At 46.6% G+C, this 56989-nt stretch carries 59 protein-coding genes and 1 pseudogene (2 of these 60 cut by a window edge); 29 read left to right on the top strand and 31 right to left on the bottom strand.

Annotation, left to right across the window (positions count from 1 at the left end; all coding sequences use genetic code 11):
- The 4 genes in view from ACQY4U_RS21890 to ACQY4U_RS21905 are tightly spaced (at most 48 nt apart) and all read right to left on the bottom strand, a layout consistent with a single transcriptional unit that may run on beyond the window.
- Positions 1–12: the 5' portion of a RagB/SusD family nutrient uptake outer membrane protein gene (locus ACQY4U_RS21890; RefSeq protein WP_428331596.1), read on the bottom strand. It extends 1386 nt beyond the left edge of the window; only the first 12 of its 1398 coding nucleotides appear in the window; the start codon lies at positions 10–12; its stop codon lies beyond the left edge, outside the window.
- A 12-nt stretch (positions 13–24) separates the two neighbouring features.
- Positions 25–3246 carry a SusC/RagA family TonB-linked outer membrane protein gene (locus ACQY4U_RS21895; RefSeq protein WP_428331597.1) on the bottom strand — a complete coding sequence of 1074 codons (3222 nt, stop codon included), beginning with the start codon at positions 3244–3246 and terminating at the stop codon, positions 25–27.
- A 33-nt stretch (positions 3247–3279) separates the two neighbouring features.
- Complete coding sequence (locus tag ACQY4U_RS21900; protein WP_428331598.1) at positions 3280–4623, bottom strand: TlpA family protein disulfide reductase; 1344 nt, start codon at positions 4621–4623, stop codon at positions 3280–3282.
- A 48-nt stretch (positions 4624–4671) separates the two neighbouring features.
- Complete coding sequence (locus ACQY4U_RS21905; RefSeq protein WP_428331599.1) at positions 4672–4959, bottom strand: hypothetical protein; 288 nt, start codon at positions 4957–4959, stop codon at positions 4672–4674.
- A 651-nt stretch (positions 4960–5610) separates the two neighbouring features.
- On the opposite strand from ACQY4U_RS21905, the gene ACQY4U_RS21910 reads away from it, so the two are divergent.
- Positions 5611–6168, top strand: a complete 558-nt coding sequence (locus ACQY4U_RS21910; protein WP_428331600.1) for a helix-turn-helix domain-containing protein — start codon at positions 5611–5613, stop codon at positions 6166–6168.
- Positions 6169–6494: 326 nt separating this feature from the next.
- Here the strand turns inward: ACQY4U_RS21910 and ACQY4U_RS21915 are convergent, their stop codons facing one another.
- The 6 genes from ACQY4U_RS21915 to ACQY4U_RS21940 all read right to left on the bottom strand — a co-directional run bounded on the left by ACQY4U_RS21915 (position 6495) and on the right by ACQY4U_RS21940 (position 11161).
- Positions 6495–7748 carry a recombinase family protein gene (locus tag ACQY4U_RS21915; RefSeq protein ID WP_428331601.1) on the bottom strand — a complete coding sequence of 418 codons (1254 nt, stop codon included), beginning with the start codon at positions 7746–7748 and terminating at the stop codon, positions 6495–6497.
- Positions 7749–7757: 9 nt separating this feature from the next.
- A complete protein-coding gene (locus tag ACQY4U_RS21920; protein WP_428331602.1) occupies positions 7758–8063 on the bottom strand; it encodes a recombinase family protein in 306 nt (101 codons plus the stop codon).
- A 33-nt stretch (positions 8064–8096) separates the two neighbouring features.
- Entirely contained in the window at positions 8097–8273 is a 177-nt protein-coding gene (locus tag ACQY4U_RS21925; protein WP_428331603.1) for a hypothetical protein, read from the bottom strand.
- A gap of 230 nt (positions 8274–8503) precedes the next feature.
- On the bottom strand, positions 8504–9544 hold the full coding sequence (locus ACQY4U_RS21930) for a hypothetical protein (protein ID WP_428331604.1): 1041 nt from the start codon (positions 9542–9544) through the stop codon (positions 8504–8506).
- A 4-nt stretch (positions 9545–9548) separates the two neighbouring features.
- Positions 9549–10841 carry a hypothetical protein gene (locus ACQY4U_RS21935; RefSeq protein WP_428331605.1) on the bottom strand — a complete coding sequence of 431 codons (1293 nt, stop codon included), beginning with the start codon at positions 10839–10841 and terminating at the stop codon, positions 9549–9551.
- Positions 10842–10852: 11 nt separating this feature from the next.
- Positions 10853–11161: a hypothetical protein gene (locus ACQY4U_RS21940; protein WP_428331606.1), complete on the bottom strand. Its 309-nt coding sequence runs from the start codon at positions 11159–11161 to the stop codon at positions 10853–10855.
- A 147-nt stretch (positions 11162–11308) separates the two neighbouring features.
- Between ACQY4U_RS21940 and ACQY4U_RS21945 the strand changes: the two genes are divergently transcribed.
- Positions 11309–11551 carry a hypothetical protein gene (locus tag ACQY4U_RS21945; protein ID WP_428331607.1) on the top strand — a complete coding sequence of 81 codons (243 nt, stop codon included), beginning with the start codon at positions 11309–11311 and terminating at the stop codon, positions 11549–11551.
- A 9-nt stretch (positions 11552–11560) separates the two neighbouring features.
- Here the strand turns inward: ACQY4U_RS21945 and ACQY4U_RS21950 are convergent, their stop codons facing one another.
- The 4 genes from ACQY4U_RS21950 to ACQY4U_RS21965 form a co-directional block, all read right to left on the bottom strand.
- Entirely contained in the window at positions 11561–14338 is a 2778-nt protein-coding gene (locus tag ACQY4U_RS21950; protein WP_428331608.1) for an HD domain-containing protein, read from the bottom strand.
- 111 nt (positions 14339–14449) lie between these two features.
- Positions 14450–15490: a hypothetical protein gene (locus tag ACQY4U_RS21955; protein WP_428331609.1), complete on the bottom strand. Its 1041-nt coding sequence runs from the start codon at positions 15488–15490 to the stop codon at positions 14450–14452.
- The gene (locus ACQY4U_RS21960; RefSeq protein ID WP_428331610.1) at positions 15487–16377 is read right to left on the bottom strand and encodes a hypothetical protein; all 891 of its coding nucleotides are present in this window, start codon (positions 16375–16377) and stop codon (positions 15487–15489) included. The genes ACQY4U_RS21955 and ACQY4U_RS21960 overlap by 4 nt, the downstream gene beginning before the upstream one ends.
- Positions 16374–17360 (bottom strand): hypothetical protein, encoded by a 987-nt coding sequence (locus ACQY4U_RS21965; protein WP_428331611.1) that lies wholly within the window; start codon positions 17358–17360, stop codon positions 16374–16376. Before ACQY4U_RS21965 ends, ACQY4U_RS21960 begins: the two co-directional genes overlap by 4 nt.
- Positions 17361–17724: 364 nt before the next feature.
- On the opposite strand from ACQY4U_RS21965, the gene ACQY4U_RS21970 reads away from it, so the two are divergent.
- The 6 genes from ACQY4U_RS21970 (at position 17725) to ACQY4U_RS21995 (ending at position 24637) form a co-directional block, all read left to right on the top strand.
- The gene (locus ACQY4U_RS21970) at positions 17725–19068 is read left to right on the top strand and encodes a KAP family P-loop NTPase fold protein (RefSeq protein WP_428331612.1); all 1344 of its coding nucleotides are present in this window, start codon (positions 17725–17727) and stop codon (positions 19066–19068) included.
- Complete coding sequence (locus ACQY4U_RS21975) at positions 19053–20249, top strand: hypothetical protein (RefSeq protein WP_428331613.1); 1197 nt, start codon at positions 19053–19055, stop codon at positions 20247–20249. Before ACQY4U_RS21970 ends, ACQY4U_RS21975 begins: the two co-directional genes overlap by 16 nt.
- A gap of 11 nt (positions 20250–20260) precedes the next feature.
- Complete coding sequence (locus ACQY4U_RS21980) at positions 20261–21049, top strand: hypothetical protein (RefSeq protein WP_428331614.1); 789 nt, start codon at positions 20261–20263, stop codon at positions 21047–21049.
- Between the two features lies 1 nt (position 21050).
- Positions 21051–22964 (top strand): P-loop NTPase fold protein, encoded by a 1914-nt coding sequence (locus tag ACQY4U_RS21985; RefSeq protein ID WP_428331615.1) that lies wholly within the window; start codon positions 21051–21053, stop codon positions 22962–22964.
- Positions 22957–23961, top strand: coding sequence for a hypothetical protein (locus ACQY4U_RS21990; RefSeq protein ID WP_428331616.1), 1005 nt, complete (start codon positions 22957–22959; stop codon positions 23959–23961). The genes ACQY4U_RS21985 and ACQY4U_RS21990 overlap by 8 nt, the downstream gene beginning before the upstream one ends.
- A gap of 139 nt (positions 23962–24100) precedes the next feature.
- The gene (locus ACQY4U_RS21995; RefSeq protein ID WP_428331617.1) at positions 24101–24637 is read left to right on the top strand and encodes an RNA polymerase sigma-70 factor; all 537 of its coding nucleotides are present in this window, start codon (positions 24101–24103) and stop codon (positions 24635–24637) included.
- 7 nt (positions 24638–24644) lie between these two features.
- Here the strand turns inward: ACQY4U_RS21995 and ACQY4U_RS22000 are convergent, their stop codons facing one another.
- From ACQY4U_RS22000 to ACQY4U_RS22020, 5 genes are read right to left on the bottom strand one after another with little or no spacing between them, the layout of a single operon-like run.
- Positions 24645–25730 carry a hypothetical protein gene (locus tag ACQY4U_RS22000; RefSeq protein WP_428331618.1) on the bottom strand — a complete coding sequence of 362 codons (1086 nt, stop codon included), beginning with the start codon at positions 25728–25730 and terminating at the stop codon, positions 24645–24647.
- Positions 25731–25736: 6 nt separating this feature from the next.
- Positions 25737–26975, bottom strand: coding sequence for a S1 family peptidase (locus ACQY4U_RS22005; RefSeq protein ID WP_428331619.1), 1239 nt, complete (start codon positions 26973–26975; stop codon positions 25737–25739).
- On the bottom strand, positions 26966–27592 hold the full coding sequence (locus ACQY4U_RS22010; protein WP_428331620.1) for a hypothetical protein: 627 nt from the start codon (positions 27590–27592) through the stop codon (positions 26966–26968). The genes ACQY4U_RS22005 and ACQY4U_RS22010 overlap by 10 nt, the downstream gene beginning before the upstream one ends.
- Complete coding sequence (locus ACQY4U_RS22015; RefSeq protein WP_428331621.1) at positions 27576–28292, bottom strand: hypothetical protein; 717 nt, start codon at positions 28290–28292, stop codon at positions 27576–27578. Before ACQY4U_RS22015 ends, ACQY4U_RS22010 begins: the two co-directional genes overlap by 17 nt.
- A complete protein-coding gene (locus tag ACQY4U_RS22020; RefSeq protein ID WP_428331622.1) occupies positions 28289–29707 on the bottom strand; it encodes a DUF2235 domain-containing protein in 1419 nt (472 codons plus the stop codon). The genes ACQY4U_RS22015 and ACQY4U_RS22020 overlap by 4 nt, the downstream gene beginning before the upstream one ends.
- Before the next feature lie 198 nt (positions 29708–29905).
- On the opposite strand from ACQY4U_RS22020, the gene ACQY4U_RS22025 reads away from it, so the two are divergent.
- The 8 genes from ACQY4U_RS22025 to ACQY4U_RS22060 all read left to right on the top strand — a co-directional run bounded on the left by ACQY4U_RS22025 (position 29906) and on the right by ACQY4U_RS22060 (position 37914).
- Entirely contained in the window at positions 29906–31030 is a 1125-nt protein-coding gene (locus tag ACQY4U_RS22025; protein ID WP_428331623.1) for a FecR family protein, read from the top strand.
- Between the two features lie 143 nt (positions 31031–31173).
- The gene (locus ACQY4U_RS22030; RefSeq protein ID WP_428331624.1) at positions 31174–32013 is read left to right on the top strand and encodes a carboxypeptidase-like regulatory domain-containing protein; all 840 of its coding nucleotides are present in this window, start codon (positions 31174–31176) and stop codon (positions 32011–32013) included.
- Between the two features lie 36 nt (positions 32014–32049).
- Complete coding sequence (locus tag ACQY4U_RS22035) at positions 32050–34506, top strand: SusC/RagA family TonB-linked outer membrane protein (protein WP_428331625.1); 2457 nt, start codon at positions 32050–32052, stop codon at positions 34504–34506.
- Entirely contained in the window at positions 34503–34931 is a 429-nt protein-coding gene (locus tag ACQY4U_RS22040) for a hypothetical protein (protein ID WP_428331626.1), read from the top strand. Before ACQY4U_RS22035 ends, ACQY4U_RS22040 begins: the two co-directional genes overlap by 4 nt.
- Entirely contained in the window at positions 34846–35529 is a 684-nt protein-coding gene (locus ACQY4U_RS22045; protein ID WP_428331627.1) for a M16 family metallopeptidase, read from the top strand. Before ACQY4U_RS22040 ends, ACQY4U_RS22045 begins: the two co-directional genes overlap by 86 nt.
- Before the next feature lie 99 nt (positions 35530–35628).
- Positions 35629–36096 carry an Lrp/AsnC family transcriptional regulator gene (locus ACQY4U_RS22050; RefSeq protein ID WP_428331628.1) on the top strand — a complete coding sequence of 156 codons (468 nt, stop codon included), beginning with the start codon at positions 35629–35631 and terminating at the stop codon, positions 36094–36096.
- Between the two features lie 70 nt (positions 36097–36166).
- Positions 36167–36733 carry an NAD-dependent epimerase/dehydratase family protein gene (locus ACQY4U_RS22055; protein ID WP_428331629.1) on the top strand — a complete coding sequence of 189 codons (567 nt, stop codon included), beginning with the start codon at positions 36167–36169 and terminating at the stop codon, positions 36731–36733.
- A 122-nt stretch (positions 36734–36855) separates the two neighbouring features.
- The gene (locus tag ACQY4U_RS22060) at positions 36856–37914 is read left to right on the top strand and encodes a hypothetical protein (protein ID WP_428331630.1); all 1059 of its coding nucleotides are present in this window, start codon (positions 36856–36858) and stop codon (positions 37912–37914) included.
- 95 nt (positions 37915–38009) lie between these two features.
- Here ACQY4U_RS22060 and ACQY4U_RS22065 read toward each other — a convergent pair whose 3' ends face one another.
- Both ACQY4U_RS22065 and ACQY4U_RS22070 read right to left on the bottom strand, forming a co-directional pair.
- Entirely contained in the window at positions 38010–38396 is a 387-nt protein-coding gene (locus ACQY4U_RS22065; RefSeq protein WP_428331631.1) for a hypothetical protein, read from the bottom strand.
- Between the two features lie 113 nt (positions 38397–38509).
- Positions 38510–38692: a type II toxin-antitoxin system HicA family toxin gene (locus ACQY4U_RS22070; protein ID WP_428331632.1), complete on the bottom strand. Its 183-nt coding sequence runs from the start codon at positions 38690–38692 to the stop codon at positions 38510–38512.
- A gap of 235 nt (positions 38693–38927) precedes the next feature.
- Here ACQY4U_RS22070 and ACQY4U_RS22075 point away from each other — a divergent pair, with 235 nt between their 5' ends.
- From ACQY4U_RS22075 to ACQY4U_RS22090, 4 genes are all read left to right on the top strand, one after another.
- Entirely contained in the window at positions 38928–40094 is a 1167-nt protein-coding gene (locus ACQY4U_RS22075; protein WP_428331633.1) for an aminotransferase class I/II-fold pyridoxal phosphate-dependent enzyme, read from the top strand.
- Between the two features lie 30 nt (positions 40095–40124).
- Positions 40125–41156, top strand: coding sequence for a glycosyltransferase family 2 protein (locus ACQY4U_RS22080; protein ID WP_428331634.1), 1032 nt, complete (start codon positions 40125–40127; stop codon positions 41154–41156).
- Between the two features lie 449 nt (positions 41157–41605).
- Positions 41606–41989 (top strand): DUF6438 domain-containing protein, encoded by a 384-nt coding sequence (locus ACQY4U_RS22085; protein WP_428331635.1) that lies wholly within the window; start codon positions 41606–41608, stop codon positions 41987–41989.
- Between the two features lie 145 nt (positions 41990–42134).
- Positions 42135–43484 carry a TlpA family protein disulfide reductase gene (locus ACQY4U_RS22090; RefSeq protein ID WP_428331636.1) on the top strand — a complete coding sequence of 450 codons (1350 nt, stop codon included), beginning with the start codon at positions 42135–42137 and terminating at the stop codon, positions 43482–43484.
- Positions 43485–44062: 578 nt separating this feature from the next.
- Here ACQY4U_RS22090 and ACQY4U_RS22095 read toward each other — a convergent pair.
- Positions 44063–44392, bottom strand: a complete 330-nt coding sequence (locus ACQY4U_RS22095) for a helix-turn-helix domain-containing protein (protein WP_428331637.1) — start codon at positions 44390–44392, stop codon at positions 44063–44065.
- Positions 44393–44812: 420 nt separating this feature from the next.
- On the opposite strand from ACQY4U_RS22095, the gene ACQY4U_RS22100 reads away from it, so the two are divergent.
- Positions 44813–45082, top strand: coding sequence for a hypothetical protein (locus ACQY4U_RS22100; protein ID WP_428331638.1), 270 nt, complete (start codon positions 44813–44815; stop codon positions 45080–45082).
- 55 nt (positions 45083–45137) lie between these two features.
- Here the strand turns inward: ACQY4U_RS22100 and ACQY4U_RS22105 are convergent, their stop codons facing one another.
- From ACQY4U_RS22105 to ACQY4U_RS22120, 4 genes are all read right to left on the bottom strand, one after another.
- Entirely contained in the window at positions 45138–46019 is an 882-nt protein-coding gene (locus ACQY4U_RS22105) for a tyrosine-type recombinase/integrase (RefSeq protein ID WP_428331767.1), read from the bottom strand.
- Positions 46020–46114: 95 nt separating this feature from the next.
- Positions 46115–47548 (bottom strand): cardiolipin synthase, encoded by a 1434-nt coding sequence (gene cls, locus ACQY4U_RS22110; protein ID WP_428331639.1) that lies wholly within the window; start codon positions 47546–47548, stop codon positions 46115–46117.
- The gene (locus tag ACQY4U_RS22115; protein WP_428331640.1) at positions 47545–48483 is read right to left on the bottom strand and encodes a metal-dependent hydrolase; all 939 of its coding nucleotides are present in this window, start codon (positions 48481–48483) and stop codon (positions 47545–47547) included. Before ACQY4U_RS22115 ends, cls begins: the two co-directional genes overlap by 4 nt.
- A 6-nt stretch (positions 48484–48489) precedes the next feature.
- Entirely contained in the window at positions 48490–48879 is a 390-nt protein-coding gene (locus tag ACQY4U_RS22120) for a DoxX family protein (RefSeq protein ID WP_428331641.1), read from the bottom strand.
- Positions 48880–49304: 425 nt separating this feature from the next.
- Here ACQY4U_RS22120 and ACQY4U_RS22125 point away from each other — a divergent pair, with 425 nt between their 5' ends.
- The 8 genes and pseudogenes from ACQY4U_RS22125 (at position 49305) to ACQY4U_RS22160 (ending at position 53018) form a co-directional block, all read left to right on the top strand.
- On the top strand, positions 49305–49577 hold the full coding sequence (locus tag ACQY4U_RS22125) for a hypothetical protein (RefSeq protein WP_428331642.1): 273 nt from the start codon (positions 49305–49307) through the stop codon (positions 49575–49577).
- The gene (locus ACQY4U_RS22130) at positions 49574–50344 is read left to right on the top strand and encodes a Ku protein (protein WP_428331643.1); all 771 of its coding nucleotides are present in this window, start codon (positions 49574–49576) and stop codon (positions 50342–50344) included. Before ACQY4U_RS22125 ends, ACQY4U_RS22130 begins: the two co-directional genes overlap by 4 nt.
- On the top strand, positions 50344–50799 hold the full coding sequence (locus tag ACQY4U_RS22135; protein WP_428331644.1) for a hypothetical protein: 456 nt from the start codon (positions 50344–50346) through the stop codon (positions 50797–50799). Before ACQY4U_RS22130 ends, ACQY4U_RS22135 begins: the two co-directional genes overlap by 1 nt.
- Before the next feature lie 17 nt (positions 50800–50816).
- On the top strand, positions 50817–51284 hold the full coding sequence (locus ACQY4U_RS22140) for a DNA-formamidopyrimidine glycosylase family protein (protein WP_428331645.1): 468 nt from the start codon (positions 50817–50819) through the stop codon (positions 51282–51284).
- Positions 51285–51313: 29 nt separating this feature from the next.
- Positions 51314–51364: pseudogene (locus ACQY4U_RS22145) on the top strand (hypothetical protein); the annotation flags it as partial.
- Positions 51365–51406: 42 nt separating this feature from the next.
- Positions 51407–51589 (top strand): hypothetical protein, encoded by a 183-nt coding sequence (locus ACQY4U_RS22150; RefSeq protein WP_428331646.1) that lies wholly within the window; start codon positions 51407–51409, stop codon positions 51587–51589.
- 18 nt (positions 51590–51607) lie between these two features.
- Positions 51608–52384, top strand: a complete 777-nt coding sequence (gene xth, locus ACQY4U_RS22155) for an exodeoxyribonuclease III (protein ID WP_428331647.1) — start codon at positions 51608–51610, stop codon at positions 52382–52384.
- Positions 52385–52589: 205 nt separating this feature from the next.
- On the top strand, positions 52590–53018 hold the full coding sequence (locus ACQY4U_RS22160) for a DUF1810 domain-containing protein (protein WP_428331648.1): 429 nt from the start codon (positions 52590–52592) through the stop codon (positions 53016–53018).
- Positions 53019–53489: 471 nt separating this feature from the next.
- Here the strand turns inward: ACQY4U_RS22160 and ACQY4U_RS22165 are convergent, their stop codons facing one another.
- The 5 genes in view from ACQY4U_RS22165 to ACQY4U_RS22185 are tightly spaced (at most 19 nt apart) and all read right to left on the bottom strand, a layout consistent with a single transcriptional unit that may run on beyond the window.
- Positions 53490–53990 (bottom strand): DUF4142 domain-containing protein, encoded by a 501-nt coding sequence (locus tag ACQY4U_RS22165; protein WP_428331649.1) that lies wholly within the window; start codon positions 53988–53990, stop codon positions 53490–53492.
- Positions 53991–54004: 14 nt separating this feature from the next.
- Positions 54005–55009: an SDR family oxidoreductase gene (locus ACQY4U_RS22170; RefSeq protein ID WP_428331650.1), complete on the bottom strand. Its 1005-nt coding sequence runs from the start codon at positions 55007–55009 to the stop codon at positions 54005–54007.
- Between the two features lies 1 nt (position 55010).
- On the bottom strand, positions 55011–55811 hold the full coding sequence (locus ACQY4U_RS22175) for an alpha/beta hydrolase (protein ID WP_428331651.1): 801 nt from the start codon (positions 55809–55811) through the stop codon (positions 55011–55013).
- A gap of 19 nt (positions 55812–55830) precedes the next feature.
- Complete coding sequence (locus tag ACQY4U_RS22180) at positions 55831–56928, bottom strand: NAD(P)-dependent alcohol dehydrogenase (RefSeq protein ID WP_428331652.1); 1098 nt, start codon at positions 56926–56928, stop codon at positions 55831–55833.
- Between the two features lie 11 nt (positions 56929–56939).
- Positions 56940–56989: the 3' portion of a zinc-dependent alcohol dehydrogenase gene (locus ACQY4U_RS22185; RefSeq protein WP_428331653.1), read on the bottom strand. It continues 1159 nt past the right edge of the window; the window shows 50 of its 1209 coding nt (coding positions 1160–1209); the start codon falls outside the window, past its right edge; the stop codon is at positions 56940–56942.

Below are 56989 nucleotides of genomic sequence, written 5' to 3' on the forward strand. Positions count from 1 at the left end.
GTTCATCGTCATCAGGATTAAAGGTTAAAAATCAGCTTTGATACCCAGGGAAAGGGTGCGCGGTGCAGGGATCCCGGAGCCGTAGTCCGGGTCGAGGTTCCATTTGTTAGCCCGCCAGATAATCCCGAGGTTCGCGGCATAGGCATACAGCTGCAGGTCCTTGAAAGGCAGCCAGCGCTGGTGGTTCCTGTCCAGGAGGTAGCCGATGCGAAGATCCTGCAGGCGGATATTACCGGCATTGCCGACGGTAGCCTGCGAATACGTATAGAACTGGTCACGGTTCGGGTCTGCCGGGTAGTCCAGGGAGGGTACACTGGTCTTTTTCTCATCCCCGGGCTGCTGCCAGCGCAGGCTGTAATCGCTGTTGCCGAGCCAGCCGGAGAACAGGCTGGTATAATTGATACTGGCCTTGCGAAAATAATAACCGAGCTTATAGGTCAGGTTGGCGGAAAGGGAAAGCTGGTGCCAGGTAAAGGTGTTCCTGAGGGCACCGAAGTAAACGGGTATGGCAGAGCCGTCATAGTGCAGGCTGCCCAGCGTACTGTTCAGGATGCTGTTATAGTCGCTACTGATGACACCGTTGAGATAACCGCGCGGGTCGCCGGTTTGCGGATCGAGGCCCGCCCATTTGAAGCTGTACAGGGCATATACATCTCTGCCGGGTACGGGGTTGAGCGAAAGCCCGGTGCTGACATACAGGCTGGCAACGGACAGGTCATTGTCGTAACGGGTAACGGTATTGCGGTTATAGGAAAAAAGCAGGGTGGTGTTCCAGCCCAGTGGTCCAACGAGGTTGCGGCTGTTGAGCTGGAGGTCAATTCCTTTGCCCTTGATACTGGCGCTGTTAATGGTCAGGGTGCTGAAGCCGGTGGTAAAGTCTACGGGTGCTGGGCTGATCAGGTCTTTGGCGTCCTTGCGGTAATAGTCGAGCGTCCCGGTGATGCGGTCGCCGCGAGTGCTGAAGTCCAGGCCGATATTGGTCATGCCCACCTTTTCCCAGCGCAGGTCCGGGTTCGGGGGATTAAGGACATAAGCATAAGGGGTATGGGTATAATTATTGGTCGGTACATATCCGATGGTGGTATAGGCTGACAGGCTGTTATCAACGTTACCGCTATAGCCATAAGTGATCCTGAGCTTCAGGTAAGGAACGGCGGACCAATGGTAAAAACTTTCACTGGAGAGGTTCCAGCCCAGCCCGGCTGACCATAAGGGCACCCCTTTCTGGTTGCTGTTCACACCAAAGAGGTTGGAGCGGTCCTTGCGGGCGCTGAGGGAGACCAGGTATCGCTTATCATAGGTATAAGCCGCATTGGCGTAATAAGAAACATAGCGGTTCAGGATATTGCCAAACTGTACCTGCGAGGGGATGGTACCGTCATTGCCGATCCCCTGGTAATAAGGAAAAGTGGTCACTTCGTCCACATTGGTATAGGTGAGCAAAGAAGGGTTATAGCCATACGAGCGGGAGCTGTTCAGGTAGGTATTGTTCTGCCTGATCTCCGCCCCTGCTATAGCGGTCAGCTGGTGTTTGCCGGACCAGAGGTTATCGTAATTCAGCTGCCCGCGGGCATCATGGGCAACCAAGTGCGTTTGGGTAAGGTCCATGATCCCGCCATAGGGCACGGGCGTGGTGACCGAGCCGGTACCGGGATCGATCTGCGTATAACCATTAACCAGGTTACGGGTATAGTAAGTATCAGGGCTGTAATACTGGTTATTGTTCCCTGCGGAGTTCTCATACTGGTATTTGGCTTCGGCGCTCAGGTGCGGGCTGAAGGTATACTTAAAGCCAAGGTTGAGCAGAACGTCCAGCGTGCGGGTGTGGTTGTCGGCCAGTTGTGCTTCCTGCAGGGGGCGGTATTTCCAGTCCTGCAGTTTGCCGCTGCCGGTGGTATCTATATAGCCGAGGCGATAGTCCTTGACGACGGGCAAAGGGTTACCGGCCGCATCAGCCAGCTGGGCATAGGGATAAATGGCGGATTTACCTGCGGGGACCAGTTGGCCATAGGCGTATGGGGAAAGCGAATTCTGGTCGGTAGCAGCGGTTGACGTATACTGGATACCGGCAAGGATCTCGGCATTTTTAAAGGGACGGATGGTATTGCTACTGCGAAGGGTCACACGGTCATAGCCGCTGTTGACCAGGCTGTTCGCATTCTGATCATATCCTGCTGAAAAGAAGTAAGTAGCGAGCGGGCTGCCCCCGGAAAGGGAAAGGGCGTGCTGCTGGTTCAGACCGTTACGGTAGATATATTTCTCGTAGTCGTTGCGGACGTCATGGCTGCGGAAGGCATTGATCTGCGCATCAGCGGCAGCGGCGCTGATCAGGCCATTCCGCTCCTGGTCCAGCAGCTCTACCACGGGGGATACCGGCGGCCGGGAATAGGTATTGGACAGGTCATCATCATAAAAGCCTTTGCTGAAAAGCATCTTCTCGACGTCGATAAAATCGGAGCTGCTCATCTGCGGAAGGTAGAACAGGTTGGGCTTTCCGGTAAAGGTGACGTTGCTGTTGAGGCTGACCTGCAGGGGCTGGTTATAGCCGCCTTTTTTGGTAGTGATCACAATAACGCCGTTGCCTGCGCGTACGCCCCAAATGGATGCCGCTGCGGCATCCTTGAGCAGGGTCACGCTGGCCACATCGTTGGGATTGAGGTTAGTGATATCCCCGTCATAGGGAAAGTTATCGACGACGATCAGCGGGGAGGTATTGGCATAGATGGAGCCGATCCCGCGGATCGTCAGGGAACTCAGGGGATCAGCCCCGGTACGTTTATCAAATAAAGTGGCTGTCGTCACCCCATCGAGCCGGCTGAGCACATCGGTACCGGTACTGCGGTTAAAGAGCTCATTGCTGACGCGCTCAAAGGAGCCTGTCGCCCGCTCCCGGGGCAGGGTCTGGTAACCGGTGGAGACCATCACCTCTTTGAGCTGGGTCTGCTCCTGCTGCAGGCGGATCAGGATTTTCCCGGTAAAAGAACGGACGCTGAGCTGTACGGGCTTGTACCCGATATAAGAAATCAGCAGCTCGGCCCCGGCCTTCACATTCGTAAAACGGAAGCTACCGGAAGCGTCAGTTAGGGTATGCTGTTTGGCGGGGAGCAGCAGGACTGATGCACCGGCCAAGGGCAGGCTGTCTGCGGCACTGACCACCCTGCCGGTCAGCGACTGGGCAAATGATTGCAGCGGCGCCAAGAAGGCGCAGCTGCTGAGAACAAAACAAATGATTACATATTTTTTCATGTAAGGACAGGTTAGGCAAGCTTGGTAAATAGATTAATTGGCTTTGGCGGCATCACTGAGGATAAAGAACTCCGGCTCGAGCTGCTTTTCCCGCAGGATGAGCCCGAAGGGCTTAAGGGCAGTGTTGAGCGCAGAAGTATCCGAGAAGGAGCTGATGGGGAGCCGCAGGTCAACATTCCCATTGATGCCGGTATTGTCGATGGCAGGCAAGCCGCCGGGCAAATCGTTGAGCTCCCAGATCACGTTGGACAGGGAGGCATTGATAAGCTCTTTCACCCCTTGATGACTGTGCAGGGTATTGGTGGGTACCCCGCCTTTGGTGCTGACCATAGAAGTATCACTACCGATCCGTTCCAGGGAAAGCCCCAGGGTCTTTTTTTTCTCCATGCGACCGTTCAGGTGAAAGAATTTATTGAGGTCGGCGATCATGGCAGCGCGGATCTGCGCATCGCTGAGATCCGCGGACAGAACGGTTTCGTAGCACCACATGTGGCGCTGGCGCCAGGCGTCGCGGTAAGTGCCGGGCGGTACACGTACAATGGACTGGTCAGTTAGCTCAAAGTCCTGAAGGGTCTTTGGAAAATAAAGCAGGTGATCGGTCGCCAGCATATAAAACTGCAGCACCGGGAAGTTGTACATAAACAGGCGGATGGTATGTTTGATCGAGTCTACGGAGATCCCGAATTTGGGGGCTACGCCGGGTTTATAGACACTGATGGCGCTGTAAAAGACAGGCGGCGTACCGGCAAATAAAGGCTTGTTATAATCAAATGCGGCCAGGTCCGTTTTAACGGGCAGGCTGATATCCCTGTGGTGCAGTATAGCTTCGATGTTCTTTTCGGTCACATATTCCGGTTCGGTGATGGCTCTGACCAGGCCGCCGGGTTCTATCCATACTTCATGGGAAAGGATGCGGTGCGGGAACAGAGCTTTCAGGGCAAGGTCCTCTGTGGCCACGGGTAATTTCAGCGCACGGCCAATCGGGTTACGCATCAGAAAGGAACGGACAATGGCCGCCTTTTCATAAGAAACGCAGATGATAGCAATACTGTCGCCGAACCTGGCTTGCAGGCTGTCAAGGCGCGGCAAGGCCCGCACGCAGGAGCCGCAGTTGGTGGCCCAGAAATCGAGGATCACCAGCTTGCCGCGCAAAGCGGCCAAACTAATGGTAGCAGCATCATTATTGATAATATGCGGGATCGCCACTGATGGCACCCTATCCCCTACCTGTAAACCGGTGACCAAGTTAGCAGCAATATTATTATTAGCAGAAGTAACCGGACTACCAGAAACGCCGGCAGTTTTTGTATTTTGAGCCTGTACATACACCCAAAAAAAAGGGCATAGGAATAGCAGGAGGCTTATTTTTAGCTTCATTTGAATTAGATTAACCGTGAAATAAAAGGAGAATTATTACGATAACAGCTACCCGGGATCCGCGCCTGCGGGCTTGCCGCAATAAGGGCAGTTGACCATGCTTTCCACCTGGTTAAGTGCATCTATGACGGTAACGAGGTCTATCAAACCATCAAAAAGAATGGCCATACCTTCCAAACTCTGATCGGTAACGCAAGCATTGCCGAGGGTATATTCCCTAAAGAATTTCCATAGCGATTCCTGCACCGCAAGCGGCGTATAAGCACTAAAGAAAGCGCTAATCACCTGCTGTGGTGTTTGACCATACTCCCGCATATTGATAATAACTGCACCCATAAAGCAAAAAACAAAAAAAAGATGGATTAAAGCCTGAACAAAGACCAAGGCGGTCCGAACTGTTATCATAAAACAGAATAAGGCAACCGGAAAAAGCATTAACTATTAACTGACCCGGTTGCCTTATTCAGAGGCTCACTCAGGAGATTTGATAATGTTTTTAATGGGATTTTGAAGAGATTGAGAAATGATGCTCAAAAAAGAGAAATGAAGAAAAGGGAAATAATATTTAAAATTATTTTCAAACAAAAAACATTTTTTCTTTTTGATACACTCCATATTCTTCCGTTATCTTCTATGATACCGAAAGACATAAGGTAGGGTCGCCCTTTACACTTATTCTGCCGAGATGGCGTAGGACGGCCACCGTCCTAAAACGGCCGAACACAGAATAAGCAGGCGACCCAAATCCTTATGCTACGCAAAGATAGCATAGGAAGTGAGTTCTTACCTACTCTTGTGTTCTGAACGTCCTACTTTTCTCCACAAGGTCTTTCGATAAATTTTACTCAATCCTAAGATTGCATTTATAATCTAATATCTATAAGCGATTTATTTAGTTTAAACGAAGATAAAACTTTGATTTAATATATACAAATAAACAGTTATATAACTTCAGATTAATATATACAATATTTATTCATTTGACTTATGATTAAAGATAAGTCTGATAAAGAAAAGAAAAAATACAAGGTATCTAATATTACAGAATTGCTTGGTAAAAAGCTAAAAGGAAAGAGACTACAATTAGATTATTCATTGAGTGATGCTGGTGATTTAACAGGGTTTTCTACTTCAACTATAGTGGATATAGAAAATGGTGTTACATCAGACATAAATTATTACATAGCCTACGCTCAGGCTCTTTATTTTATACTATCAGAACTTTTTAATGTTGACATCACTTACGGTCCTAGATACACCCTTTCGTCAAAGAAAGAAGCTCGTATTTTCCTTACATACAATATCAAAAAATTATATTCAAGCAATAACTTTTTCGCAGAGAAGAAATCAGTTGCTTCTGTTGCAGAAAAATTGTTTGAATTAAAAATTATTGATATAATCAATCCATTTATAAGAACTCGGATTTCTGGCGTTCTCCTAACTCTCGTTGATGAAAAGATGCTATTTATTGTAGAAAAAAAAGGTCGCAATAATTTATATCTAAGTACAATAGTTAATAATAAAGACTCAGTTAACGAATCATAGCAATACAACAGAAATTATTCCTTCCGGAAATAGAATTAAGTTAACAAGGTTAAGGGGTTTTGATTAGAAAAAATTCAGCCGTCATTTTAAGTCATGAGTTACTTCTCATTGAGTTAGGATCAAAAGTTGAGCCTAGAACATATTTCCTTAAGGTATTTGGTCAACTTAAATTAAACAACCCTGAAATACAAGAAAAACTATTTGAATAAGAAAAGCAAAAAAGTAGAAATCAAAAAGATATTAAATGGTAACTAAATAACTTCTTAAATTCATATTAATTTAATTTTTGAAGGGTTTAAGTTTATCCATTACTAAAATTGTTATATCTATATCTTTTCGGAGTACAGGTGTTCGATTCCCCTACGGGCCACCCCACGGGAAGATTTGAAAACCTTCAAGTCTTCCCGTATTTTTTTGCCCTTTAACGCCTTGTTAACCAATAAGAAAAGAGACAGCGGTTCGCTTACCGCGGGTGTTCGAAGTAACGTTCCGTCAAAATCCATTTTTTCAGAGAACATCGAACTTATTAAGTGTCGCTTCATTGAAACATCCTGATCCCTGTAGTACTGAAGCAAGTTACTATGCCTGCCGACAAAGGCCTCCATCAAGCCGTCAATCGACCTGTTTTCTGCCCGCTTTGGCAAGTCGGTCAGCCTGCTTTCCAACCTTGCTATTTTATCCGCACATTCCTTTTTAATCGCCTTGTAATCAGCCTCATCAATTACGTCCTTTAACAGTTTTCGCCTGGCTGAAGAAAGAATTTGTTCCTGCTCTTCCAGTTCCTGCATCAACTGTTTACGATCCGTTTGACCACCTTTATTGGTATGATTAAATTCATCCATAACGATCATTTTAAACAATTCCGCAGCTACCGGATTTAATGAAAAGAGTTCTAATTCGGTCTCGAAGGCTTGATTTAGCTTATTTACCGGGTAACGAACATTGCATCCCGCGTAACAATGGTAATACCAGTACCTCGCCGTTTTGCCTTTAGATACACTGCCAGTTAAAACCTTTCCGCATTTGCAACATCTTACAAATCCCCGCAAAGGAAAGTCGTCAGGTGTTTTTATGGTAGTTGGGATGGTTTTCCTATTGTTGCCATTAATAATGTCCTGAACCTCGTAAAATAAGCTCTCGTAGATCAATGGCTCGTGCATGGCCTTGACAAACTTGATCTCTTCGCCGTCATAGGGCGCTACCACAATGATCCCGCAGTAGACAGGATTTCTGATCAGCCGCCAGAAGTTTTGTTTGGAACAATCAAAGACCCGTTCGTTAATCAATTTCCGAACCTGATCGGCATGATAAACCCCTTTTGCGATCTCCTCAAACGCCTGCCGCATAAATGTAGCTTCCGGCTCTTTTGGTGCAATAGATTTACGGCCGTCCGGGTGAGACAGATTAATGTAACCTTTTGGTGCGGTGGCCATCCAGCGCCCTGCCAGCTTCGCCCTTCGCATACCGGTCATTACATTTAATGCGCGGCGTGTATTTTCTGCCTCCGGGATCGACAAGTACACAGCCAGCATTACCGTACTTTCAGGAATAGAAAAATCAATTGGCTGATCGATTGCCATTGCCTGTACCTAGAACGAGCGCAGCAACCCCAGCATTTGATAAGCATATTCAATATTCCGGCTAAAACGGTCCCACTTAATAAACAAAACATTTTCAGCCTGCTTGTTTTTGCGTGCCTTCAACACGGCTAAAAGCTTTTGCCACGCAGGTCTCTTAAAGTTTTTGGCGGAGTAATCTTCGCGGTAGATCCCACGGACTACAATATTGTTCATTTCACAATGGCGGAGCAGGCGTTCTTCCTGTTCAGGTAAGGAATAGCCTTTTTTGCGCTGCTCATCTGTACTGACACGTACATATAAATAAGCTGAATTCATCAGATAATAACTTGAAAAACAGACGGATAATAATCAATCTTTCTTCTCGTTAAGGTATTGATGCATAGCTAATTTAGCTAATAAATACAGGAAATCCAAAATTTCTTTTGCATCCTGCTCGTTACATTCGATACCATTTTCCTGCAGTACCTGAATAACCTGGTACGGTTTGACATTTCTTTCTTTTGTTGGGCGGGTACGGAAATCCATACGCAATAATAGAAATCAAGGCCGTCGTTTACGGGGGGTAAACCGGGGGCACCCCGAAAATTAGAAAAGCTTTTAAATTATTTTTCTTATGTGATATAACCGTGCCATTATTGTTTCCGCCCTGATCAATTCGATTTCAGGTTTTTTCTGTACCAACTCACTAACCAGGGACTTTTTTCGCTGCTTCAAAAACTGACGGGTAGGCGTCCGGGCGAGTTCCGGCAGCGCTATCAGGCCCTTGGGGCCGAGAACAAGAATATTCCTCTGTCCCGTTCCAGGTAATCCTTAATAAAATAAGAGATCCAGAACCAAAGCTTGATATCAGCCGGGGTGTCACCGGGCACCTCGTACTCCGTGAACTCCTCCATGTAGTGCGGAAGCAGGCTTTCAAAATGGACCAGCGCCGCTTGTTTGATCTTTAGCGCGAAAGGGTTCTGAAAAATAAAGATCGCATTATTTTCCAGCGTCCAACTACTGGAAACCGTTTTATCAAAAAAGCGGTGGTGCTTATCGTACTGGTTGGTGAATACGACGGCATCGACCAGCTTGTAAGTCGAACGGTCAGCAAAGGAATCATCCATAAAAAGTCCTTCGGGACCATAGAGGTAATAGAACCACTTTTGCATATCGTCGGCATTGTCGCAGCCCACCAGCAGGATATTCAATTCCTTTTCACCGGCATCGGGGTTGAATTTATCATGGGCGCCCTGCAGGTAGGTCATCAGGTTATAGTCCATATTTTTCACGGGGACCTGTGGCTTGGGGTCCTCACCCTGCAAAGCCAATCCTTCGTTAATGGCAGCAGTGATAGCCGCGATCGCCTCCTCGCCGCGATCTGGCAGTCGGCCGATGGTGCCGTATTTGAAAGCGTCTACCCCCTCGATCTCGTCTTTATTGCCAAAAGCTGCGCATTTTACCTCCACGTTGAAAATATAACCGGCATCTTCGAAGCGGCAGTCGACATCCTTTTTGCTGCCCGGCCGGATCTTGGCTTCGGTCCGGAAACCGGTTGGGAAACGCTCACCAAAGAACCGGGCGACGGCCGTCTCTACGGCGCATTGTATAAAATTCTTTTCATCGAAAGGCAGGTCGCGCAGGCCCATTTTCTGGGTCGCCCAGACCTGGTATTCTTTTTTGCTGAGCAGGCCCTTCGTGACGGCGGCAGCGGTCAGGAATTCCTGGTAATATGTTCCGTTCTCGGTCTGGGCTTTAACGAGATAATCGTCCGTATGGGCGGAGATCGCATTGATCTGATCTTTGAGTTCCTGCATTTCGTTATTTTGCGCCTAAGTTATACTGAACGGACAGGAATCCAAACAAATTTGATTTCTGATCATCGTATTTCAAGGTCAGCGGGATGGCCACCTTATCCGAAATATTGAGCGTCAGGCTAAGCGCTGGCGACCAGGCCGAGCGCTTTTCGTCCTTGTACAGTTCACCTTTAGTGATCCTGTCATATTCGAGGGCGAATTTGAGTTCTACGGGCGAGGTTTTGGCATAGTTCTGGTTCCAGAACGGGCTGAGCCAGTCCAGGCTAAGCGTGGTCTTCCACTGCTGGCGCTGAAAGTTGACATTACGCAGGGTGGTATCATTCTCCACGGAATAATTGGTCTTGGCGGTATAGGAAAAATGACTGCCCTTACCAAAATAGCGGGCATAGTTCAGCTCGGCGTAATAACCCTGCATCCGCTTCTCGGCAAAGTTCTGGATCAGGTTGGCTACGGCATTCAGCTGCGGTGCTTTTTTGATGAAGTTGGCGGTGAGCTGCTGCATAATATCGTAGACCTGGTTAGCCTCGAAGATGAGCATTTCGTCCATCAGTTTGACCTCCGCCGGACTGAAAGTTCCCGGTACGGTAGTAGGTAGATTGTAATGGCTTTTGGTGGCATCGAGATAGCCGTCATAAGTTCCCTCGCCGGTGATCGCTGCAGGCAGGCTACCTTGGGCATCGCGGAGCTTGAGCAGCAAGACATATTTGTATTCCGGCGCCAGGTATTTCAGGTCTGCCGCGGCGATCTTGCCGGAGTCGACGGCGGCAGCGAACTTACCGGCCATGTCGAATTCGAAATCGCTGATCTGCCGGCCGCGGTCCGCCATCGGGTACTGCGTAAGCACGTAATCGCGCGCGCCTGCCAGCCCGGCCAGTGCGGTTCGCAGGGCCAGAAAACGCTGGACATTGGGATCGTCGTCGATCCTTTTCTTCCATTTGGCCAGGCTAAAATTATTCAGGATCGCCACAGTAAATCCAACGTTCAGGCTGTCGTACTTGGTGATATCAGTGCCCTTGGTCACCGGCGTAAAATTAAACTGGACGTATTTGAAGCTGTTTCCCTTAAATCCAAGCTTATCCAGCGTCGGATTGATGGAAAAACCATTGGCGGTATTGTTCATAATACTTCCGGCGTAAGCCACGAAATCCCAAAAATTCTTTTTGGTGTCGCTGGATACACTGCTGGCCAATTGTTGCTGGCTGATCTGGTAATATTTGGGTTGGGTTTGCTGTGCCTGCGCGCCCAGCGCGCAGCACAGTAACAGTGCGGTCAGGCACCGAAATGATTTTTTCTGCATGGCGGTAACGTTTAAACGGTCAGTAAAAAGTTCTGCTGGAAGCTGCTGGCCGGATGTGCCGGGTCGGTGGCCAGTTTCCCGGGGCTGACTTTAAAGGCCAGGCTGCCGCTGCTGATCACGATGAGCTTGATGGTATAATCACCGGTGGGCAAGTCCAATGGCCAGCTTTGATCGCCTGATAAACTGGGGATCTGGTAATAATCGACCAGTCGGCCGAGTACGGGCAGCGGGAAAACACCGGTGCCGTCGGTGCGTACGATGGTAAAACTGAAGGTGCCGACACCATGGTCGAATTTTGCGGAAAATTGCTGTTTGGCCATAAGGGTAAAGGTTGAAGGATGTAAGCCTGAAAAATTGTGATATTTTCTTTAACTGTCTAAAAATAAGTAATCTATATTATTATTTAGCACGTTTAAAAAAATAATGTGACGGGCGCACCTTATCTTTGGCGCTTACAAAAAAAGGAAATGGATCAAAAATTACGGCTGAATCTGGAATATATCGGAAAGGTCTTCGGACTGGCCGGCGATGACGAATTTATCGCACAGCTCCTGAGGGATATACCGGAGCACAGCATGCGCTTTGTGCTGGAGTCGGTCAAAGACGATGACCTGGCAGCCTACCTGGAATTCTTCGAAGGGATGCAGGAATATGAATGGTGCCGGGTGATCGCGCTGGTCATGACCGAACGCAGGGCGGCACCCCGGTAAACCGGCAGTTTACCCGGCCTCAGCCTGCGTACCTCCAAAACTATCGATATCAAAAGGCTGGTCGTCATCCAGCCCGATCCAGCGCTTGATACCGGCCTCGTATTTTTTATATATGGTCTTCCGGTTGCTGCGGGCAGGATTAATGATCACCATCACCGGTTCTTTGATCAGCTCACCGTGCTTGTTCCGGTAGACATCGATGATGGGCATCCATTTCGTCAGGGTAACTAAACTTTCCGCCGCGACCTCGCTTTCCGGAATACCCCAGGATGCTGCGATCGCCCGGATCGTCAGGCCGAGCATGGAATAATGGTTAACCTCGTTATCGTATTGGGGTCTTCCCTGCTGGAGCAGCAATGTTTCGTCCCGCCATAATTCTTCGCCGGCGCCCCGGCGCTGGTCGACTTGGTGCGAAGGCGCTGATAATTGTGCGCACAGGATACCCGGCAGGATCTGGTGGGCCATTTCGTCATCACGGACAACGAACCGCAGCAGGACATGATCGCCGTGGTCCATCGCCGCCAGTTCGTCATAGGTCCTCCAGCCTTCGGTACTGTTGGCCACGGGCAGCTGCCTTGGCTGAAAGCCCAGGCTATAGAGTAAAGCGCAGATCTCGATCTTTTCGCCTTCAGCGAGCTTGCCGTCTGCTACGACCAGTTCATATTGCCGGGCCAGCCAGGGCTGCAGTTCTGCATAAGAACAGACCGGGAGGGCGTAATCCCGGGATACCACATCGTTTTTGCCCAGCCAGATCCCGGGGAAGCGGCTGAGCTCGCTTTGTCTGAGGCCGCCAACGGTTACTGCACCATAGCCGCTGTAGGAGTTGTTGGAAGGTTTTCGTTTCACGAGGGTTGCCCTGGCGATCAGTTCCTGCCCGTCAGTACGGTAGATCGGGCTAACGAAGCGGGAGATATAGGTTAATCGCTCGAAGTTCCAGCCGGTTTTGGTTCCAGGTCCGAAACCCGATAACCGGTTCAACAATGTCAGCGGTTCGATATCCCGCCAGTCGTTGGCATTTAGAATACGTACCGGTTGCTCGCTTTCAAATTTGGAGACCAGGTCCACCGGGAGTGCCGGGGCGATCCGGCGGCAGGCATAGGCTAAAGGGTCCGCGACCTCAATGTCCCCGAGTTCAGCGACCCGCTGGTAGATCCTTTTCATCAGGTTATTTTCTCTGGAAGCCAGCCGGATCAGGGTTCCGCTTTCCAGCCGCTCTTCGCCCTCGGCCGGGGTCTTTAAGATAGGGTTCGTTGCCAGGCCGTCCTTGATCTCCAGCACCAGGGTAGTCGCGCCACGGGTGACCGGTTTGGTAATGATCTGGATAAAGTCCGCGATCATAAAGACCGAGAAGAAACCAATACCAAAGTTACCGACCGGCTGGAATCCGCTCCATAGCAGGCCCGGGTGTTCACCGCGCAGCAGGTTGCTTTTCCAATAGGAATTACCGAAATCCAGCAGACCGTATAACAGGGCCGAGCGGGACATGCCGATGCCATTGTCCTCGATCTCCAGCCATTCCTGACCGGACTTAGTATACAAGCGCACCCGGACCTGGCCCTGGTGATCGTTGGCGTAGAATTTTTTGGCCTGCAGGGCGTCCGTGGCATTCTGGATCAGCTCGCGCAGGGGCACATCGGCCCGGTTCCCGTACAGCTGCCTGCCCCCGAACTTATCGATGATATTGCGGATGTCCGAGATCTTGAACTGCGTATCGGCCGGCTCCCAGTCCTCTGTTTTGACGTAGGTAGCAAAGCGCGCCGGTGTTTCGACGCCCCTGACGCCGCGGGCGGTGAAGCGATCTGTTCCCAGATCCGCTAAAAGATTATCGACCGCTTGCAGTTCTTGGTCGATCGAGCGGATGGTCTGGTAAGCCAGCCACCAAGCTTCGTGATCGGCGTATTTAAAGGTGCTGTGCGACTCGAAGGTGATGCGATCCCCGCTGCAGGCCGCGCGGCTGAGCTTGTGCTGGAAGGTCCAGTGCTGTTTGGACAGCCCGGCAGGTTGGAGTATGGCGAAGGCCAGTGTCGGCGCGCGGCGGTCGTCGATATGGATATAATCCGCCAGGCGCAGCAGGCAGGAGAGTTTGATATTGTTGACCGACCATTCAGCAGGAAAAGAGGTCGGCGCGGGACTGATCACCTGGCGATCAAAAAAGGTTCGGATCTCGTCGACGCTCCACCAGTGGCTTTCGGAGATCAGGCCGATCTTATCGCCCAGCTTAATGCGCAGGTCGCTTTGCTCAATCAGATAAATGACCTGCTGGCCGAAGTTCCAGGACCGATGCGGCAGCTGTCTGGCCTTAAAGGCATGGAGGTCGCGCAGGCGGGTGCTGAGCGCTGCCAGTTCCAATTCAGGCGGTACCTGCTGGTAGTCGGCCGATTCCGGATCGCGCTGTAAATGGGCGCGCAATCTGTCAAACAGGATATCCTGATATTCTTTGGAGCGCTTCAGCTCCGGCAGTTCTTCGTCCCAGAGCGCGAGCGCCATGCCGAGGTCATGAAAAAGCACGGCGCAACCGAATACGTAAGCCTCCACCGGGTTGAGCGACAAGGTTTCGCCGCCGATGGTTTCGGCGGTTTCCCATAAAGCGTCCAGGTGGCTGGTATCGTGAAGGGTCAGGCCTGGCTGGGATTCCCGGACGAAGCCGGCGATAAAATCGGCTTTCTTACGGATGTCCTTGAAACTGGCGCGCAGGATCTCTACCGCTTCCGGTTGTTGCAGGGCATAAGGCGACTGCTCGCCGAGGGTTTTTTCCCAGATCGTAGAATTAAAAATTGTGCTGCTCATGGCTGATCGGTTTACGCTGGCCGTAAATTTATTAAAAAGTTGGCTCGCTTGTCTGGATCACTGTTTTAAATTATCATGGGACAGAACCTAGTACCTCATTGACGAGCTGATTTAAGGCTGGGTATAAATGCTATAGACCTGATGGCTGATCGCTTCGAGGAGGACGATAAAACTGTAATTCGAAGTTGCAATCTTAGGGAACACCACGGTTTTGAGATCGAATCCGGAATAGCTGCTGACGCCATCCACGACGAGCAGCAGGCCGCAGCGGTCGATCGGCGAGGCTTCGATATAGGTGGCGTAACGCGCTTCCTTGGCATCGATCCGTTTTTGGAGCAGGGTCTCAAATTCCCCTTTAGAAATATAGGTCTCGCCCAGGTTGACGTCCAAGCGCGGCTCTGGGTTGGGCAAATAAGAGACTTCGGCGATATAGGCGGGTTTTTCAGCCGGCTGCCCGTTAATGACGGAAACAACATAGGCCGCAATCTCGCGGGTGATGGTCTCCCTTTCGACCGGGCTGAATTTCCCGTTCCGGAAAAAACGTTCAGCGATGACCGGCTGGCTGTCATCGATAAAAACATTGACGCTGCCGTACAGCTGGGGCTGTTCGCGCAGCAGCAATTCATGGGCGGCGCTGACGAATTCCCGGAGATAATTTAGCGCCTGTTTGGCAGCCGGGTCGATCAGGCGGGTATGCTCGATGCCCAGCAGGCCCTTCGCGTCACGGAGTAAAAAGTCCGGGTACAGCAATGGTGCATCCGGTACGACCAGTTCCAGCCCGGAATCCGAATCAATGAGGTAGCGGCCGATATCCGTCAGCTCTTCGTATTTATCTTTAGTAGCACGACCCTGCGCATCCAGGAAGTCCCGGTAAGGCTGGATCAGCGCCGAAACGGCCAGCCAGTTGTCGCGCTCAAAGATCATCTGCCCGGCAATAGCTTCGACTGAAAGGTGATCATAACCGGTCGCTGCCGCGATCCGGGCCTTCAATTCTTCCGGCGAGCCCGGGTTGGAGATCTTGACCGTGGTCCTTTGGACCAGGGTACCATCCGCCGCGCGGGGGATCCAGCCGAACAACATACCGATGGCCCGGTCCCGGTCTGCTGGCCTGAGGCTGTCCAGGAATTCCAAAAGGGTTTGCTGCTGTTTCATTTGACTAATACCGGGTCGATCTCCGCCAGTGACTTCCTGAATTCTTCGATCAGCCGGCGCAGCGATACCGCATAGGCATAAAATTCAATGTCCCGATGGGTCTGGACACCGAAGAGCAACTGGAGCCTGGCGCTCAGGAAACGGATAACGTCGATATCCCGCTGGTAATCGTCCAGCAATTTACGCTCGGCCAACCCTGTGACCGCAGCGGCGAGGTCCTGCTCGATGCTGTCATAGGTATCGATCACGACGCGGCCGTTTTCCTTTGTCAATAATTTACTGAACGTGTAGGAGGCGCCACTGAACAGGCCGCCGAGCTGGATCTGGTAAGCTTTCATTTGTTGATTGATCTTGGTAATAAAATCCGTTTGTGCATCTTTTAGGTACAGTATCGTAATTGCCGAATTGTCGGCTACGATCTTTTGCAGGGAGATATGAGCACTGTTGATGTCGCCCGAGCATTCCCAATTGATGATCTTGATCAATTGGCGCGGCCTGTCCGTAATGTCAAAGAAATGCTGGGAGAATACCCCTTTCCTGCCGAGTTCGGAAGGATGGCCGAAAGCCTGGTTGCGCAGTTCACGGATCGCGCTATACTTACTCTCGTGCGGTTTGATCTTGGTGCCAAAAAGCGCTGCATATAAATTAAAGGTACAGTCCTGCTCGATATAAATGGCCTGCATGATCCCGATGGCCTCCAGGTGGTTGACGCTTCCAAGTGCTGCGTATTCGGTCTTGGCCCTTTGCAGGTCGTTCAGGTTCGTCAGTGAGGCGCACAAGGTATCCCAGACCATGGCGTCACCGATATATAGCCCTTCGATGACCGGGGTATTGATCCGGTCAAAGAACCAGCCAGTCAGTTTTTGTATCTCTTCTTCAGCGGTCATAGGGAACTGAGGGTTTCGGCATAGGACAGGATGTTCAGGGAAATTGTTTCGTCGGTAAAGAGTTTACCCCGGTCGCTGAACCCGGCAAAGAGTATAGCCTCCTGGAGCTCGGTCGCTGTTTTAAAGTCGGTATGGAGCAACTGCACGATCGTGCGCGAGATCAGCGAGCGCAGATAGGGATGATATTCCCTGACCAGCTGGTATTTATAGGCATCCCCGTGGACGATAGTCGAGCGGAGTTTATAGATCTTATTGATGTTCTGGAAAATAATGCCGGCCACATGCGCGTTATCGGCGCAGATCAGCGCCACGGTCCGCCGGATCCGGTAGGAAAGCTCGCTCGTACCGTCGACCACAGTCTCTAAGGCCATGCCTAAACTGATAAAGGACATGTGCAGCGGCACCGGGCTGAAGCTATTGCTATAGGCATCGATCGCGACCCGCAGGTATTTCAGCTCACCGATCTTCTGAAAATACAGGCGGATAAAATCATTGATCAGAGAGATCTGCTTGGGGTCCTTTTGAAAATAAAGATAATGGTCGTACCGGTCCTTGCCAGATGTATAAAAGTGATAGTGTGCCGAGCCCGCCCACTCGATCGTGCCGGCCGAAACATCCAAATCAAAATCCGCTACTGTATGAATATCCAGGTCCGAGGGGAACAGCAGCCGCAGCACTTCCACGCAGCGGTAAAAGGCGCCGTCCTCCAGGGGCCGGGAAAAATCCTTAGGCAGCAGGACATGGATATATTCCGGTTTATCGATCATCTTTTCGGCGTCTTTGAGGATCATGTTATACAAAGCATAGTAATCCTCATGCACCGGCGGGTATTTGGCCGATCGCTTTTTCAGCGCCGCCGGGCGCTTGAGGTTATAGCAAACCAGGTTCACGGCGGAAAAGTCCAGTTTCGACAGGTCCGCGAAAGAACCGGCCAGCAGACAGGCCTGGAGGAGGACGGGGTCAGTTTGGGTTGAGACGGTCATGATGTAAGTTAAATGAAATTACATAAAGATACGCAGGCTGCCATGCAGGTCTAAAGCCATTCCTTGACAATTTCCAATAAATATGTTTAATATTAATTTTTTTATCCCTAACATTCAGTTTAAACGCTTGAATGTCAAAATACAGGCAGCGTACGGACCAGGAATTGCTTGCCTTTGCTAAAGCAAGAGAACAGGGCCGCCTTTGCGGAAATATATGACCGGTTGGCGCCGAAACGCTATTACCAGATCAATTAAATGCTGCGCGACACCGGAGCGGCTCGCATGGTGCTAAAGGCATAGTCTTTTTTTGTGCACAACAGGCTTGCAGGGTATATATTTGTGGTATCTTGGTTACCTGAATCTTATGAAACCACCCATAGCCTTCAAAAAGAATTATCCCTTTGCCCTGTGGCTTTTTTGCTGCCTCGCTTTATTCCTTTTCTTTCGCCGGCCGGTGGACGGTGTGCTGGATACCCTGCTGGTCAAGCCGCTCTTGTCGCGATTTGAGAATACGTTATTTGATAATGCCGTGTTGATGCTGCTATGCGTGGGTATAGCAGTCTGGCTTTACCATTATGGCAGCGGTAAATTGGTTAAGGTTATTGGGTTGTTGACGCTCTTTTTATATGCCTTGATGCGCACTGACATTTACTGGCAATTCCAGTCCTCCAGGCTTTTTCCAGCGCTTAAAAACTGGGATTTTGTCGCAGCGGCTTTGATCGTTCCGGGAATTATTGCTGTTTTTTTGCGTAAAGGTGTGGCTAACCATGGCTACCAGCCGGGAAGCTTCATTGAAGAACGTGCCATTGAATCCGGTAGCGAGGATACTTTTCAGCGCTCGTCCGTGGCAGCTGAAGTTGCGCGCCGGATCAGTATTACGCCGAATGTCAGGTCATTTGCGATTGGTATCCTGGGTGAGTATGGCAGTGGCAAGACTTCTTTTATTAACCTGATCAAGAGCCACCTGGATCCCGAAAAGACGGAAATTCTGGACTTTAATCCCTGGAGCGCGGAAGGCGCTGCGAATATACAACGGGATTTCTTTGACCAGTTGTCGGCCAGATTGTATGTGCTCAATCCCCGCATTGCCAATTTGATCGTTGGTTACTCGCGAAAATTGAGCCGTACGGATTCTTCATTTACGAAGCTGGTGAGGGAGGTTGGCCTGGCCGGCAGCCTCTTCACCAGAAAGACCTATACTGACGATTTTGAACGGATCAACCAGTTATTGGAGAACTCCGGCAAAAAGATCGTCATTACCATTGATGACCTCGACCGTTTGTACAAAGACGAAGTGATGGAGGTATTGCGCCTTATCCGCAATACGGCCAACTTTAGCAATATTTTCTATCTCGTGGCTTATGAGCGGAGCTATATCGATGAGGCCATCAAATCGGTCAATGCGAATGTGGCCGGCAGCTTTTTGGACAAGATCATCCAGCTGGAAATACCGCTGCCGAAGCGGGAAAAGGATGACCTGCTCGATCTGCTGGAAACTTACCTGGCGCCCTTTGTTACCGCCGAACACCTTGATGCCTACAAAACCCATATTGTGGACACGGGCTTTTGCAACAAATACAATTTTGCGTTTGAGCGGGTGTTCCGGCAATCCAGGGACGTCATTAAGTTCATCAATAATTTTAAGATCACCTATCAGCTCTTGGGCAGCGAGGTGATGTTTGAGAACTGTTCGTGCTGGAGCTCCTGAAATTTCGGTTCCCGCTGATCTACGACCGCTTGTTCGAGCACCGTGACGACTTTATCCGTGACTTTCCTACAATGAGCTCCCATGAGGCCTTTTACGAACTGCGCACCTATAGCGAAGATAAAGAAGAATTGCCGTTCATCCTGCGCACGTTGCGCAGTGAGCATTATTACAGCCAAGCGGACATTACGCTGATCGGCGGACTGCTCAATAACCTGTTCTTTAAGTTTGACCGCTCAAAAAAAGCCAGGAATGCCATTATCTACCCGATGTTTTTCGAGCGCTATTTCCGTTACCGGCTTTCCGGCAAAGAACTATCGGAAAAGACCTACCGCGCAGCGTATGACGGTGGCCTGGCGGCTATCAAAAGCTTTATCGATGAATGCGAACAAAAGAACCTGCTCACTGAGCTGGGCAGGCGCATCCTGCAGGAAAAACCCGACGATAAAGAGGCTTATGAATTAAAAGTTCGAAGCCTGTTTTATCTCGGCCCCAAATATATCGCGCAAAAGGGCAGGTACGCCATTGACCACCAGGCGATCACCAACCTGATCTGGAACTATGACCATAACCTGGATAAACAGTTTTATAAAAAGGACGAAGCCGCTTTTCGCTCCTTTGTCGACAGCTTGTTTACCGGGGCGGTGTTTCCTTACCAGTTTGAGCATGAACTGCTTTATCATGTCAAAGATGGCGTCAAGGACATTACGCTGGGCCGGGAAAGGATCGTGGAACTCCAGACCCATTATTTTAGGGAGCATGTGAAGCAGGCCGGGTTGACCAAAGATGCCGTCTTTATGTTCTGGTGGACGAAGTATAAGGAGTTTGTGCCTTTGCCGGACAATCCGAACCTCGGAAATTACCACGAGCACATTGAAAAACCCATTGTTGTGGCGATGAAGTCCTTCCTGCCGGAATATGATCCGTTCCAATTCCTGAAGTACACCATCAAGCACGATATCCGCGATAAGGATATTTACTTCCTGCAGCCCATCATGCTCGAAATATTCGATGATCCGGAAGAGCTGCGGGCGCTGGTTGCGGGGCATGCTTTGCTGCCTGCAGACATCAAAGCCGAGTACCTCGCCTTATTCGATGCCTGCAAAAAGCAGAACTTTAAGGGCTGGGTGGAATTTGAGCTGAACACCGCGCTGAAGGCAGTCCGGAACAGGGAAGAAGACTAAGAATAAGATTGATGAAAAAAGATCAGGTAACAGAGGCTGCTATTTCCATGGCCAAATCAGCATTCAGCGCCATTCCTTTTGCCGGGGGTGCGCTGAACGAGATCGTATTTGATTACCGGAGCAGGCTCAAACACAACCGGTTGAATAGTTTCGTGGAATTGCTTTCAGCTTTCTTTACCGGCCATCCGGATATAGACCCGGAGCGACTGAAAACGGAAGAGTTCAGCGACCTTTTCGAATCCGTGATCCGCAGGGTTTTGCAAACCAAATCCAAAGAAAAACATCTGCGTTACCGGGATATTTTGACCCGGCAGATCCTTTACCCCGCCAGCGAAATAGAGAGTGCCGAGATCTGTCTGGAACTGATCAGCACGCTGGACGAAATGGCCATCAAAATCCTGCAGGAACACCATGTGTACGGCAGCCATTATGCTGCAATCAACCCAAAAAGACAAGTCCTGCTCGATAAAATAAAGATCGACGGGGAACAGTTCAACGACCTGAAACGGGATTTTAATACCCACCAGGTGCAGATCGGCAAACTGGACACCCGGATCAAAAAGAACCAGGCCAAAGTAGAAGTCTATAATACAACGGTACTCAATCTTCAAAAATTCAGGGAGGCTGAATTTTTCGGGCTGACCGATGCGGAATACCTGTATTACAAACAGACATTGTATGCCAAAGGCTTGCTCATTGATAAAGGCATTGGCACACATGGCGGCAGCAAAACATTTCACTACATGTGGCTCACCGAGTTTGGCGAGCGGTTTTTAGATTTTATAAGATTAACTTCGTAAAATGGAAGCACCAATCATTCGTCCGAAAGCGAATAACCTTGAAAAAGTGATCCGGAGCTACCTGGAGCTGGAGACCAATTATGCGCTGCTCATCAACGGGAAACGCGGGATCGGTAAAACCTTCTTTGTAAAAAACAACATCGTTCCGCAGATCGGTAAGGTGAAGGTTCATCACGATCAGCGCAAATGGTATAAGCCGATCTATATCTCCCTCTACGGGCTGAAACAAATCGATGAGGTCTATACGCTCTTCGCCTTCGAGCTGCTGCCCTTCCTGAAGAACAATACGGCCAAGGTCAGCATGGGCGTGGCCAAGATGGTCGCAAGAGGATTGATGCAGTTCACCAGGACGGGCAATATTGACGATTACCTGAAGGATATCACCAACACCTCCAAGAGCGCGCTGGACACCCGGGAGTTCGTGATCATTTTTGACGACCTGGACCGCCTGTCAGCAAGCATCAGCATTAATGAATTCGTCGGCTTCGTGAATTCACTTGTGGAACACGATAACAATAAGGTCATCGTTATCGCCGACCAAGACGAGATCCCGCAGCAGGAACACTACCGGGCAGTTAAAGAAAAGACAATAGGTACGGTGATCGAATATACCTCCACCTTCGAAGAAACGTTTGGGCAGATCATCCTGGGCAAATACAAAAATGCCGGCTTCCCCGAATATTACCGCTACCTCAATCAGCTGAAATCCCGTATCCTTGCTGTATTCAGCCAGGCGGGGTCGGTTAACCTGCGCACTTTGATCTATTTCCTGCAGCATTTTGACCAAGTCTTCCATAGTCTTTGTTATGATCTGAAATTAAACGCCGGGGAGATCGATGAATGGGACCTGCATAAACTCCACCTCGTCTTGCAGTTTAGTTTGGCGGTTACTATAGAATTCAAAAACGGGGTGCTCAGCTATACCGATCCCAAAGGGATCGATGATGTCGCGGGCATTAACGAGATCAAGCATAACGAACGGCTGCACGAAGCTTTTGGTAATAAAAACGATAAGGCAAAAGGCAAAGAAACCGACGCAGCACCTAAGAGTTACCGTGAACAGTTCATTGACCGTTATTATGATAAACAAGGTTATGACTTCTATGCTTCCTTATTTGACTTTATCACCGGCGGGAATGCGTTTGACTATCCCGCGCTGCAGGCCGAACTGAAAAGATTTGTAGACGACCGTCGGCAAAAGGTTTACCGCCAGGATGAAGTGATGCACCAACTGTCTTACCCCCAATGTTATGACCTGGACAATGCCAAGCTGCGCGGACTTACCGAAGAGCTCTATGGCTATGCCGTGGCCGGCCAGTATTCGCTGGACAGGTACCTGACCGTTTTCCATTACCTCGAACGTTTTCCCGAAATCCTGAAGTATGATCCGGTCGAGGTTGAAGCCAGGCTCGCGGCAGCGGTGGAAGCGCATGCCGCCAGGTTTCCCTATGTCCCCATGCTGGACCACCATTTCGATGTCCGTGAAGATCAGCCGAACAAAGAACTTTTTGCCACGCTTTTCAGAAAGCTGGTGGCTGTAAACCAGCAGATCGCCCGGCAGCAGGAACAGCAGACAGACATTGATCTTTTCAAAACCTTTAAAACCAACCCGGAGACCTTTTACAAAGCGGTTAACGAACGTTATTACGAACGGCCTGTTTTTGCCAGCTGGGATTTTGAAAAGTTCCGGGCACAATTTGACACCTTGACCGGTAACCAGCTGCGGCTGTTTTCCCGGTTTTTGCAGGACCGTTACCTGGGGTGTGAAAAACCAAAGTGGACCGAAAAGGAATTCTTTGAAAAACTTCGCGGATTGCTCAGCGCGCAGCCTGAAGGTGAAGCAACGCTGCGGGACGGCATATCAGCCGGTATGCTGGAAATCGTTAACAAGATCATTGCTGAGCCCCTTGAGTAACTGCATCTATTACCGCGACCGCCCCGGCCTGACCTTCGTCCAATCCGAACACATTATCCCGGCCGGCATAGGCGGGCGGCACACCCTCCCCAAAGGTTACGTGAGTGACCAGTTCAACCATGATATCTCCAAACTGGAACTGGGCTTTATGCGCGAATCGGTCATTGCCATCGGGAGACAAATGGTCGGCCCCGGTAAGCGCGGCAGTGTCAAACCAGCAGACGTCACCCGTTCCAAAGTCATGCTGGTCAGCCAGCCCGGCCCGCCGGAAAGTTTCTTTTTGGGTTACCTGGCGTTGGGAACGGCCGTTGCTTTGCCACAGGTCCGTATAGACCAGTCTACAGGGAATAAAGAGTGGACGCTGCCGGCCACCGTGCCTGCCGCTGAGGCGGATGGCTGGTTGCTGAATTTGCTTGCAGGCGCTTCCGGTCTAAAACCCTCTTATATTTCCAGTGACCGTCTGGGCATCCAGGAGGCCATTATCGGCTTTGACGACCGCTTGTATATCGCCCGTCATCCCGGCAGCAGTTTCGGGCTGAGTGCGCAGCTTATTGAAGATCTCCGCGCGGCGGTCGGTCAATCCAGTGCACCCTATGCAGCTAAAAATCAGCCCATCAGTTTTAGCCAGGCTGCCGTCGTGGCGGACGACTTTTACCGCGTCACCGCCAAGATCGCCTTGAATACGCTGGCGTTGCTGAAAGGAAAGGCCTTTGTACTGGATGCTGCCTTTGATACCCTGCGCCGTTATATTACCACTGGCGGCCAGAATCCTGGCGTCGTGCTGATCCCCAAAGCACAGCGCTATCCGCAGTTCCCGCTGCATGCCCATCATCTGATCTTTGGGGTGTCCGCCGGAAAACTGGCCTGTAATGTTTGTTTTTATAACCAGTTCACCGTGAACGTGATCTTATCGAACCAGTTCACTGCGGTATTTGATCCGGCGGTTTATCTCTGCGACTGGCGCCAAAAGACGGAAGGCTGGCCGGTCAGACATTGATCCCGCTTTGCTTTCGTCATGCTGCATTGTAACATATTTGTTAAAATATGTTTAATATTGAGGCGTTATTTCCCTAAATTAGCTTTTAAACGACTGAATATCATCTTATAGCCAGCACCCGGACCAGGAACTGGTCGCCTTGCTTAAGGCGGATGACCATGATGCGTTCGGCGAGATCTACAGGCGCTATGCTTCCCTGGTGATCAGCTTTACCGCCAAAAGGTTACACGACCTTCCTGCTGCCGAGGATATAGTGCACGAAGTTTTTGTCAAGCTTTGGGATAACCTCAGCACTTTTGAACTGAAGGTCAATCTGAGCAGTTATCTTCACCGCGACGCACTGAACCGGATGCTGAATTACCTAAAACTTGAGGATACCAAGGAAGTGCATTTAACCAGCCTGCGGTCATTTATCAGTGCCGGGGTGGAAGGCACCGACCACCGGGCCCGCGCCGCCAATCTGGAAGAGATCATCCAGCGGGAGATCGACCTGCTGCCGCCCAAAACGAAAGAAGTGTTTGAACTTCGCCGCAGGCAGCAGCTCAGCAACCGCGAGATCGCTGAAACGCTGGCCATCTCTGAACAAACCGTGGAGACCCATATGAAAAAGGCGCTCAAACACCTCCGTACCAAGCTGGGACTGATTGTCTATATCTTTTACCTTTTATATAAATAGTTTAAGGTCAATATGGATAGACCAGGTTAAGCTCCGGATATTTCAGGTAGCTAATAGGTAAACCTTTAACGCCGTTGTGTACAACGATCGTGTTCGGCCCGGTAGCTTCTGCCCGCAAAGTAAGATAGACCAGCTTAGTCGTTTCGCCATCATTTGTTGGAAAGCTGTAGATCAGACTTTGATTCAATTTCCAGTAAAGCTGTTTGTTTTCCACTGCTACCGGTATCTCTGTTTCATTTTCCACATTCTTCACTTTTCCAGTGGTATACACATAGAATAATTTTAGGTCACCATTGACAACCTTGGCCCTTAGTTTAAAATTAATATCTTTTCTTTTTTTACCCCCGTATTCCGGGTAAAGGGCAAAAGTTTCATTGGCCGTTTCCATGGCGTCATAGGTAAGTGTAATGTCTTCGCCAGTAGGCCCGTCAGCAGCATCCGCCTTGGTATAAAAACATTTGTAATAGCGGTCCCAATCCGTTTTGGGCTTGCCGATCTTAACGATCTTGACCTTGTAAAATACATTCGGATTGGCCACTTTCATTTTATAGGTCACGCTATCTTTACTCTTTGAAGATACACTATCCACTAATGCGAGTACTTTGGGTAAAACCACACTACTTGCAGACCCTGTAACCAGTTTGGCTGCATCCTTTATAAATTTCGAATAATTAACGTTGATATCCCTTTTCATTGACACCGTTATTTCTACGGTATCCGCTGATATACCCGAATAGACGTACTGACTTCCCACGTCCATGGACAGAAAAGCATCGGGGGAAAGACTCTGGATCAGCAATTTTTTTGCTTTGACTTCCTGGATCGTCGATTTGCTACGCTGGAAATATTTTGTCAGAAAGCTGCGATACTGTGAATTGTATTCCTGAAGATCATCCGCAGTTGCAAACGTATCGATCTTGAATTCTGTAAGATACTGACCGTTCATTTGCAGATCGATTTGTCCGCTATGGTAGTCGGATACTTCCTTGCCCAATAAATTTGACATCGGTAAATTTAATATCAGCCAATCAGATTGAGCGAATGCATGGTTCGTAAATAAGATAAAAAAAAGGAGAAGGAATTTTATTTTCATTTTATTTTAATTTAGGTCACGTTGATAAATGCGGATCCCTTTGATCCATAAAGTAAAGTTATGCGAGGGGCCGAAAACAGGTACGGATATACTTTGACCCGGTTTGTCCAGTACGAAATTCATCCGCAGGGTCTTGAAGCCATCCATGCTAAAGTCAGCTTCATCATACGCTACTTCCTTTTTCGCCAAAGTATTGGCAGGATCGGTATTAGGCGCATCTTTCTGTAGATTCCTGGTGACGTAGGCGATCCAATTGTTAAAGCCGATGGCGGCCTGATGCCCTACTTTAGCAGGGCGGTAAATTATTTCACAGGTGTAATTACCTGCAGGCAGCCGCCCCAAAGGCTGGTTGGTACATTGAAAAGGCAGACCCCGGCAGTCATCACCTGCGCTGAAATCGATTACGAACAATTGGCTCGCATCATCGAATTGCCCTAACGCATAAGGAATCAGCTGAGGGGTAACATTATATACCAGCTTAAGTCCGTCGGGGATATCCTGCAGGACATCTAAACTGAACAGGTCGTCAGAATGGCTGGCAGCGACCAGGCCAAGTGCCGCTCCGGCAGTCTTAATGTCATGCAAGTCGATCTTGCTGATTGGGATAGCCCAGGAAATACCGGCAGCACCGCCGCGCACACCGCCGTTAGCCACGCCAAGCACTTTATTGCCCTTAAACACCGGCGCACCCGAATGCCCCTGTACCAATGGCCCATCGATATATAAAATGGTCCTGTCGATCTCCGGACTTTTCCGGTTGATAAATGCGGTGGTGGATTTAGTGGGGATCAAATGGTCCAGCGTCTCCATTACCGGGTCACCGGCTGTCACGGTCTTGATATTTAATTTCATACCCACAGGATGCCCATAGACCTTGAGTTCCTGGCCTGGCACCAAGCCGGCTTCATCGCCGACGTCCAATCCCTGGACCTTATCTAGGCTGGACGGGCCGCCGAGCAGGGCGATATCATTGGCAACATCTACCTGGACAATATACAGGTCGTTTACCGGTGTGCCCGCTTCGTTGATCGCATAGATGACCGTTTTGCCGATCACGCCATGCAGCGCGGTCAGGATGCCCTTATATTTTTTACAGATGAACCCGGTCTCCGTGGTGATCTCCCTGGCATTCTGCCCGCCGGCATATACCTGGTAGATATAGCCCGTTGCGATACGCTGCGCGGAAGCCATAAGCGGCAGGCCAGTCACCAGCAGCAGGCCGGTTAGCGTTTTCTTTATGGGCATATTTGAGTTTTAAGTTTTTCCAGCGCCAGGCTGTCTGTGCATTTCAGTGCTTTTGCTTTGGTATCCGCATCGCCGAAGTTGACCATAATGGTCCGCAGGGCTTCACCATGATTTTGTTTCAGCAAATTACAGAGGTCGGTTCTGGTCGCGTAGATACCCGCATCGTTAGGCGTGCGTGCGGCCGGTTCATCCTTTTTGCCCGCTTCGGCTTTTTTGGGTGGTGCTGGGACAGCCTTCAGCTGATCGATCTCGTATTGCTTGAGATACTTCAGCGCGGTATCGCGTGGTATGCCCAGGTCGGTAAAGGCGCTGATACGGTTCTCGACGGTCCTGCCGAACCACATATTTGTACGGGCGATCACGCCAACGGGTGCGCCGATACCGATGCCCAGGATCAGCAAAAATACCGGCAGGGCGGATTTGATCCCTTTGCCTTCGGGCAATTCATTTTCCCCGAACTTTTGCATCCCTACCAATAAGGCAGCTGAACTGGCCAGCAGGGAGATCAGGCTCGTCAGTACAACTTCGATAACCGGGGAAAGGGAGAGACCGGCGAGCCAGCCGATGACCAGGCCGGACAGGCCAATGCAGATACTGGCTTTAGTTAGTTTTGTCATGATGATGGGGTATAACAGGGTGATCTTTTAAAACGATTTCGCCTTTCACGAGCCAGGAGATACCGAAGGCCCATAAAGCGATCAGCTCCAGCCAGTAAGTCGGGCGCAGCCAGGCCAGCTTTTCACCCAGGTGAAACACCTTCAGCGACAGGATGCCGGCCATAGCGGCGACCATGATCAGGCCGCAGACCAGGTAAACGGTATTCCGCGAACGCTTGGGCTTTGCCGGATCTTTTTTGTTGGTCCGGCGGAATAACCAGAGCGACATAAGCGCCAGTACAATAAAAAAACCGGTGGCCGAACAATAATGAATCGTATTGCGCAACTCGCTGGGCTGCCGGCATATGATATTACAGGCATACTGCCCGTCGGAAACATTACAGGGAAAGAAAGCGACACCCAGCGCAAACGTCGCCGCCAGCCCGCTCAGGATGCCATCTATTTTTGCCGGGCCTTTGTAGGTAAACAGGAACAGGGCGACCGCGCACATGACGCCCACCAGCACGCTCCCCATAATGGTATAAAAATAATCACTGATCGACGGCTTCAGCACGGAACACGCACCAAAGATCCATGTCCCGAAATAGCAAACCACCGGCAAGGCAATGCCGAGCCAGCCCACCGCCCGGCGGATGGTACGGAAGGAAATGACCATATCCCGGTTCGGGTCGTCGGCCAACAGATCTTTGGTATTGATCATATGCGTTTAATGCTTAGGTTCACTTGCCCCTTATTATTAAAATAAAACCCTTGTGTATCATTCGCAAAAAAAGAAAGTATTCCGGCGCTGCTCGTCACCTGCTGTGCGCCCGTCCCGATGCCGAATGCAAGCTCATCACGGCACTCATAAGTACCGCAAAGACAAAAGCAGGCCTGCCCTTTGACCCGCATCCCGAAAAGGGAGGCCAGCGGGTTAAAATAACCTTTAGGCGATGTGCTGATCCAGGAATCGTTCCACCGTTGGCTGCCATCACAGGTAAAGACATAGGTTTCGCCCGCCAGTACCGACAACCCTTCAAAAGAATAGGCCGTTGTCGCCGGCACGGCCATGACCAGTTCCTCCCCCGGCAACAACCGGTGGACGAGGGGAGCAAGCGGCGGCAAATTCACCGGCAGGTCCGTCCGCTGGTAAACCGGGGTCTGCACAGCCTGGCCGATAAAAGTATCATCCTGGATAAAGATGGTACGGTAAAAAGTAACGAAACGTTGGGTTAAGCGCCACCAGATGCTGAGCGAATTACGGATCAGTCCCGTTGGAATATCCGGCTTTATATCTGCCGGCAGCGGCTTGTTAAAGGCGAGGCCTGCACCTTCCGCTTTTCCGATCATCCATTCCAGCGTGGCATCGCTCAAAGCGGTATCCCGGTATCCGCCCCCGACATTAGAATGCGCGCCCGGAAACCAGACCTGTTCCAGGGTTTGGGGGCGCAATTTTGCTTTGCCATTTGCGCTCAGCTGCCACAGCGTCGCATTGAATAATTTACGGTGTTCATGAATAGCCATGGCATGATAGGCATACCTGACGATACTTGCCAACTGCGTATCATGGAAACGGTATTTTTTACCATCCAGCCATTGAAAAATTTGCAAGGGGATACCCAGGTCACCCACCGTATCCCAGACACCAATAAAATGGATCGCAGGCTCATGGCTGTATTTAGCTTTAAAGACCAGTGCCGCCTGGCTGTTCGGATGACTTTCGGGATCGCGGTCCCGGTAAAGCGCAAAGGCTTCTCCCAAACGATGAATATGTTCCTTCTTTAAAATCCCGCAATTGACAATAAAGCCACCAAGGCTGCGGGCCGTGTAAGCGCCCCTGCTGAAGCCAAACAAATAGTTCAGGTCGCCTTCCTCGTAATTCAGCGCGATAAAACGGTAAGCGTCTATGATATTCTGATCGAGCCCTGCACCACCGACACCACCAGCCAGCCTTTGGAGCCAATTGCCGGATGTCCCTACACCGGGCTGATAATGGCTTAATTGGGTAGTACCTGCAGGATCGCTGCTGCAGACAAGATGAGCCAGTTTCTGCACATTGGTCATCGTTACCACGCCCTGGTCTTTCTGGCCAGGCCTGTTCCAGGTACCGTCGCAACAAGTAATGATCCGTTTCATGTGAATAAGGTGGTCATAAGCGGGGTATCTGCTTATTTAACAGCAAGATAGAAAATAATATTTGATAATAACAAGTGCGTGTATGCATAAAATAACTACATATTAAATTTTTATTAAAAAATTATCAATTCCGACTACCCACTCGGTATATCCTCAGCTGTCTCACGTATTAGGAAAGGGAATTTCCCGAATTAAGACATGAAAGAAGACCAAGCACAGCAACTGTTCAGGAAGCTAAAAGCCGGTAACGCTACACCGGAGGAAACCAAACTGCTGGAGGACTGGCTGCTGCAATACCGTTCGACCGAAGCCGGTGAATTCACTGACGCCGATCTTCAAAGCGCTGAAGCCCGCATCTGGAACAAGATCCAGGAACAACCAGTCAATATCAAACCAATCAGGTTGTGGCCGCGGATCGCCGCCGCTGCTTCCATTATCCTGGCCTTGTCCGCCGGCACTTACTTTATCCTGCATAAAAACCCGGCCGGTCAGCAAATGACCAGCAACCAAATCAAGAACGATATACTGCCCGGCAGCAATAAAGCTATCCTTACCCTGAGCAACGGGCAGCGCATCTCGCTGACCGATGCCAAGAACGGAACCATCGCCAAACAAGCCGGAAAAAACATTCAAAAAACCGCCAATGGCCTGATTGTTTATGACAATACGCATAGCAATCATACCGCTGAAGAAACCAGTTATAATACCATCGAAACGCCAAGGGGCGGCGAGTACCAGGTCGTGTTGCCGGACGGCACTAAAGTTTGGCTGAACGCTGCATCATCTTTAAAATACCCGGTAAGCTTTGAGGGTACCACAGAACGAAAAGTGACCCTCACCGGTGAAGGCTATTTTGAGGTTGCTAAAGACAAAGCGCATCCTTTTATCGTATCTTCCGCTAAACAGGATGTAAAAGTATTGGGTACGCATTTCGACATCAATTCCTACAGCGATGAGCCGGGCACCAAAACGACTTTGCTGGAAGGTTCCATCCAACTCAATAACAGTACCATACTGATGCCCGGCGAACAGGCGGACCTTAAACCTGATGGCAACATAGCCGTTAACGAGGTCAACACCAGTAAATTTATCGCCTGGAAGAACGGCAAGTTTGTCTTTGATGATGAAAACATACAAAGCGTAATGCGCAAATTGTCCCGCTGGTACAACGTCGACGTCGTTTACGATGGCAACGTCAGCGACAGCACCTTTACCGGTTCCATCAGCCGCTTTGACAACATCAGTAAGATTTTAGATAAGATCACCTATACACAGGCCATTCACTTTAAAATCGAAGGAAGGAGGATAACCGTTATACGATAGCACAACTACCAAAAAGAACGGCGCCGGTAAAAACAAAAAAGCAGGAGTGCTTCGACCTACTCCCGCTTAACTGTCCGGTCAACCGTCAACCATAAAATCCTAGAGAGAATTTAAACTAACGAAAATCAGACAATTCAAAATTAATGAAAATTAATGTTATCCCGGAACAAGGGCGACCAGCCCGTGTCCCGCTACAACTCATCCGGATCATGAAACTCACCGCGATCATCCTTACCTTTTGCCTCATACAGGTCAGCGCTGCAACCAAAGCGCAGATCACCTTGAATGAGAATAAAGCACCACTGCAAAAAGTGCTCGAATCCATCAGTACCCAAAGCGGCTATGACTTCATCTACTCCACCCAGGACCTCAAGGACCTGAAAACCGGCACCATCAAACTTATTAACGTACCCATCGAAACCGCCCTGCAAGCAGCATTCGACGGCCAGCCACTCCAATACGAGATCGCTGATAAGACCGTGATGGTCAAAAGAAAAACAGCAACTACCTATATTGATCACGTTAACGGCGTTATCGCCAATGTCGATATTAAAGGCATCGTTATCGGGGAAGGTAATCAACCGTTAGCATGCGTTACTGTTACGGAAAAGGGCACTAAAAACGGTGTCATGACCGACCCGAACGGCCGGTTTATTTTGACGGTCCCCGATGATAAAGCAATTTTAGTTTTTTCTTTTGTAGGTTATGAAAGCCAGGAAATCAGTGTTCAAAATCTTTCTTTTCCGGCAACCATAGCCTTAAAAGTGGCAATCACCAACTTAAAGGAAGTTGTCGTGAATAAAGGTTATTATGATGACCGTAAAGAACTTTCTACCGGATCGGTTGGTACGTTAACTGCAGCTGATATCGCGAAACAGCCCGTTAACGATCCGCTTATGGCCTTAGAGGGCAGAATACCCGGATTATTCGTAACACAAACGTCCGGCGTTGCAGGCGGTGCTGTAAATGTTAACATTCGGTGACTAAATAGCCTTTCAAATGGAACAGATCCGCTATATGTGATAGATGGCATTCCCTTTAATTCGAAATCTTTATCAGAAACAATTAATGCAGCCGGTCAGTTTGCTCTTAGTCCGTTTACCAGCCTAAGACCAAATGATATTGAAAGCATCGATGTATTGAAAGATGCGGATGCGACTGCTATCTATGGATCGAGAGGCGCCAATGGCGTGATTTTGATTACCACTAAAAAAGGTAAAGCGGGAAAAACCAAAGTGGACTTCAATTTCTACAGCGGGACCGGAAAAACAACCAGGAGCTTGAAACTGATGAACACTGAGCAGTATTTGACAATGCGAAAAGAAGGTTACAAAAATGATAATGCAACTATACCCGCCTTCGCCTATGACGTGAACGGCAATTGGGACCATAGCCGATACACGGATTGGCAAAAAGTGCTCATCGGCGGCGTGGCAAAAACCACGGATGCCAAGGCTTCCGTGTCCGGAGGTAATGAACTTACGCAATTTTTAGTCGGTTTGGGTTATCACCGGGAAACCAATGTATTTCCGGGAGGCTTCGCCGATCAAATTGCATCTGCTAATGTCAATGTCAATCATATTTCCGAGAACAGAAAATTCAGAGCGAATTTCTCTTCAAATTTTAGCAATAACACGAACAAGCTTCCTCAAACAGATTTTACAACCTTCATATTTACTGCGCCTGACGCGCCGGCTGTTTATGATTCAAAAGGTCAGATTAACTGGCAAAATAATACGTTTCCAAACCCTTTGGCACTGTTGAAACAAACCTCAAATTCCATAACGGAAAGCTTGGTAGATAACCTAAATCTAAGTTATACTTTAGCAGCTGGGCTACAAATCAAGGCGAATCTGGGTTATAGTTCCATCCAAATGAATGAGACAGCGATTGTTCCTTACAGTTCTATCAACCCAGCAAATTCTCCGACAGATATCAGCAGAAAGTCCTTTATTGGCTATAATGCTGTTAAAACTTGGATTGTTGAACCTCAACTTAATTATACTAAGACTTTTGGAAACCACCACCTGGATGCACTCGTAGCAACAACGATGCAAGAAACTGTTCAAAAAGCGCTAATTACAAATGCAAAAGGATTTTCAAGCGATGCTTTACTGGAAAGTGTAGGAGCCGCAACTCAGATCAGTACTGGTACAGGCTATACTCAATATAAATATAATGCTGTATTTGCACGGGTTGGATACAATTATAAAGAGAAATATGTTTTGAATTTAACCGGCAGGCGCGACGGTAGCAGCAGATTTGGCCCTGGGCAACAATTTGGGAATTTTGGTGCAGTCGGTGCAGCGTGGATTTTTTCCAGGGAGAACTTTTTTGAAAAAGAATTCCCGTTCATTAGTTTGGGGAAAATCCGGGCAAGTATAGGGAAAACCGGTAATGATCAGATCGGTGATTACCAATTTTTAAGTCTCTACGGGCCCGTTACTGGTTATTTTGGAACTTCAGGTTTATCGACTTTTAAAATAGCAAACCCTTACTTTGGATGGGAAACAATTAACAAAAAAGAAATCGCTCTTGAAATGGGCTTTCTGAACAATCACATCTTAGTCAATACCAGTTATTATCAAAATCGGACCAGCAATCAATTGGTCGGGTACTCTCTTCCTGCTACAACAGGTTTTAACAGCGTCATTGCAAATTTACCTGCAGTTACTCAAAACACCGGTCTTGAAATGGACTTTACAACCATCAATATCAAATCAAACAATTTCACCTGGAACAGCTCCGCCAATATTAGTTTCCCCAGAAACAAATTAGTTTCCTACCCCAATATAGAAGGGTCCAGTTATGCTACACAACAAGCGGTGGGATATCCGCTAACAATGCGGTACTTATATAAATATACAAGCATTGACCAAACGACCGGGCTTTATACTGTAGCCGATCTTGACAAAGACGGATCGATTACTGATAAAGACAAATATCCGGTTGATTTCGGGCAAAAATATTCCGGCGGCTTCTCGAATAGTTTAACCTATAAAGGGATTACGCTAGATTTCTTTTTTCAATTTGCCAAGCAAACGGGGTATCGTTTCGCAGGGTTAACAGCTCCGGGGAGATTTTTACAAACGGGTGCAAATATGCCAGTTGAATTTTTAGACAGTTGGAAAAATACGGGAGACCCAGCAAAATATCAAAGATTCTCTGCTACCTCAGGGGCTGCTAATACGGCGTTTAGCCGCTACAAATCAAGTGACGCTCTAATATCGGATGCTTCTTACATCAGGTTAAAAAACATATCACTTTCCTGGGCACTTCCATCACAAATCTGCAATAAATTAAAAGTTCAAAATGCCAGAATTTATTTACAGGCGCAGAATTTATTCACCATAACCAAATTTGACGGATTAGATCCTGAAACACAAAGCTATGGATCCAGCATCGGCCTTCCGACATTACGGATAATTACAACGGCATACAAGTTTCACTATAAACCTTTAAATGTAAAATCATGAAATATCCATATATCTATATCACCATATTCCTGGTTCTTTTTACCGCAACAGGTTGCAGGAAGTTTATCGAAATCGATCCGCCAAAAGACCAGTTAGCGACAAGTAATGTTTTTAATGAAAATAGGACAGCGAATTCAGCCATGCTTGGCATTTATTCGTCAATGCTGACAGCAGATGCCTCTCCCTACTCTTTAGCTTTTACGACTGGGATTTCAGGCGATGAGTTGACTAATAACAATAGTAATGCCTTAGATTTATATATTAACGCCATTGATCCGGCGAATAGTTATTATGCTAATTCGATATGGACATTAGCTTATAATTACATCTATCAGGCCAATGCTGTTTACGAGGGAAAGGATCAAGCCGTTACTGGAAAAATATTTAGGGGCGCTACCGGCGAACGGGCAGGAAGTTGCCGCTAAAGACTTAGGCATTCATCCGCCCGAAGGTCAGGTTGCAAAAGCCGTTTACAAGGGTTCGGAGCCAAGAGCTACTGTTCAATTGATTTGGAGCGGCGGTTTTAATTTTAGTCAGCAGGAGAATGTAGTCCTTGACGCATTGAAAGAGTGCCTGGAGATCAGGTTGCTGGAACGCCTCCGTGAAGACGAAAGCGGTGTTTATGCGCCCTCCGCGTTTGCCAGCAGTGTTAAATTTCCCCAGCAACGCTATACATTGGGTGTCTTTTTTGGCTGCGGGCCTCAAAACGTAGAAAAGCTGATCACCTCAACGCTGGACGAAATCGCGAAACTAAAGGTGTCCGGACCGCCGCAGGTCAATGTAGATAAATGGCGTGCCGAATCATTGCGCCAGCGGGAGATCGCATTGAAGACCAATAACTGGTGGCAGGTTTACCTGAATGACCAAAACATCAATGGGGAAGACCTGTCTGCTTTTCAGCAATACGAGTCGCAGGTAACAGCAGTGACGCCGGAGATGGTTAAGGAGATGGCGCAGAAATATTTATCCGGCAAGAATTATATCCGGCTGGTTTTGTTACCTGAAAAAGTTTCTTCTCAATAAGCCCCACCCGGGGTCTGGTTTAATAGTTGAAATCAACAATTAGGTAAAATTGGCAAGCAGGGTTTCGCGAGGGAACCCTGCTTTATTAAAAGCAAAAAAATGGTAGGCGGAAAACTCGACGACATCGATAAAAAGATCCTGAACAAGCTGCAGCAGGATGCCCGGATCAGCATGGGCAAGTTGGCCGGTTTGGTCAACGTGACTCAGACGCCGGTCGCTGAGCGGATCAACAAACTCGAAGAGCATGGATTTATCGGGCGCTATGTGACCTTACTGGACCGCAACAAAGCAGGCAGGCCGGTGCTGGTCAATTTATTTGTCAAGCTTGACCCACAAACCAGCGAAACGCTCGAAAAATTCGAAGATGTGGTTAAAATGCTGCCGGAAATACAAGCTGTTTTCGTGGTTTCCGGCGCCTGGAACTTTATCCTGCACGTCAGCGCCAGATCGCCGCAGGATTATTTCACTTTTTTAATGGACCATATCAGCGCCCTTTCTTTTGTCACACAGACCGACAGCGCTTTTGTACTGAAGGAATGTAAATCCTATGGCCCTATTGTGCTGTAGGTTTAAGTCGAATTTTTCCTGTTTGGGATCAGTGAAACTCGAAAAAATCCTGTATTTGAAATAAATCTGAATGACATTCATTAAAAACGGAATTTTAAGCTTTATGTCAACAGTTAAGATATTAGTAACCGGTGCCTGCGGGCAGATCGGCACCGAGCTTGTGACCGCTTTGCCCAACAAATATGGTTTGAACAATGTGGTCGCCACAGACATCCATGACCGTTGCCAGATGCGCATCGACGGGCCGTGTTACACATTGGACGTTCTGAACAGCGAGGCGCTGGACTGGATGGTGGAAACCCTGGGCATTACGCAGATCTATGATTTGGCCGCGGTGCTTTCAGCAAGCGGCGAAAAGCAGCCCTTGCAAAGCTGGGACCTGAACATGAAGGGTTTGCTCAATGTATTGGAGGCTGCCCGTAAGTACAAGCTGGACAAAGTATTCTGGCCGAGCAGCATTGCGGTTTTTGGCCCCGATTCGCCCAAAGCTTCCTGTCCGCAAAATGCGCTCACCGATCCTACCACAATCTATGGGATCAGTAAAGTGGCCGGAGCAACGCCTGCTTTAACGCGGGCGTGCATTTCCTTGATAAGGGTCCTAGCCCGGCGTCTTGATCTGTGCGTCCCGCGTTATTAATTAAATAACGTCGAACGGCTAGTCAAACACATCCTCTCCCTTTCCCGTTTTCCATCTCTCAGCCGCTTACCAGGTAGTGTTCTTCTTTCCGTTCGAATTACTAGACCTATAACCAAGAACGTATGAACACAGAAACGGATTACCTTAAAACGATAGCAGAAGAAATCGCGGATCAAAATTCCCCTGACCCCTCCAAACCCAACAACCATCTGCAAGTAGAAGCCAGGCTGGAAAAGGCGATCATCCACAGCCTGAACTCCATTGAAAACTTTACCCAGCGTGACGCCTTCCATTTTAATACCTTAAGCAAGTTGGTCAATATTTGTGACCTGCTTTTTGAGATCACAAACAGCGTGAACCCCGATGTGCTGGTCATTATCGACTTGCTGACTGCGGTCAAGCAGATCATCCCCGATGAGATCAGGCCCAACCTCAAGCTGCCCAAAGCATTTATTGAAATGCAAAGAGCCAGTATTGCTGCTCAAGGGCTGAGCTACAGCAGTATTCTGCAACAGCAAGGGATCGGCGGAAACCTGATCGACATTGCCGGAATCCCCTTCAAACGGTTCATCGGGACCCAGCATAAACTTTACTGGGGCGATTTCACCTGGCTCAAAGGTTACCAGGCCAAACTTGACATCGTGGATTGGGCGAATGCCGACTGCAGCGGACCGGCGGAGGCGCTGATGTCCCTGCTGATCGGGCGCGATTTTAACGACGACCGTTTTTATATCTACTGCAAAAAATATATCCAGAACCGCCTGTCTGCCATCAGCGGCAAGCGGAACAAGTTGCTCGAACTCGCGCAATGCGAAAAGCTCGTGCTGGAAGATACCCAGATAGGGACAGCTTCTTTTGATTCCCGTGCCAATTCGGTCAGCACCCGCCTTTTAAAATGGATCAAGGAAGAAATTGATTTCGTGGAGACCCATGAGCGGGAAGTGACTCATGCCAAACTGCATTTCCATATGTATGTCAACCGCATCGCTTTCTTCTTTAAATTACTGGCAGAACAAAAGGTATTTGGCGATACCAGTTTTAAGGAACTGGCGCAGCAGATCGCCAGTTCGTGCCTGGCCATAGATGGGGAAGAGATCCTGGCCACAACATCATTTCCAAAGCCTATCCCAAGGATCAGAAGATGCTGGAGGAAATGGAAGCATTATTGGTCAGGATGTTAACTTATGTCAGGAGTTTTATACGCCGTTAATGGAGCCAGATGAAAATAAAAAGGCCCTATCGGTAGAATAGGGCCTTCTTTGGGTAATGATGTTGACTAAGCGGCGTAAACGGAAACCTTTTGTAATTCAGCAGAAAATTGATGCAAGGCTGTTTCGATCTTAAGCGCTTGCTCCTTCCTTGGATTTTTGACACCGGATGCGTACTGGCGCAATTGGCCTGCATTTATCCCGGCATACTTGGCGAATTTAGTGATATTGATAAAATCGAATTGTTCAAATAATGCATACACATCATAGAATAGTTCAAATTCAATCTCACTGGTTACATCTTCCAATTCGATCAATAATTTTCTGATATTGGTTTCTAGTTCCGCAACTGTGTTTGCTTCGTCAGTGATCAGGCTTTCGTTATAGGTCACCCTTCCCCATAACTTTTGATCGGACTTTTCGATCACAAGGTCTAATTTGACATTTTCACTCATTGAAAATAATTAATGCTGCTTCATTTAAACAGCCTATGACGGTAATTAATTGAACAGCTTTCACGCAGACTAACGCCAATTTTTTGTATTGGAAACTATTATAAAAGGCGGGGCTACTTGAGCCCTGCCTGTTTTAAAATTGAGTTCAGAGTTCCTACCGGAATATCTCCCCCATGCACCGGGACCGTCACTTTGCCCGGTTTAGAGGGATGCTTAAACTGAAGGTGGCTACCTTTTTGGTTGACTTCAAACCAACCATCCCCCTTTAACAGCTTAATTACTTCTCTTACAATCATACGCAAAGGTAGCAAATATGCTACTGTTTGCAAATTAATTTTTTAAATTTTTTACGACGTTTTAATGAAGGGTGGTGTTCTCTGCCCTATACAAGTATAGCTCACGGCGGCTGGTATTACACGGGTGTTAACACTCTTCGCCTATTCCCAAACCGCATTGCTTTGCTTCAAATCTCAAAAAAATGAAGCAAAACTTTGACAACAACAGCTTCCGGGACTTCGAGTATATTCCTGGATGGATGCCTGGGCACGGGCAAGAATGTTCCAGTCTTATCTGGATGATCAGTCGGAAAAAGGACAATGGAATTACAGGTTGCTGACCTCTTCAGGCTGCGGGCCGGTGATCGAAATGAACGGCAAAAAGCTGATCAGTTTGGTATCCAACGACTACCTGGGTTTTACGCAACATCCGGCGGTTAAGCAGGCGGCCGTAGCAGGGATTATGAAATATGGGGCGGGTGCCGGAGCATCCCCGGCCATCGGCGGGCACTACGATTACCATGAACTACTGGAAAAGAAGATCGCCAGGTTTTTTCGTAAAGAACACGCCATCATCTACACCACCGGCTACACCTCCAACAGCGCGTCGCTGCAATGTATCCTGACCAAAGATGACCTGGTTATTTTGGATGCAGGCGTGCATACCAGCGTCATGGAAGGCTGTCAAATGGTGAACAGGAAAACCGTGAAACACAACGACCTGGCCGCCTATGAACATATCCTTAAAATGTCAGCCGGAAAGCACCCTTTACTCCTGGTCATTATTGACGGCGTCTTTTCACAGGATGGCGACCTGGCACCCTTGAAGGAGATCATTGCCCTCTGTAAAAAGTATGGCGCGAAGCTCATGGTGGATGATGCGCACGGCACAGGTGTCATCGGCAAGACTGGCCGGGGCCTGATCGAAGCCTGTGATGCCTGGGAGGATATCGACCTGATCACCGGGACCTTCAGCAAGACCTTCGGGCACATCGGCGGCTACGTGGTGGCCGGTGAAGAGATGGTCAATTATTTAAAATACCAAAGCCGGCAGCACTTATTTTCAGCCAGTTCAACCCCTGCTGCTTTGGCAATAGTAAAGGCGATCGAGCTGGTGGACGAAGAGCCGCTTTGGATGTCCGCGTTACATGCCAATATCAAGTATTTCCGCCAGGGACTTTTGGAGTTAGGCTTAAATATCGGAAGTACCGAATCTGCTATTTTTCCCGTCCGGATCGGCGACAAGATCAAGAATGCCAAAGTATGCTTCGCCTTACAGCAAAAAGGCGTATACGCCAACCAGATCAATTATCCCGCCGTGTCCCTCAAAGATGCGCGCATCCGCATGGGCATAACCGCCCGGCACGAAAAAGCGCACCTCGACGAAGTGCTGAACCATTCATATCTAAATAACGAAGATTAAAACCATTATTATAAATTTAATAAATAGTCTATGAGATCTCTTCCTTTAGTGAGTGTTATTATGCCTGTCTTTAATTGTGAAAAATTCATCAAAGAAGCGATAGATAGCATATTAAATCAGAGCTTTGTTGATTTTGAATTGATTATAATAGATGACTGCTCCACGGACGATACCGTTACCATAATAAATGAATATAAGGATCAAAGAATTAACTTTATTCAAAAGTTGAAAAATACCGGCTATGTATCAAGTCTAAATATGGCCCTTAAAATTGCAAAAGGCGAATTGATTGCACGAATGGACGGGGATGATGTTAGTCATTTAAAGAGGTTGGAAAAACAAGTAACATTTTTAAATTCAAACCCAAACATCGCCATTTGTGGGTCTTGGTATGAATTGTCATCCACGAAAGAAACAATTAAATATCCAACAGAAAACGAAGAAATTAAAATAGCTTTATTAGAATATTGTGCATTGGGCCATCCGACAGTTATGTTTAGGAAAAGTTTCTTGAATAATTATCAATTGTCATATGACGAAGCATTTTCACCTGCAGAAGACTATGAGTTATGGACAAGAATTGCCGTAGTCGGACAAATCTCTAACATTCCAGAAACTTTACTTTATTACCGTATGCATACTGGACAAGTATCTGTAAAAGAACGTTCAAAACAAATGGCTAATGCTGACTATTGTAGAATAAGGATGCTTTGCTATCCACTCAATGAGCTTACTAGTAAGGATATTGAAACAAGTACCGCATTAGTGAAAAATGAAAGGATCGGCAACTTAAAAAAGATGTTGGAAATGCTTAATTGGCTCGACGATTTGTCGAAGAATAATTTGATAAATACATTTTATAAAATTGATTTATTCGAAAGATTTATTTTTAAAAAAAAGAAAGACATAATTCGTACTTTTTATTTGCATACAACTCCATATAATCCACTAACGTTAATTAGGTTCGCTACTTCAAATTATAAATTCAGAGTACACTTCTCTTTTAATGAAAAAGTTAAATTCGGTTTGAAATGCTTAATATCTTTAAAAGTGAATAATTAGGGTCATTTTTAGTAATAACATCTTGCGTTTAGTGACTTTTATTGCATCATAAAAATATGAATAAGGTAATTGTCTTAATCATTTTGCTTCTTCCATGCATCTCATTCGCTCAACCGTTTCATATTGCCTCAGCAAAATGGGTTTCTAACGATTTGGGTTATTTAAGCTGTTATCATGACGAGGTTGATTTTAATTTTGACGGATATGAGCAGCACAAACGGTTTCGATTATTGCGTGATACCATCATAATGGTAGATACCTGTACCACAAGTGCGGATAAATCGGGTTTGACACATACTGATCTTTTTAAATTCTATTGTTAGCACGCAGGTGACAGTTTACTAACCTTAACACCAATAAACGACAAAGCAAAGAAACTTGCTAAAAACTCCTCCTATCAATTTAAAAATCTTAAATACTGTAACGATCCAACTATTCAATTTAAACGATTGATATTTAATTCTGGTTATTGCTTGGGTAGTTGCCCTGTAATGAAAATAGACATTGATAGTACTGGTAAATACTATAAAGAAGGCATAAGGTATTCCGAACCGTTTATTGGCTCTTTTAAAGGACAACTATCAAAAGGCATGCTTGACATTCTAAACTATATCCTGCAACATAGCGAGCTAAAGAAAATGCATTTCTGGAAACAAAGTAGTGTGGTTTTTGATGCTTCTAATTACAATCTTAATATTAGCTATAACGATCATAAACTATTGATAAATACAAATGAACCTCCATTAAATATCAGTGACTTGGTGAGCTTCTTGTTAGGCTCTTACAAGAATGTAGCACTGGCCCATGATGACAATAAACATTCCTTCGAATAATTCTATCTCAATAATTGGCTAGGATCATATTCCTATAGATTCTAAATTATGCCTGTACTTTTATCACTGTTGCTAGTATAGTACTAATACTTTATTGGTTATAAGAACAGATTAGGCTATTCCTATCATATTGTTACCTTTATTTATGAAAGTTAAATTTCTATTAATATTTATCCTCATTTTATTAATCAGGCCATCTTATTCTATCTCTCAGGTAAAACCAAAAATGGTTTATTTAAAAGGGATAATTAAAAATTCTAATAACAGCCTACCACTTGTTGATGTTAGTGCAATTAGTAGGTTAGACGCTGTTGGTTTTTCACATCAAATTATTCCGGATACAAACGGCTATTTTAGTATCTCATTCCCGCTGAATAGTATAGGTTATTTTCGGTTAGGAAGAAATGTATTGTACTTATCACCAGGTGATAAAATAAACATATTTTTGGATTACAATGAGCCCTTAAATGCCAAATTTAAAGGCTCTCATGCTGCTGAAAATATGTATTTAAGAGGGACACCAGTACCGCCATCCGGCTCATTTTTAAATGGCGGTTCAGCGGTAAGAAGAACTGTTAGTTTAACTATTGATACCATTATTAAACAAGGTGAGGTCAGAAAAAAATTATTGTTATCTGCCAAAGTTTCAGAAAACTTTAAAAGGCTTGAACTTGCCCGCGTAAAGGCTGATATAATTAATAGCCTGCTAAAAATCCAACTGTATTATTCCTATGTATATAAAATCAAGGCTGATTCTTTAACTAGTTTTAGTGCGGAGTGTAATAAATTGATCGCACCATATTTAATTAACTATGAAGCTGGACTTCTTAATCCTGAATATCTGGATCTTGAAGTTTATCAGGATGCCGCATTTGATATTATTAACAAAACAGATAGCACCTCAAAAAACGCTTTAAAAATAATAGATTGGGCTAACGCTGTTAATTTGTCTGGAGATATCAAAAGGGCGAATGATAAAACAAAGATCAAAGACTTACAACCAGAGATTTACAAGATTGCTAATTTGCAATACCGTTCAGTGTTACTTAAATTGACAAACGATAAGTTGAGATTTTCAAAAGGAGATCCGGCAGTCAATATCCATGCGGAGGATCTAGCAGGAAAAAAGGTTAGTATTAAAGATTATAAGGGGAAAATTATAATTGTAGATATGTGGGCTACTTGGTGTGCACCTTGCCAACCAGAAATACCACATTTCGAAGACCTCGCCACCAATTACAAAGAAAATCCCAATATTGTATTTATTTCTCTTTCTATTGATAATAATAAGGGGCTTTGGAAAAGGAAATTAGTACACAAAAGTACAAATGCATTACAGTGGAACTCCTTAGGAGATTTAATGAGTGCCTACTCAGATATAGGAATACCAAGAACTATTATTATAGATAAAGATTTTAACATCGTCGAATTGAACGGACTACAGCCGTCATCACCTGAGATGAAAAAATACATCGAAACATTATTAACTTATTAATAGCTTATGAGATACGCGCAATCTTATAATTATGTGAGTTGCTCTATCTTCTAAATTCTAATTATAAAATATCAAACTCTGCTTTATTGATCTTCGAACTCGTTGATTTATTATATTCTAGTTCTATAAATGTCAAATCTGGACTACGATTAAACTTATTAGTTATTTGCCATCCTTAGAAAAGGTTATGAAGAGAAGCGCAATTTCCTTTAAGAGGATAGGGAAAACAAGCCCCCTGTTTAATTATTCATTGGCCTAAGTACATTTTACTACTATCACTTTCAACTTCGTGTAATCGCTTTAAATCGACCATTCGTTTAGATAAGCAGTGTCATTAGTTTTTTTTAACCTTTAATAATTTCTCAATTACTTTTCAAAAGGATTGAAATTCTGTTCTCCTCGTTCCTTGTTATATATGTACAATGTCTGTAACATTGTACATTCAGTTCCAGTTGTGGGACTTTACTTTATTTATGCATGCCCCAATATAATAATTGAGTAAAAGTTGGCATTGGATAAAATCAACAAAAAAGCCACATGCTTTTTTAACATGTGGCTTTAAAATTCAGATTAAAAAGTTAGTAGATAGGTCGTCGTTTTTCAACTAAGCCTTTTTTCTCCAGTACATCTAAATACTTGTACTGAGCTAAACTTTTTTCTATTTCATCTAAATGAAAAAACCTGCCTTTCCCCATTTTAAAGCCCTTTATAATATCCTGCTTCATCCAATTATGAACAGTAGCTTTTGAAACTTCATAGCGATCCGCTAACTGCTGAATACTTAACGGCTTAGGTGCTGTTTCTTTTTTTTCGTCTAAACTATCAAGTAGCTTTTTGAATTCTTCACGAATTAAATTTCTTAAGTCGCTAAACTTTAAAACGGTCGATTCTTCGTAGTAATTTGACATCTCGTTAATTGTGTTAAAATTGTTTGGCTCGTGGTTAAGAGAGCCTAAGATGTCCATCAAATGGACTCATAAGTTTGCTAATGAATTAGCCTTTTGTAGAAATAATAGTCTTTTAGACTATTAAAGTTTTTTAGACTATTAGGCAAAAAGCAGATCATAGTTTATAAACGTCTGCAATGTACATTTAATTGATCAACTTTTATTTATTTCATCTAATTGAATAAATAAATTGTTGTTGTTGTTATTTTAAGTTAATCCTCTTACGTTTGCTGTTCGAATGTCCTATGACGCTACGATAGGTTAAAATCATTTGCTGCTCTACTTGTAGGGTTGTCCACTTAACTCTTTCAACAGAGTTCTAACTCAACATTCACGTCTAAACAAGTTCAGTGAGTGAGTCATTATTTAATTATTTAAAATATGAACAGTAAAATGACATTCATCTATCGAATAGCTTTTACGCTATCTCGTTGTAAGAAAAAAACAATTACGGCAAAGGAACTTGCAAAAAAACTAAATTCTTACGGCTTTTTAACAGGCTATGGAACTGCTTACAAAGGAGGGCGGGGGACTTATACTTTGATTAAAGCTACCTATAAAGCTGCTAAAAAAGTTTTAGGCAAAGCACAAGCTGACTTAATTGCTAATTCATTCACAAAATCCAATGGGGGTTTTGCGTGGGATAAGTAAAAAGAAATGGCGAAGCCGGATTGTCCGGCTTTGCGATTTTTAAATTATATTTCGATCAAGCAATCTTTAAAACATCAGCCCAAATATTGTTCATTTCTGCAAGCTTTACTTTATCGGTTAGTTTAATGTACTTCTTAAATGTCTTATAATCTTTATGCCCTGTAATTGACATTACGGTTTCGGGCCTCATTCCCTTTTCTAGCGATAGTGTTACAAAAGTTCTTCTTGCGGTATGTGAGCTAATGAAATTATACTTTGGTTCTAAAAATTCAACTTTTTCAATTCCCCGGTATTTAGTAATTATAATACTTTCGTTGATCTCGGCCAGCTTTCCTATATCCTTTAGATAATCGTTTACCTTTTGATTTGAAAATAGCTTTGGCAACATTCCATTGTTTTTTATCAATAATGCTTTTGCATGATGTTTCAATGGGATCCTCAAAAAATCTCTCGTTTTTTCAGTAGTGATTTCTAAATAGTCTTCTTTGATGTTTTCGGGCTTTAACCTGCTAATATCTGAATAGCGCAACGCTGTAAAACAGGCAAAGCAAAAATTATCCCTTACTACTTTTAACTTTTCAGAATCTAATTCTAAATTGATTATCCTAAATAATTCGTCCTCTGATAAGTATATCATTTCCCCATCCTCCCCAAATACTTTGAACTTGGTAACTTCATTGTTTGGCTGACAATAACCTCTATCAATACAAAAGTTAATAAACGCTTTAATTGTCTTTATATACTTCCCTATCGTATTATTTAATGACTTATGGGTAATCATCATGTAACTAACAAAACTGTCGTAGAACTGCTGGTTGATCCTGTCAAAAGATAATTCGTAACGTTTTACAGTGCGGAATTTTAACAGGTGATTAAACAGGTAATATACCTGTCGGTTGTTTTTGGGCTTCTCTGGGTTCTTGAATATTCTATGTATTCATTAAAGCAGAAGTTTCATTTCCTAAAATTCGTTTTTTTCGGGCAATGTCGAAAGGGGAAATCAGGACGTTTAAGGAGTGAAATTCGACAGTATTATAATAAGGGTGAAAACAGCCTGCATAGCTTCTCAGGTAACTGTCTGAATAAAGTGCGTTTCGCCCAGTCTTTCGCATTGATCTTAACCGAATGCTTCAGGTCTTCTTCAAACGCATTTCGCAATTCATTGGCCAGCGCCTTATCATACACCATCGCATTAACCTCGAAATTCAGTTCAAAGCTACGGTGGTCCATATTTGCGGTACCGATAATGGCCAGTTGCCCGTCAGCAACAACCGTTTTGGCATGTACAAAGCCTTTTTTGTAGAGATAAACCTCTACCCCTGCTTCCAAAATTTCATTATAAAATGATTTGGCAGCAGCGTTCACCAATGCAGAATCTGATTTATAAGGCACCAACAATTTGATCTTCACACCGCTCATGGCTGAGGCGCAGATGGCGTCGAGAATGGTTTGGCCGGGGATGAAATAAGGTGAAGTGATCAGCAGTTCCTTTTTCGCCAGGCTAATCGTTTGCATCAGCGCATACATGATCACCGGCGTATCGGAATCGGGGCCACTGGCGGCCATCTGGACGATGGCGTTCGACTTTGTTTTTGCGGTGCAAAAGTATTCCGGAACAACGGCGAGTTTGCTGCCCGAAGAAAAGTTCCAGTCGCAAATGAACAGGTATTGCAAGTAGTAGGCACCGGGGCCTTTGATCATCAGGTGCGTGTCCCGCCAGTAGGGCTTTGCCGGATTAATATAGCGGTCGCTGACATTGATGCCGCCAACAAAAGCGGTAAAGCCGTCAATGACGATGATCTTCCGGTGGTTGCGGTAATTGGTTCGATTCGATAAGGCGATGAACCATATCTTATAAAAAGGGAAAGCTTCTACCCCACCGGCGACCAACTCCCTTACAAAGCCGCCCCGAATCCCACGGCTGCCAAAGTCATCATAAATAAAACGCACCTTCACCCCTTGGGCAGCTTTCCGGATCAATATATCCTTAACCTGGTTACCGATGCCGTCATTCTCGAAAATGTAATATTCCATGTGGATATGGCGCTCTGCTGCTTCCAGCGCTTCCAGCACCTGCGGGAATTTTTCTTCCCCGTTCAGCAAAAGGCGAACCTCGTTGTTGCCGGTCAGCGGGCTATTGTCGTGCAGCAGCAGCCGGGCAAGTTCTTTATGGCTTTTGACTTCCGCTTCGCCGCTTTCCCAGGTTTTTTCGGATTCGTGGATGATCTTATCGCGGATCTCAGCCAGCAGCTTGTTATCGGAAATGATCTTTTTACTGTAGAGCTTATTCTTGCGGTAATTAGCGCCTACCGCAAAATAAATAATGATACCGATGCCGGGAATCAGCATGGCAACCAGTAAATAAGCAAGGGCCTTACTGGTCGAATTGATATCATAGAGAATACGCAAGCAAACGAATATCACCAGTGCGGCGTACAAAATGCCGCCTAAAAGTAACCAGTTCATCGGCCTGCGATCCTTTCCAGGTATTGTTTGATGCTGCGGCTGTTCCAGCCTGCCAGCCTGCCTTTTTGTATAATCATGTTTTCGCTTTCTTTATCGTCCAATGGATAGCTTAATACAAAGGGTGCGTTTTTTGTTTGCCAACCTTGTATCTGGCCGAAACGGATGACATTAAAATAAGTGTGGCCACCCGATTCTAACAAGGTATAATAGCCATCCGCGAAACGCGCCAGGTAAAGCCCGTTCACCGTTAATAGCTGTTTATTCTGCGCGTGAAATTCATAAGCAACTGGTTTTTTATCGAATACCGACTCATAGCCAGTATAGTAACCTGAATCTGTTTTTTTTATATCATACCAGAGCAAGGTATTAAATGGCGCGGGAGTGGTCATGGTAGCTGTTGGGTCCAGTCTTGACTTGCAGCACGCTGCGATACCAACGTATAGCAGAGACAGCGCAATACCACCAAACGCCCACCTTCTACGCCATTTTACTTTGAACAACAAAACAAAGGTCGCGATCAGTAACCAAATCGTAAACAGCGGGTCGACCACGAACAGCAAATGAAACGAGTATCTTGTATGCACAAAAGGTTCCAATAAGCCGGTGCCATAACTGGTGCAGGAATCCAGCAGGTCATGCAAACCCAACTCCACGCAGAAGAACACCCCAAAAGCGCCAAAACCAATACTGCAATACCACCTATGAAAGAGCCAGGCAAGTAACAAACCAACCAAAATTGCAAAGGAAATAGAGTGCGTAATGCCACGGTGAAGTAATAGGGCTTGGTCACCGGGTTCGAATAAACCGAAAACCGTGTCGATGTCCGGTAAATTCGCCGCAAGTGCGCCAAAAAGCATGGCTTTTTTTCCGAACCTGCGGCCGAGTAAGATTTCACCGGTGCAGGCGCCTAAGGTAAGGTGGGTCAGGGGATCCATTAACTGCTAATTTTTAGCATACTTTTCCAGGCCCAGTACACCAATACCGGTTGGAAGAACAGCCCGGCTAAGCGGTTTGTTATCGGTGTCAAGCCCAAACGCAGAACGCTTATGCGTGTATTGCGATATATTTCCCGGGAATATCGCCGTGAAAAAGGTGGCAGCAATATTTCCAACGGTTTCTTTTTGTTTTTTAGGGGCCAGTGCAATAGCGCTGCCCAAAGCAATCTCCACGATATCCGAGTAAACAACCATATCATCTTTTTTGAGCGGCACCCAATCGGGCACCTGCGCATTAAAGTCTTTCCGCGCAAAAGTGAGGTGGTTCATGCCAGCAAAGATCAATGCGCTGCTGAGGGCGTTGAGGGCCGCTGTTTTCAGATTTTCGTCTTTCATATACTATTTGAACAACGTGGGTGGAGTTTTGTTGACAAGTGTTTTATTCTCAAATCAACATAGATATATCCATTGATATTTCAGCCGTTTATATAGTGTTGGCCTGGTAAAAAGCCTCAGTTCTTTCAGCCTGGCCAACTGGCTAACGCGTGGGTAATAATCGGCCGCGCCTTTGGGATCAGCGCCAGCGCATCAATTCCTTTTTAAGCTAATAAGGCGTTGCCATCGTGGGCCCGCTGCCTACACTCTGGCGGCAATAGTTCTGTAAGGAACACGGCATCCTTTTACATGTGTCCATGTTTTGGGCGATGCGGAAGTTGTCATTTACCCCATCTCCTTCTTGCTGTGGCGAAAAACTATACAATTCCTCTTTTTGTTTTTCATAAAAGCTTAAACAAAAGCAAGTTGAATCAGTTATACTATTTATGGAAAATTACCCGATTACCATTAGTAAGGATAAAGACGTGCACCACTTCGAGGTTGGTGAATACGTGCATCATGATGAAGATAAATGTAAATACAGGGTCTTTGAAAATGGCGCCTATGTGGCCAGCTTTACCCCGGACGAGCATGATTTTTTACATATCTGCCAGAATCCTGGAAACCTGGATGAGGAATTGCTTGATCTCCTGGCTGACCAGATCGAGGCGCACCACCCGATGGGTATCAATGATAACATTAGAAAATTAAAACGATGAGAAGTATTTGGACCGGCTCCATTGGTTTCGGATTGGTAAGCATCCCTGTCAAATTGTATTCCGCTGTACAGGAAACCCGGCTCGATCTGGATATGCTGGACAGCCGCGACCACGCACATATCAAGTTTCAGCGGGTCAACGAAAACACGAAAAAGGAAGTGCCTTATGACAAAATCGTAAAGGCTTACAAATACGATGACGATTATGTAGTAGTCGAAGAAGCGGACTTTGAGGCGGCAGCGCCGGAGAAAACCAAAGTGATCGAGATCGAAAATTTCGTTGAGATGGCTGCGGTCAACCCGATGTATTATGAAACTTCCTATTATACTGCACCCGCGACTAAAAAGAATAAAGCTTATGCCTTGCTGCTTTCCGCGCTGAAGAAATCAGGTAAAGCCGGTTTGGCCCGTTTCGTATTGCGTAGTTCAGAAAGTTTATGCGTAGTACACCCGGTTGATAACGCATTAGTAGTAACACGCATCCGTTTTGCCCAGCAGATCCGGGAACAGGAGGATCTGGAACTTGATGAAAACGTAACAGTAAGTGATAAGGAACTGAAAATGGGGCTGGCGCTGATCGACCAATATACTGAGCCGATGGAACTGGCGAAATATAAGGACGAATACCATAACGAACTGCTGAAAATTATCGAACAAAAAGCGAAGGGTAACCGCCCAACCATTAAAAAACTGAAACCTGCTAAAGCTAAAGGGGATGACCTGTACGACCAATTGATGAGTAGTTTAACCGCTAAAAAAGGAGCCTGATGAATCAGATAGAGAAAACTGCGCTTACAGGGATCGGGGGAACAACGGTCATGACGGCTTCAAGTTACCTTATGTCGCTGCTTGCAGATGAAAATTTCAGAGAGCCGGAACACCTGGAAGTATTAATTGGACGCCTGGCGCCTCATCTTTCTAAAAAGGCTAAGGTACTGGCCGGCTGGGGGGCGCATTTTGCCATGGGCTTTGTCTTCGCTTCCGTTTATGTAGAAATGTGGGAGTCTAAAAAGATCAAACATAATCTAAGGAATGGATTGCTACTTGGATTGATCAGTGGTGTGCTGGGATTTTTAATATGGAAAGCAACTTTTAAGGTATATCCCTTACCACCCTGGCTCAATTTCGACCATTACTATTTGCAGCGCATTCCGGCCCACGTTGTCTTTGCTGTCGGAGCGACAATAACCTACAGGTTGTTGGAGAAAGAAGATTCACAATAGCAGATAAACTATCTAACATGGCTGAACTACCTGACTTAACGGTTTTCGCGCAGATCCTCTCCCGTAAATTTAGAGGTGAGGTTTTGGACAAAATTGAAGTGACTGTTGATAAAAAGTTGAATGTTCCGGTTGCTGATTTAAAATCCGCATTGGAGGGCCACGAATTAAATAGTGTAAGCCGGGAAGGCAAGACCTTGCAGTTACACTTTTCGGGTGACCTGATACTCGGCCTTCACCTCATGTTGCGAGGGGAACTGGTAGATCTGAATGATGATGAAACGCCCAGGTTCCAGATCCTGGCATTCCATTTTAAAAATGGTAAAGGCTTCGCCGTTATCGATCTGCAAAAACAAGCAACATTGACACTTCAGCCAAAACCGGTGGCTGTGCCGGATGCGCTTGATCTCGACAAAAGTTATTTTACCGCCTTATTGGCAAAAAAACGAACGGTTATCAAAACCTTGTTAATGGACCAAAGGCCTTAAGAGGTATCGGCAATTCCTATGCGGATGAAATCCTTTATGATGCCGGGGTATCGCCATTTTCTATTGCGAAAGCAATTCCTACAAAACAGGTCACCAAAATTTACCACAGTATCCAAACCGTTTTGGAAAAGGCCATTCATGATATTGCCGAAGCTAATGGCGACAAACTCACCGGGGAATTAAAAGATTTTATGAACATTCATAGTCCAAATTTAAAAATCACAGCAAAGGGAGAAGTCATCGAAACTGAAAAGATCGGCGGACGAACTACCTATTATACTGATGCCCAGGAACTTTTTGTCTAAGCAATAGTCAACATAACGATGAAGATCGCAACCTACAACATCAACGGCATCAATGGCAGATTACCTACCCTGCTGCGCTGGCTTGCCGAAACAAAACCTGATGTCGTTTGCTTACAGGAACTCAAGTGTGAGACTCATAAATTTCCGGAACATGCGCTGCTCGGCCTCGGCTACCACGCCATCTGGCATGGACAAAAAAGCTGGAACGGCGTGGCTATTCTCTCCCGGTACGGCGAAATTAAGGAAACACGAAAAGGATTAGACGGCGAGCCGGAAGATAAGCATAGTCGTTATATTGAAGCCTTTATTAACGGAATAGTGATTGGCTGTTTGTATTTGCCGAATGGCAATCCTTTCCCCGGACCTAAGTTCGATTACAAGTTGAGGTGGATCAACCGTTTGCAGTTACATGCACAAAAATTATTGTCTTTTGGCCTACCGGTCGCGCTGATCGGAGACTATAATATTATGCCTACGGAACAGGATACTTATAAGCCGGAGAAGTATGTTGACAATGCACTATTCAGGCCGGAAGTGCGCAAACTTTGGCGGGAACTGGTTAATGCCGGGTGGACGGATGCAGTCCGGGAATTATATCCTGACATGCGCTTCTATACTTTTTGGGATTACTTGCGCAACGCTTACGGTCGCGACGCAGGTTTAAGGCTGGACCATTTCCTGCTGAACGAAGCTTTACGTTCACGGCTTTTATCGGCTTCGGTAGATAAAAACGTTCGGGGCTGGGAACATTCCAGCGACCATGCGCCGGTATGGATTGAAATTGCGGAATTTTAAATAATTTTATCGCTTTCAAGGGTTATAGCGTTAAATGATCCAAACTGTAATCGTCTATGGTTATTACTGAAGAATCATATTATCGTTTTATTAGTTGCAAAAGCTAAAACTTTAGTTGGCAATAGTTTGTCCCGCCAAGAGATTGACTATCGAAACCATTTGACTAAAATATCGAGAATGTGCCTTTAAATTGTTGCTTAGAAATATGGACTTGAATAGATTTTTAATAGCCCAGGAAAGGGATTACGAAACGGCATTGGCAGAAATCAAAAGCGGCCGCAAGCGCAGTCACTGGATGTGGTATATTTTTCCCCAGATTGCGGGCCTCGGTCTTAGTGACACCAGTAAATTTTACGCCATCAAAGACCAGGCGGAAGCCGAAGCTTATTTGCTCCATCCCATACTCGGGACCCGCCTTATTGAAATATCCAAAGCTTTGTTAGAACTCGAAGATAACCACGCAACTCGCATTTTTGGAAGCCCGGATGATTTAAAGCTTAAATCTTCGATGACCTTATTCGCGGCTTTACCCGACACTGATCCTGTATTTACGCAAGTTTTGACAAAATACTTCAACAGTATTAAAGATTGGGAAACCCTGCGGCTAATTAATCTGTCTACTGCCGCAGGGTAATTCACCATTTTGCTTTTCAACGGGTCGGTAGTTGGTGAGGATATATTAGCGCCATTTCCGTCGGTTTCAGTTAGCTTGCCTGCCCGGCCATATCTCATATCATAACCTAACCCATTCGGGTAAGCTCGAAACGACCTACTTAAGGCCTTAGCTTTTCTCTTTCTTTTCTTTGGCAAAATGCACACGCGCCTGTTTCAAACCAGTGGCGATAGCCTCGCCTTCATTACCGGTCGTCTTTAGTACTTCATTGGCGATTTCAGTCGCTTTTCGCGAATCTTTTTGGGTTGATTCTTATAAGATGGCGGGTAATCTCCGTTATGCCATGGCATGGTTCCTCCTTTTTTAAATTGTTTACAAACTTTTAATAGTTAGGTTTACCGTCTGTTATACTACTATTTCAAGCAATTGCAGATTTATTAATAGTCGAATTCACAATAACAAAACTTAATTTTTGTAGGTATTGCGGACGACTTATTTCATCGATTTTTCTATAATTTTAATATGTTGCAAATGCATTTTTAACATTGGCAGCATTTGTTGCGCCCAAGTCCTTACCGCCGGGTCTTTCCCTGTAGTAGCATAGTTTTCAAACACCTGAACCGTATTGACATGGCCTGCTGACATCCCGTGTACATAGGCCGATTCAAAATCAGGGGCTCCTGCTAATAATAAATCAGGTTTTATCCCGCTAGTGGCGGCCGGAGGAAGACTAATATTGAGCCTCTTAGCTAAGGCAAGCAATTGCTGTTCAGCCTTGCTATGATCTTTGATCATCATTTGTGCGAAGCCACTAACCTCCGCATTTTTGGCTTTTTGCAACGCTTGTTCGCCCGCACTTACTTCTTGTAAGTTCTTGATACTGGCTACGATCAAAAAATGCTTCGCTGTGGTGTCCGGATCGGGCAGCGGAATTTGGGCGTGGACAGCAATGCTGCCCAGCGCTAAAAGTATAATGATAATTGCTTTTTTCATGATTTATTAATTGATTAAGGTTGACCAGAACCTCCAGAGGAGCCATATACCTGCCCGTTCGCAAAACTTGCGTCAGCAGCCGCTAATTGTACATAAATAGATGCTAATTCAGCGGGTTGTCCGGGCCTGCCCAATGGGGTCCAGCTTCCAAACATTTGTTGTTTTTCAGGCTGTGCCCCACCGCTGATTTGTAAGGCGGTCCAGACCGGTCCAGGTGCAACACCATTAACACGAATACCTTTTGGGCCCAATTGCTTGGCCAGCGACTTAACGTAATTCATGGTTGCGGCTTTGGTTTGCGCATAAGCGTAGAGATCGGGAGAGGGATCATAAGCCTGTTCAGACGTTGTACCGATAATGGCTGAGCCTGGCGGCAAATGCGGCAACGCTTCGCGAATGATCCAGAATGGCGCGTAAATATTAGTCTTCATGGTGGAATCAAACTCTTCGCTGGTAATGTCGACCACCGAATTGATGGATTGCTGCCTGCCGGCGTTATTGACAATAATATCCAATCCTCCCAATCCGCTGATCGCTTTTTGAACAAGTTCCTTGCAAAATGCTTCACTTCGAAGATCGCCAGGAATAGCGATTGCTTTTCGACCTTCTTTTTTAACCAGGGCGATTACCTCTTTTGCATCGGCTTCTTCAGTTGGATAATAGTTGATCGCCACATCAGCTCCTTCACGCGCGTAGGCAATCGCAGCCGCACGGCCCATTCCAGAGTCGCCTCCTGTGATTAGCGCTTTTCTACCCATTAAGCGGCCCGAACCTTTATAGCTCGTCTCACCGCAATCCGGAACCGGGTCCATTTTGCTTTGTAATCCCGGCCATGGCTGCGGCTGGCTTTTAAAGGGTGGTTTTGAAAATAGCTTTGTTGGGTCGCTGATCTTCGCCGGCCCATCATATTTGGTTTCCATTTTTGTTCCTCCTAAGACCGGCGATACCGCAAGCGCAGCCATCGTGGTACCTAACCCGGCGACTGCCTGCCGACGGGTTATTTTATTTTCTTCGTTCATTTTATTGTTCCGTTGAGTTTGTATGATACTGGTATTCTGCATATTCGGCTAACCATCCGCTGATATAATCCGCTACTTCTTCCCAGCCGGGCTGACCGCAGATCCAATGGCCGCGGTTAGGAAAAGCTTTGAATTCCACAATGCTCACCTCATCCGTATAAGCCTCGGCATTTCTATGGTTCAGTTCATATGGAATGATTTCGTCTTCCTCCCCGCCGATAAATAATAACGGCGCGTGCGGGAGTTCCGTATTAATTTGGCCGGCTTCACCCATACAGTCACGCAATACATTCCGGCTGTCATGAGTAGCAGTTTCCTCGAACGCGATTTTGGTCTCGTCCATATTCATCGTATTACAGAAAGTATCATGGAAGCTTTCCAGATCAGTATAGAACGGTTCATTTCCTTTGAAAGGATTGGCGATCAGGGCGCTGTTCTTCATAAAACCCCAATCGAAAGCCAGCATGGCGTTTGGCGCTACCGAACTGATCGGAACCCCGATTTCAGCAAGTCCTTTCCGGACCAGCAGCTGCACGATCAGGCCGCCTACTGAATGTCCGATCAAAATAGGTTTTTCCGGTTGCGCAGTTACGATCCGTTCCATATGGTCAGTAATCGTTTGCAGTTCGAGATCGCCCAGGCCTTCCGGCGGAAAGGTCCGCAGGTCGGCAGGTACACCCTCATGCAAAGGCCAGGCCGGCGCGATACAGTTATAACCTTTCTCATTAAAATATGCGATCCATTTTTCCCAGCTTTTGGGATTCTGGAACATGCCATGTATAAAGACAATCGTTTTTTTCATAATGATATTTGTGGCGTAATTATTTAATAGATTTAAGGTCAATCACATAACGGAAACGGACATCCTCATCCTTCATTTTTTGATATGCTTCATTGATATCTTCGATATTGATCATTTCCACGTCGGGAAGAATGTTATGCTCGGCGCAGAAATCAAGGACCTCCTGGGTTTCCGCGATGCCTCCGATAAGCGAACCGCCTACGCTACGCGCCTGGCTGGCGAGTTCCATATTATTCAATGGCGCTTTATAAGGAGCCAGCAATCCAACTGTAACCAGATTACCCCGACGGTGGATCAAATTGATATAAGGGGTAATATCAAAAGGGTCAGGGATAGTTACCAAGATAAAATTGAAATATTTAGCATATTGCTTCATTTCTTCTTCATTTTCTGAAACGATCACATGGTCTGCGCCAAGCTGTAAAGCAGGGCCGCGTTTTTCTTCCTTAGTGGTGACGGCGGTTACCTCGGCACCCATCGCTTTGGCTATTTTGACGCCCATATGTCCCAGACCACCAATACCAACAATCGCCACTTTATCACCGGCTTTAATGCCCCAATGGTTCAGCGGCGAATAAGTGGTTACCCCTGCACAAAGGATGGGGGCCGCTTTGGCGATGTCCAGGCTTTCAGGCATTCGTAACACAAATTTTTCTTTAACCACCAGGTTACTGGAATAGCCTCCGAAGGTATTATAGCCTGATCCGTCAGCCATAAAATAGCCATTATAAGTCATCGTCGGTCCATGGGGATGCTCGCAAAATTGCTCTTCGTCGTCGGCGCAAGCCGAACAATGCTGGCAACTGTCAATCATGCAGCCGACACCTACAACATCTCCAACTTTAAATTTGGTTACAGCCTCGCCCGTGTATGTTACTCGACCAATTACTTCGTGGCCGGGCACACATGGATAAATGGTATTTTTCCAGTCATTCTCTACCTGGTGCACATCCGAATGGCAAACGCCGCAATAAAGCGTTTCTATTAATACCTCGTCAGCTTGAGGAGGATTGCGTTCGAATTCCATCGGTTTAAGCGTTTCGCCACCGATCAAAGAACCAGAAGCGCCGTACCCCTTAGTTTCAATTTTTGCTATGGCACTTATTGTATTTTCCATGATGATGCTAATTAGTTCTCGATCTTAACTGGTTCTGTGTTTTCTGTCGGTTTTTGTTGTT

Origin of the sequence: Mucilaginibacter sp., from assembly GCF_965277465.1 — a bacterium.
In the GTDB taxonomy this organism is placed as follows: domain Bacteria; phylum Bacteroidota; class Bacteroidia; order Sphingobacteriales; family Sphingobacteriaceae; genus Mucilaginibacter.

What these genes read in the sequence shown, in the direction of transcription:
- ACQY4U_RS21955 (WP_428331609.1), bottom strand. Translation starts at nt 15,490, where the DNA reads ATGAAACAGCAGCAAACCCTTTTGGAATTCCTGGACAGCCTCAGGCCA.
- ACQY4U_RS22030 (WP_428331624.1), top strand. Translation starts at nt 31,174, where the DNA reads ATGAAAATTAATGTTATCCCGGAACAAGGGCGACCAGCCCGTGTCCCG.
- ACQY4U_RS22130 (WP_428331643.1), top strand. Translation starts at nt 49,574, where the DNA reads ATGAGAAGTATTTGGACCGGCTCCATTGGTTTCGGATTGGTAAGCATC.
- ACQY4U_RS22075 (WP_428331633.1), top strand. Translation starts at nt 38,928, where the DNA reads ATGGATGCCTGGGCACGGGCAAGAATGTTCCAGTCTTATCTGGATGAT.
- ACQY4U_RS21920 (WP_428331602.1), bottom strand. Translation starts at nt 8,063, where the DNA reads ATGAATTCAGCTTATTTATATGTACGTGTCAGTACAGATGAGCAGCGC.
- ACQY4U_RS22160 (WP_428331648.1), top strand. Translation starts at nt 52,590, where the DNA reads ATGGACTTGAATAGATTTTTAATAGCCCAGGAAAGGGATTACGAAACG.
- ACQY4U_RS22120 (WP_428331641.1), bottom strand. Translation starts at nt 48,879, where the DNA reads ATGAAAGACGAAAATCTGAAAACAGCGGCCCTCAACGCCCTCAGCAGC.
- ACQY4U_RS22025 (WP_428331623.1), top strand. Translation starts at nt 29,906, where the DNA reads ATGAAAGAAGACCAAGCACAGCAACTGTTCAGGAAGCTAAAAGCCGGT.
- ACQY4U_RS22095 (WP_428331637.1), bottom strand. Translation starts at nt 44,392, where the DNA reads ATGTCAAATTACTACGAAGAATCGACCGTTTTAAAGTTTAGCGACTTA.
- ACQY4U_RS22070 (WP_428331632.1), bottom strand. Translation starts at nt 38,692, where the DNA reads ATGATTGTAAGAGAAGTAATTAAGCTGTTAAAGGGGGATGGTTGGTTT.
- ACQY4U_RS21930 (WP_428331604.1), bottom strand. Translation starts at nt 9,544, where the DNA reads ATGCAGGAACTCAAAGATCAGATCAATGCGATCTCCGCCCATACGGAC.
- ACQY4U_RS21985 (WP_428331615.1), top strand. Translation starts at nt 21,051, where the DNA reads ATGGAAGCACCAATCATTCGTCCGAAAGCGAATAACCTTGAAAAAGTG.
- ACQY4U_RS21900 (WP_428331598.1), bottom strand. Translation starts at nt 4,623, where the DNA reads ATGAAGCTAAAAATAAGCCTCCTGCTATTCCTATGCCCTTTTTTTTGG.
- ACQY4U_RS22065 (WP_428331631.1), bottom strand. Translation starts at nt 38,396, where the DNA reads ATGAGTGAAAATGTCAAATTAGACCTTGTGATCGAAAAGTCCGATCAA.
- ACQY4U_RS22090 (WP_428331636.1), top strand. Translation starts at nt 42,135, where the DNA reads ATGAAAGTTAAATTTCTATTAATATTTATCCTCATTTTATTAATCAGG.
- ACQY4U_RS21950 (WP_428331608.1), bottom strand. Translation starts at nt 14,338, where the DNA reads ATGAGCAGCACAATTTTTAATTCTACGATCTGGGAAAAAACCCTCGGC.
- ACQY4U_RS22125 (WP_428331642.1), top strand. Translation starts at nt 49,305, where the DNA reads ATGGAAAATTACCCGATTACCATTAGTAAGGATAAAGACGTGCACCAC.
- ACQY4U_RS21915 (WP_428331601.1), bottom strand. Translation starts at nt 7,748, where the DNA reads ATGGCAATCGATCAGCCAATTGATTTTTCTATTCCTGAAAGTACGGTA.
- ACQY4U_RS22140 (WP_428331645.1), top strand. Translation starts at nt 50,817, where the DNA reads ATGGCTGAACTACCTGACTTAACGGTTTTCGCGCAGATCCTCTCCCGT.
- ACQY4U_RS22165 (WP_428331649.1), bottom strand. Translation starts at nt 53,990, where the DNA reads ATGAAAAAAGCAATTATCATTATACTTTTAGCGCTGGGCAGCATTGCT.
- ACQY4U_RS21965 (WP_428331611.1), bottom strand. Translation starts at nt 17,360, where the DNA reads ATGACCGTCTCAACCCAAACTGACCCCGTCCTCCTCCAGGCCTGTCTG.
- ACQY4U_RS21925 (WP_428331603.1), bottom strand. Translation starts at nt 8,273, where the DNA reads ATGGATTTCCGTACCCGCCCAACAAAAGAAAGAAATGTCAAACCGTAC.
- ACQY4U_RS22040 (WP_428331626.1), top strand. Translation starts at nt 34,503, where the DNA reads ATGAAATATCCATATATCTATATCACCATATTCCTGGTTCTTTTTACC.
- ACQY4U_RS22170 (WP_428331650.1), bottom strand. Translation starts at nt 55,009, where the DNA reads ATGAACGAAGAAAATAAAATAACCCGTCGGCAGGCAGTCGCCGGGTTA.
- ACQY4U_RS22050 (WP_428331628.1), top strand. Translation starts at nt 35,629, where the DNA reads ATGGTAGGCGGAAAACTCGACGACATCGATAAAAAGATCCTGAACAAG.
- ACQY4U_RS21940 (WP_428331606.1), bottom strand. Translation starts at nt 11,161, where the DNA reads ATGGCCAAACAGCAATTTTCCGCAAAATTCGACCATGGTGTCGGCACC.
- ACQY4U_RS22010 (WP_428331620.1), bottom strand. Translation starts at nt 27,592, where the DNA reads ATGACAAAACTAACTAAAGCCAGTATCTGCATTGGCCTGTCCGGCCTG.
- ACQY4U_RS22015 (WP_428331621.1), bottom strand. Translation starts at nt 28,292, where the DNA reads ATGATCAATACCAAAGATCTGTTGGCCGACGACCCGAACCGGGATATG.
- ACQY4U_RS22100 (WP_428331638.1), top strand. Translation starts at nt 44,813, where the DNA reads ATGAACAGTAAAATGACATTCATCTATCGAATAGCTTTTACGCTATCT.
- ACQY4U_RS22060 (WP_428331630.1), top strand. Translation starts at nt 36,856, where the DNA reads ATGAACACAGAAACGGATTACCTTAAAACGATAGCAGAAGAAATCGCG.
- ACQY4U_RS21945 (WP_428331607.1), top strand. Translation starts at nt 11,309, where the DNA reads ATGGATCAAAAATTACGGCTGAATCTGGAATATATCGGAAAGGTCTTC.
- ACQY4U_RS22045 (WP_428331627.1), top strand. Translation starts at nt 34,846, where the DNA reads ATGCTGTTTACGAGGGAAAGGATCAAGCCGTTACTGGAAAAATATTTA.
- ACQY4U_RS22080 (WP_428331634.1), top strand. Translation starts at nt 40,125, where the DNA reads ATGAGATCTCTTCCTTTAGTGAGTGTTATTATGCCTGTCTTTAATTGT.
- ACQY4U_RS22020 (WP_428331622.1), bottom strand. Translation starts at nt 29,707, where the DNA reads ATGAAACGGATCATTACTTGTTGCGACGGTACCTGGAACAGGCCTGGC.
- ACQY4U_RS21970 (WP_428331612.1), top strand. Translation starts at nt 17,725, where the DNA reads ATGAAACCACCCATAGCCTTCAAAAAGAATTATCCCTTTGCCCTGTGG.
- ACQY4U_RS22175 (WP_428331651.1), bottom strand. Translation starts at nt 55,811, where the DNA reads ATGAAAAAAACGATTGTCTTTATACATGGCATGTTCCAGAATCCCAAA.
- ACQY4U_RS21980 (WP_428331614.1), top strand. Translation starts at nt 20,261, where the DNA reads ATGAAAAAAGATCAGGTAACAGAGGCTGCTATTTCCATGGCCAAATCA.
- ACQY4U_RS21905 (WP_428331599.1), bottom strand. Translation starts at nt 4,959, where the DNA reads ATGGGTGCAGTTATTATCAATATGCGGGAGTATGGTCAAACACCACAG.
- cls (WP_428331639.1), bottom strand. Translation starts at nt 47,548, where the DNA reads ATGAACTGGTTACTTTTAGGCGGCATTTTGTACGCCGCACTGGTGATA.
- ACQY4U_RS21960 (WP_428331610.1), bottom strand. Translation starts at nt 16,377, where the DNA reads ATGACCGCTGAAGAAGAGATACAAAAACTGACTGGCTGGTTCTTTGAC.
- ACQY4U_RS22055 (WP_428331629.1), top strand. Translation starts at nt 36,167, where the DNA reads ATGACATTCATTAAAAACGGAATTTTAAGCTTTATGTCAACAGTTAAG.
- ACQY4U_RS22135 (WP_428331644.1), top strand. Translation starts at nt 50,344, where the DNA reads ATGAATCAGATAGAGAAAACTGCGCTTACAGGGATCGGGGGAACAACG.
- ACQY4U_RS22005 (WP_428331619.1), bottom strand. Translation starts at nt 26,975, where the DNA reads ATGCCCATAAAGAAAACGCTAACCGGCCTGCTGCTGGTGACTGGCCTG.
- ACQY4U_RS21935 (WP_428331605.1), bottom strand. Translation starts at nt 10,841, where the DNA reads ATGCAGAAAAAATCATTTCGGTGCCTGACCGCACTGTTACTGTGCTGC.
- ACQY4U_RS21910 (WP_428331600.1), top strand. Translation starts at nt 5,611, where the DNA reads ATGATTAAAGATAAGTCTGATAAAGAAAAGAAAAAATACAAGGTATCT.
- ACQY4U_RS22115 (WP_428331640.1), bottom strand. Translation starts at nt 48,483, where the DNA reads ATGGATCCCCTGACCCACCTTACCTTAGGCGCCTGCACCGGTGAAATC.
- xth (WP_428331647.1), top strand. Translation starts at nt 51,608, where the DNA reads ATGAAGATCGCAACCTACAACATCAACGGCATCAATGGCAGATTACCT.
- ACQY4U_RS21895 (WP_428331597.1), bottom strand. Translation starts at nt 3,246, where the DNA reads ATGAAAAAATATGTAATCATTTGTTTTGTTCTCAGCAGCTGCGCCTTC.
- ACQY4U_RS22000 (WP_428331618.1), bottom strand. Translation starts at nt 25,730, where the DNA reads ATGAAAATAAAATTCCTTCTCCTTTTTTTTATCTTATTTACGAACCAT.
- ACQY4U_RS22180 (WP_428331652.1), bottom strand. Translation starts at nt 56,928, where the DNA reads ATGGAAAATACAATAAGTGCCATAGCAAAAATTGAAACTAAGGGGTAC.